Origin of the sequence: Cellulomonas sp. PhB150, from assembly GCF_003755175.1 — a bacterium.
In the GTDB taxonomy this organism is placed as follows: domain Bacteria; phylum Actinomycetota; class Actinomycetes; order Actinomycetales; family Cellulomonadaceae; genus Cellulomonas.
In genome coordinates, this window is record NZ_RKHX01000001.1 from 170,265 (window position 1) to 226,901 (window position 56,637).

The window sequence follows — 56,637 nt, forward strand, 5'->3', positions numbered from 1 at the left end:
GGGACGAGCTGGCACGAGGCGGGTCACTAGCCCCTCGATCGGGTGGTTCGGCGTGTCGATACCGTTATCAACGTGCGAACCGGGTGAAATGCGACACCCTGGTCCGTGGTGGCAAAGGGGCCACCCCGCACCCTGGAGGCGCAGTGAGCGAAACTGCCGACGGTCTCGAGACCGACTACCAACGCGTCCAACGCAGCGACGAGTTCCAGGCACTCAAGCGCAGGTTCCGGAACTTCGTGTTCCCGATGACGGCGCTGTTCCTGATCTGGTACTTCGTCTACGTCCTGCTCGCCGACTACGCCCACGACTTCATGGCGACCAAGGTCTGGGGCAACATCACGGTCGGCCTGCTGTTCGGGCTCGGCCAGTTCGCGAGCACCTTCATCATCACGATGGTCTACGCGCGGTGGGCCAACAACCGCCAGGACGCCGTCGCTGAGCGGCTGCGCCTGCACATCGAGGAAGGCACCGTCGACAACCAGGGTGGTGCCGCATGATCGCCGCCGTCCCCATGGCCGAGACCGAGCAGATCGGCGAGCCCGCGGTCAACATCGCGATCTTCGGCGTCTTCGTCCTGATCACGCTGGTCATCGTCTTCCGGGCGTCGCGCAACAACAAGACCGCCGCCGACTACTACGCCGCAGGCCGGAGCTTCACGGGCCCGCAGAACGGCACCGCCATCGCGGGCGACTACCTGTCCGCGGCCTCGTTCCTGGGCATCTGCGGCGCGATCGCGATCAACGGCTACGACGGCTTCCTCTACTCGATCGGCTTCCTGGTGGCGTGGCTCGTCGCGCTGCTGCTCGTCGCGGAGCTGCTGCGCAACACCGGCAAGTTCACGATGGCCGACGTCCTCTCGTTCCGCCTCAAGGAGCGGCCCGTCCGGATGGCCGCGTCGCTGGCCACGCTCGCCGTGGTGTTCTTCTACCTGCTCGCGCAGATGGCCGGCGCCGGCGGCCTCGTCGCGCTCCTGCTGGGCGTCGAGGGGACCGGGGCGCAGGGCGTGGTCATCGCCGTCGTCGGCGCGCTGATGATCCTGTACGTGCTGATCGGTGGCATGAAGGGCACCACGTGGGTGCAGATCATCAAGGCGATCCTGCTCATCGTCGGCGCCGCGGTGATGACCGTGTGGGTGCTGGCCAAGTTCGGGTTCAACCTGTCCGACGTGATGCAGGGCGCGATCGACAAGGCGGGCGAGGGCGGTGAGGCCCTCATCGGCCCCGGCAAGCAGTACGGCGCCAACGCCACGAGCCAGCTCAACTTCCTGTCGCTCGCGCTGGCCCTCGTGCTGGGGACGGCCGGCCTGCCGCACGTGCTCATGCGCTTCTACACGGTGCCGACCGCCAAGGAGGCCCGCCGCTCGGTGGTCTGGGCGATCTGGCTGATCGGCATCTTCTACCTGTTCACGCTCGTGCTGGGCTACGGCGCGGGAGCGCTGGTCGGGCCGGAGGCGATCAAGGCGGCGCCCGGCGGGGTCAACTCGGCGGCGCCGCTGCTCGCGTTCGAGCTGGGCGGGACGATCCTGCTCGGCCTGATCTCGGCGGTGGCGTTCGCGACGATCCTCGCGGTCGTCGCCGGCCTCACGATCACGGCGGCGACGTCCTTCGCGCACGACATCTACGCGTCCGTCATCAAGAAGGGCGAGATCAAGCCCGACGGCGAGGTGCGCGTCGCCCGGATCACCGTCGTCGTCATCGGCATCCTGGCCATCATCGGCGGCATCTTCGCCAACGGGCAGAACGTGGCGTTCCTCGTCGCGCTCGCCTTCGCGGTGGCCGCCAGCGCGAACCTCCCGACGATCCTCTACTCCCTGTTCTGGAAGAGGTTCAACACCTCGGGTGCGCTGTGGAGCATGTACGGCGGGCTGATCTCCTGCCTTGTGCTCATCACGTTCTCGCCGGTGGTGTCGGGCAAGGTCGACCCCGTGACGGGGGACAGCCTGTCGATGATCAAGGACACCTCGGTCGACTTCCACCTGATCCCGCTCGAGAACCCGGGCCTGATCACGATCCCGCTCGCGTTCCTGCTCGGCATCTTCGGGACCTACATCAGCAAGGGGAAGTCCAGCCCGGCGAAGTACGCCGAGATGGAGGTCCGCTCGCTCACCGGAGCCGGTTCGGAGAAGGCGACGAGCCACTGACGCACCGTCCCGGGGTGGCTGGTCGTCACCCCGGGACGTGCGCGACGAAGATCGCGGTGCCGGGCAGCAGCGCGCCGCGCAGCGGCGACCACCCGCCCCACACGGCGTCGTGCCCCTCCGGCCACTCGGGCTCGACGAGGCGGTCCAGCACGAAGCCCGCGCCGACGAGACCGGCCACGTGGTCGCCGAGCGTCCGGTGGTACTCGGCGTACAGCACGCGGCCCGACGCGCCGATCTCGACGTAGGGCCGCCGGTCGAAGTAGGGGCGCACCGCCGTGAGGCCGTGCTCCGAGGGGTCGTCGGGGAAGGCCCAGCGCACGGGGTGCGTCACGGAGAACACCCAGCGCCCGCCCGGGCGAAGGACGCGCGCGACCTCGCGGTGGACGCGGTCGGCGTCCGGGACGAACGGGATCGCGCCGTAGGCGGTGAACGCCACGTCGAAGCTCGCGTCCGGGAACGGTAGGTCGCGGGCGTCGGCGACGACGAGCGGTGTGCGCACCCCCGCGGCGGCGTCGTACCCGATCCCGGCGTGCAGCATGCCCTCGGCGACATCGGTCGCGACGACGTCGACGCGCTGCGTCGCCAACCACCGCGAGCACTGCGCCGCGCCCGCGCCGATCTCGAGCACCCGGGCGCCGGAGAGGTCGCCGAGCAGTCGCGCGTCCGCCTCCCGCAGGCCCTCGGGGCACCAGACGAAGTCGGCGGGGCCGAGGAACGCGCCGTGCTCGTCGAGGTACTCGCCCGCGTTCGCGTCCCACCACGCGCGCCCCGCACCGGACGCCGCCAGGTCGTCGACGTCCTGGTACCCGGCGGTCTCGGCGGACTCGGGCTCGGGCGTGGCGGTCGGCATGACCACAGTCTGACCGACCACGTGGGACCGAAGGCATAGGTTCCGGCGTCCGCGCTGGTTAGGCTGACGGCGACGGCTGCTCGACGATGCGCACCTGACCTGCAAATCCAGCGACGAAGGAGTGCTCAGCGTGCGAGTCGGACTGCTCACGGGCGGCGGCGACGTCCCCGGCCTGAACGCCGCCATCCGTGCGGTCGTGAAGCACGGCGAGGGCCAGTACGGGCACTCGATCATCGGCTTCCGCAACGGCTGGAAGGGCGTCGTCGACGGCTACTCCGTGCCGCTCACCCGCCAGCTGATCCGCAACGTCCTGCCCGTCGGCGGCACCCTCCTCGGCACCGCACGGTTCCACCCGCACGCCGACGACGGCGGCATCGACGCCGTGCTCGCCACGCTCGAGGCCGAGCGGATCGAGGCGCTCATCTGCATCGGTGGCGACGGCACGCTGCACGCCGCCAGCAAGGTGGCCGAGGCCGGTGTCCGCATCGTGGCGATCCCCAAGACGATCGACAACGACGTGTGGGGCACCGACCAGTCGATCGGGTTCGACACAGCCGTCTCCATCGCGACCGAGGCGATCGACCGCATCCACACCACGGCGGAGAGCCACAACCGCGTCATGATCGTCGAGGTGATGGGCCGCCACGCGGGCTGGATCGCCGCGACGTCGGGCATCGCCGGGGGAGCGGAGATCGTGCTCGCCCCCGAGCAGCCGTTCGACATCGACAAGATCGAGCGCTTCCTCAAGCACCGCCACCGCGCGCACGCCAGCTTCTCGATCGTCGTCGTCGCCGAGGGCGCCGTGCCCGCCGAGGGCACGTCGATGCACTACGAGACGCAGATGGGCAAGTTCGGCGAGATCGTCGCGGGTGCCATCGGCGAGCGGCTCAAGGTGGAGATCGAGAAGCGCACCGGCTTCGACACGCGCGTGACGGTGCTCGGCCACATCCAGCGCGGCGGCACGCCGACCCCCACCGACCGCATCCTCGGCTCGCGGTTCGGCGTGGCCGCGATCGATGCCATCACGCGCGGCGAGTCCGGCGTCATGACGGCGCTGCGCGGCGAGAGCGTCGAGATGGTGCCGCTCTCGGAGATCGCCGGCAAGGTCAAGTACGTGCCCGACGAGCTCCTCGGGGTCGCTCGCGCGCTCGCGTGACGGCGCGCGACGGCTTTGACCCACCCGACGAGGCAGAGATAAGGTAGACGGCGGTGCCGCGCGCCTTGTTCCGGTCGAACCTGCCTGCTCTGCCTCGTGGGTGATCCGGTCCCGATCCCGTCCAGGATCAGCTGACGTCGGCCCGTCAACCTGTCCGAACAACTTCCTGTCCGCAACGGAGCCCATCCCTACATGAGCATCACCACCCCCGCGAAGCCCGCCTCCCCGCAGGTCGCGATCAACGACATCGGCTCGGCCGAGGACTTCCTCGCCGCGATCGACGCCACCATCAAGTACTTCAACGATGGCGACATCGTCGAGGGCACCATCGTCAAGGTCGACCGCGACGAGGTCCTTCTCGACATCGGCTACAAGACCGAGGGCGTCATCCCGTCCCGCGAGCTGTCCATCAAGCACGACGTGGACCCCGGTGACGTTGTCAAGGTCGGCGACGCGGTCGAGGCCCTCGTCCTCCAGAAGGAGGACAAGGAAGGCCGCCTGATCCTGTCCAAGAAGCGTGCGCAGTACGAGCGCGCCTGGGGCACGATCGAGAAGGTCAAGGAGGAGGACGGCGTCGTCACCGGCACCGTCATCGAGGTCGTCAAGGGTGGCCTCATCCTGGACATCGGCCTGCGCGGCTTCCTGCCCGCCTCGCTGGTGGAGATGCGTCGCGTCCGCGACCTCCAGCCGTACGTCGGCAAGGAGATCGAGGCGAAGATCATCGAGCTCGACAAGAACCGCAACAACGTGGTCCTGTCGCGTCGTGCGTGGCTCGAGCAGACGCAGTCGGAGGTCCGCTCGACCTTCCTGCAGACGCTCCAGAAGGGCCAGGTGCGCCCCGGTGTCGTCTCCTCGATCGTCAACTTCGGTGCGTTCGTGGACCTGGGCGGCGTGGACGGCCTCGTGCACGTCTCCGAGCTGTCCTGGAAGCACATCGACCACCCGTCCGAGGTCGTCGAGGTCGGCCAGGAGGTCACCGTCGAGGTTCTCGACGTCGACTTCGACCGCGAGCGTGTCTCCCTGTCGCTGAAGGCGACGCAGGAGGACCCGTGGCAGGCCTTCGCCCGGACGCACGCCATCGGCCAAGTCGTCCCCGGCAAGGTCACGAAGCTCGTCCCGTTCGGTGCGTTCGTGCGCGTCGAGGACGGCATCGAGGGCCTCGTGCACATCTCGGAGCTGGCCGTGCGCCACGTCGAGATCCCGGAGCAGGTCGTCCAGGTCAACGACGACGTGTTCGTCAAGGTCATCGACATCGACCTGGAGCGCCGCCGCATCTCGCTGTCGCTCAAGCAGGCGAACGAGGGCTTCGACCCGGCCAGCGAGGACTTCGACCCCGCGCTGTACGGCATGGCGGCGGAGTACGACGAGGCCGGCAACTACAAGTACCCCGAGGGCTTCGACTCGAGCACCAACGAGTGGCTCGAGGGCTTCGAGTCGCAGCGTGAGACGTGGGAGGGCCAGTACGCGGCCGCCCACGAGCGCTGGGAGGCGCACCGCAAGCAGGTCGCCGAGGCTGCCAAGGCCGACGCCGACGCTGCCGCCGGTGGCGAGAGCACGACGTCCTCGTCGTCCTCGTCCTCGTCGTCCTCGGCTCCTGCCGCTGCGTCGACGTACTCGTCGTCCACCGAGGAGGCCACTGGCACCCTCGCGTCGGACGAGGCGCTCGCCGCTCTGCGCGAGAAGCTCACGGGCAACTGATCCACCTGGCTCCCTGAGCCAGCACGACGGGCCGGTCACCTTCGGGTGGCCGGCCCGTCGGCTTTCGCCGGGGGAGGGCGTACGCGCCTCGGGTCGGGCAGGATGGGCAGATGCAGCGGATCGGGCTGACCGGCGGGATCGCGGCAGGCAAGTCGGTGGCGGCAGCGCGCCTGGCTGAGCTGGGGGCGGTCGTGATCGACTCCGACGTCCTGGCGCGGGAGGCGGTCGCGCCGGGCTCCGCGGGCCTCGAGGCGGTCGCCGAGGAGTTCGGACCGGGGGTGCTCGCACCGGACGGCTCCCTGGACCGCCAGGCGCTCGGTGCGCGGGTCTTCGCGGACGACGACGCCCGCGCGCGGCTCAACGCGATCGTGCACCCGATCGTCCGTCGGCTGTCGGCGGAGCGGGAGGCCGCGGCCGCCACGGCGGACCACGGGGCGGTCGTCGTGCACGACATCCCGCTGCTCGTCGAGACGGGCCAGGCCGACGCGTTCCACGTGCTCGTCGTCGTCCACGCCCCCGCCGTGCTCCGGGTCGAGCGGCTCGTCGCCGGCCGGGGCCTGCCCCGAGACGAGGCCGAGGGGCGCATCGCCGCGCAGGCGAGCGACGCGGACCGCCTCGCCGTCGCCGACGTGGTGCTCGACGGCACCGGGAGCGAGGAGGACCTGTGCGCGCAGGTCGACCTGCTGTGGGCGCGGCTGTCGTCGGAGACCGCGGAGGAGATCGCCGCCGAGACCCCCTGACGACCGCGCTCGTCCATCCGGGGGGCCGTTACCCGGAGGATCCGGACGGGACGTAGTACCCACCGGTAACCGTGGGTTAGTGTGCCGTTCGTCACAGCGGACGTCGTCTCGTCGCTCCGCTCAGGTGGAGGAGCACGAAGATGACGAAGCCGGCACAGACCCGCGCATCACTGTCCGTCGGCACAGCCCTGCCCGTCAGCAGGGTTGCGGATCTCGCGGCGAAGGCGGCGTCGTCCGTCGACGACCCCGCCGGCCGCATCCGGGTCGAGGCGCGCAGCCTCAACGCGGTCTCCCTCTCGGTCCGGGACCACATCGAGGGCAACGAGCTGCTCCGGTTCGACGTCCTGATCGACCGGGCGCTCGGCCGCACGAACTCGCGCACGATGATCACGACGTTCACGGTCAAGGGCGGCGTGTCCGCCCTCATGCCCCCCGCGAAGCGCAAGGTCGTCGCGTTCTCGGCGTACGAGACGTACATGGACTGGTTCGTCTCGGGCATCGTCGGCGAGGACCCTGCGGCCCTCGTCACGCTCGTCAGCGGGGAGTGACCGCAGCCGCTCAGCAGCACTTGTGTCAGTGGTGGCACGTACGGTGAGGACATGCGTCCAGTCACCGATCTGCAGCGGACCGTCGCACCGTTCGAGGTCGTCTCGGAGTACACGCCGTCGGGGGACCAGCCGACGGCCATCGCCGACCTCACCAAGCGGCTCAAGGCGGGCGAGAAGGACATCGTGCTGCTCGGCGCGACCGGCACGGGCAAGTCGGCGACGACCGCCTGGCTGATCGAGCAGGTGCAGCGCCCGACGCTCGTGATGGCGCCCAACAAGACCCTCGCCGCGCAGCTGGCCACGGAGTTCCGTGAGCTGCTGCCGAACAACGCGGTCGAGTACTTCGTGTCGTACTACGACTACTACCAGCCCGAGGCGTACATCGCGCAGACGGACACCTACATCGAGAAGGACTCGTCGATCAACGACGAGGTCGAGCGCCTGCGCCACTCGGCGACCAGCTCGCTGCTCACGCGCCGCGACGTCATCGTGGTCGCCTCGGTGTCCTGCATCTACGGCCTGGGCACGCCGCAGGAGTACGTCGACCGGATGGTCACCTTGAGCGTCGGCCAGCAGCTCGACCGCGACCAGCTGCTGCGCAAGTTCGTCACGATGCAGTACACCCGCAACGACATGGCGTTCACGCGCGGCACGTTCCGGGTGCGCGGCGACACGGTCGAGATCATCCCGATGTACGAGGAGCTCGCGATCCGGATCGAGTTCTTCGGCGACGAGATCGAGGCGATCGCCACTTTGCACCCGCTGACCGGGGACGTCGTGCGGTCCGAGCAGCAGATGCACATCTTCCCGGCCACGCACTACGTCGCGGGTCCCGAGCGGATGGAGCGCGCGATCGGCGGCATCGAGGCCGAGCTGGAGTCCCGGCTCGCCGAGCTCGAGCGGCAGAACAAGCTCCTCGAGGCCCAGCGGCTGCGCATGCGCACCACGTACGACATCGAGATGATGCGCCAGATCGGCTCGTGCTCGGGGATCGAGAACTACTCCCGGCACATCGACGGTCGCTCGGCGGGCACCGCGCCGAACACGCTGATCGACTACTTCCCCGAGGACTTCCTGCTCGTCATCGACGAGTCGCACGTGACCGTGCCGCAGATCGGCGCGATGTTCGAGGGCGACATGTCCCGCAAGCGGGCGCTGGTCGACCACGGGTTCCGGCTGCCCAGCGCCACCGACAACCGTCCGCTGCGGTGGGAGGAGTTCGTCGAGCGCATCGGGCAGACGGTCTACCTCTCGGCGACCCCGGGCGACTACGAGCTGTCGATGGCGGACGGCGTGGTCGAGCAGATCATCCGCCCGACCGGCCTGGTGGACCCCGAGGTCATCATCAAGCCCACCAAGGGGCAGATCGACGACCTGCTGGGCGAGATCCACGAGCGGGTGGAGAAGGACGAGCGCGTGCTCGTCACCACGCTGACCAAGAAGATGGCCGAGGACCTCACCGACTACTTCCTCGAGAAGGGCGTGCGGGTGCGCTACCTGCACTCCGAGGTCGACACGCTGCGCCGCGTCGAGCTCCTGCGCGAGCTGCGCATGGGCGAGTACGACGTGCTGGTCGGGATCAACCTGCTCCGCGAGGGCCTCGACCTGCCCGAGGTGTCGCTCGTCGCGATCCTCGACGCCGACAAGGAGGGCTTCCTCCGGTCGGGCAAGTCGCTGATCCAGACGATCGGCCGCGCGGCGCGCAACGTCTCCGGCCAGGTCCACATGTACGCGGACAGGATCACGGCCGCGATGGCGATGGCCATCGAGGAGACCGACCGCCGGCGCGAGAAGCAGGTGGCCTACAACCTCGAGCACGGCATCGACCCGACGCCGCTGCGCAAGAAGATCGGCGACATCACCGATCTGCTCGCGCGCGAGGACGCCGACACGGCCGAGCTGCTCGGCGGCGCGGGACGCCAGGCGAGCCGCGGCAAGGCTCCGGTCCCGGGCTTCGGCTCCAAGGGGGCGCCGCGCGACGAGCGGACGCGCCTCACCGGTGCGGCGGCCGGCGAGCTCGCCACCCTGATCCAGGAGCTCTCGGACCAGATGCACGCGGCGGCCGGTGAGCTGCAGTTCGAGCTCGCAGCGCGCCTGCGTGACGAGATCTCGGGCATGAAGAAGGAGCTGCGGCAGATGCAGGCCGCGACCGCCTGACCAGCCGCACGGAGGAGCGAGAGATGGCCGTGAAGATCCAGGTGACGTTCGACGCCGCCCACCCGCCGACCCTCGGAGCCTTCTGGGCGCTCGCCCTCGGCTACGTCGAGGATTCGCCGCCGCCGGGCTACGCCACGTGGGACGAGGCTCTCGACGCCATGGGCGTACCCCTCGACCAGCGCGACACCGCGTACGCGGTCGTGGACCCCGACGGCGTCGGCCCGCGCCTGTGGTTCCAGAAGGTCCCGGAGCCCAAGTCCGCGAAGAACCGCGTCCACCTGGACGTGAACGCCGCCGCCGGTCTGCCCCGCGAGGACCGCCCCGCGGCCGTCAGGGCGCGGGCGGCCGAGCTCGAGGCGGCGGGGGCGACCCGGGTCCGCGAGCAGGAGGAGAACGGCGGGTTCTGGATCGTCATGCTCGACCCGGAGGGCAACGAGTTCTGCGTCCAGTGAGGTGCTCGAGCGCGACACGCCCGAGTGCGCGACACGCAGGTCATCGCGACGCCGGGACGTTCGTCCCGTACTGTCGTCCACGTTGAAGGGGAGTACCCCACAAGCGAACGTTCCGTCAGCACGGTCCTCGACGATGAGGGCCCGGAGCGTTCGGCCGGCGACATGTCGCACGGTGGGGGAGACCTTCGGTACCGAAGCACGTCTCGATACCGGAGGTTCACGATGGATGTCTCTACCTTTGTCTGGCTCGCCACGGCGCTCGGCGTCGTCGGCCTGATCTTCTTCGACTTCTTCGCCCACGTGCGGACACCGCACGCGCCGACGTTCCGCGAGTCGGTCAAGTGGTCCATCTTCTACATCGCGCTCGCCCTGATCTTCGGCGTCGTCGTCGGGATGGTGTGGGGCTGGGGGAGCGGCACCGAGTACTTCGCCGGCTACGTCACGGAGAAGTCACTCTCGGTCGACAACCTCTTCGTCTTCCTCATCATCATGACGAAGTTCGCCGTGCCACGTGAGTTCCAGCAGAAGGTGCTGCTCGTCGGCGTCGCCATCGCGCTGGTCCTGCGGACGATCTTCATCCTGGCCGGTGCCGCGGCGATCGAGCAGTTCTCCTGGGTCTTCTACCTGTTCGGCGCGTTCCTGGTCTACACCGCGGTCAAGCTGGCCCGCGAGAGCCACGACGGCGACGAGACGCCCGACGAGAAGGCCGGCGACGGCGCGGCCGTCCGCCTGCTCAAGCGCTTCGTCCCCACCACCGACGAGTACCACGGCGACCGCCTGACCACGAAGATCGACGGCAAGCGTTTCCTCACGCCGATGCTCCTGGTCATGGTCGCCATCGGCTCCACGGACATCCTGTTCGCGCTCGACTCGATCCCGGCGATCTACGGCCTGACGACCGAGCCGTACATCGTGTTCACCGCCAACGCGTTCGCGCTGCTCGGCCTGCGCCAGCTGTACTTCCTCATCGGCGGGCTGCTCGAGCGCCTCGTCTACCTCTCGCAGGGCCTGTCGATCATCCTCGGCTTCATCGGCGTCAAGCTCGTCCTGCACGCCCTGCACGTCAACGAGCTGCCCTTCATCAACGGCGGCGAGCACGTCGAGTGGGCGCCCGAGATCCCGATCTGGCTGTCCCTGACGGTCATCCTGGGCACGCTGGCGGTCGCGACGGTCGCGAGCCTGGTCAAGACCCGTCGCGACGAGCGGGCACTGACGAGCGAGCAGACGAGCTGATCGTCAGGCGGCCCACGGGCCGAGCACGAGCGTCCACTCCCGGACGTCGACCGCACTGATGAGGCCCTCGCGGGCGAACGGATCGGCCGCGAGGGCCTCGTCGAGCGCGGCCCGGTCGGGGAACGCGAAGACGAGGAGCGCGCCGGGCTCGCCGTCGGCCCAGGGCCCCGACCCGAGCAGGTGTCCCTGGTCGGCGAGGCCGCTCAGGTAGTCGCGGTGCTCGGGGCGCACGACGTCGCGGACGTCGGCTCGCTCGTCGTAGGTGTAGCGCACGGCATAGGTGGTCATGCGGGCATCCTGCCCCAGACCGGTGGCACAGTGGCGTGGTGACCACCATCCCGACTCTGCCCCTGCTCGACGGCACGTCGATCCCCGCCCTCGGCCTCGGCGTCTACAAGGTCGACGACAAGACCGCGAGGCCGTCCGTCACGACGGCGCTCGACGCGGGCTACCGCCTGATCGACACGGCCTCCTTCTACCGCAACGAGCGTGGTGTCGGCCGCGCGCTGAAGGACAGCGGCGTCGCCCGCGACGAGGTGTACGTGACCTCCAAGCTGTGGAACGACGCGCACGGCCGGGGCAGGACGCGGCGCGCGCTCAAGGACTCGGTCAAGCGCCTGAACACCGCGCCCGACCTGTACCTGATCCACTGGCCGTGCCCGGCGCGCGGCCTCTACGCGGAGACGTGGCGGGCGCTCCTCGAGCTGCGCGACGAGGGGCGCGTGCGGTCGGTCGGCGTCTCGAACTTCCAGCCTGAGCACCTCAAGACGATCATCGACGAGTCGGGCGAGGCGCCCGTGCTCAACCAGATCGAGCTGCACCCGTACCTCCAGCAGCGCGAGCTGCGGGCCTTCCACGCCGAGCGCGGCATCGTGACGCAGGCGTGGTCGCCCCTGGGGCGCGGCGCGGTGCTCGCCGACGAGACGATCGCCGCGATCGCCGCAGCGCACGGCGTGAGCCCCGCGCAGGTCATCCTGCGCTGGCACCTCGACCTCGGCGTCTCCGTGATCCCCAAGTCGGTCACGCCCGAGCGCATCCGCGCGAACCTGGACGTCTTCGGCTTCGCGCTGACCCCCGACGACCACGAACGCATCGCCGCCCTCGACCGCGGAGCGCGGTCCGGCTCGCACCCCGACGAGGTGAACTGACATGCCGCGCACCCTGCGGACCCTGCTGACCGACGACCTGCTCGAGCGCATCCACGAGCGAGCCGCGGACCACGACCGTGACAACACCTTCCCGCACGAGGACCTGCGCGAGCTGGCGGAGGCGGGGTACCTGCGGGCCTTCGTGCCGACCGGGCTCGGCGGCGCCGGGCTGAGCCTCGAGGAGGTCGCCCGCGAGCAGGCCCGCCTCGCCGCGGCCGCCCCGGCCACCGCGCTGGCGGTCAACATGCACCTGGTCGTCACCGGCCTGTCGGCGCTGCTCGTCGGGCGGGGCGACGACTCGACGGCCTTCATCCTGCGCGACGCCGCCGCGGGTGAGGTGTTCGCGTTCGGCAACTCGGAGGCGGGCAACGACCTCGTGATGTTCGGCTCGCGCACCCGCGCGGAGCGGCAGGCGGACGGCGGCTACCGGTTCTTCGGCACGAAGATCTTCACGTCTCTGTCTCCGGTGTGGACCCGGCTCGCGACGTTCGGGCTCGACGCGGACCACCCCGACGGCCCGCGGCTCGTCCACGCCGTCGTCGGGCGCGACGGGACGAGCACCAGGGACGACTGGGACACCCTCGGAATGCGCGCGACCCAGTCCGCCACGACCGTCCTCGACGGGGCGGTCGCCCAGCCCGAGCACGTCTACCGGGCCCTGCCGCCAGGGCCGAGCGCCGACCCGTTCGTCTTCGCGCTGTTCGCGGTCTTCGAGGTGCTGCTGGCGGCGGTCTACACGGGCATCGGCCGACGAGCGCTCGAGCTCGGGGCGGCAGCGACCCGTCGTCGGACGTCGTTCAAGTTCGACGGGCGCGCCTACTCCCAGGACCCGGACATCCGCTGGAAGGTCGCGGACGCCGCGCTCGCGCAGGACGGCGCCGAGCTGCAGGTCTTCGCGCTCGCGCGCGACGTCGACGAGCAGGCCGAGCACGGTGCGCGCTGGTTCGCGCAGCTCGTCGGCCTCAAGGTCCGCGCCACCGAGTCCGCCCGCGTCGTGGTCGACCTGGCTCTGCGTGTCTCCGGCGGAGGCGCGTACTTCACGGGCAGCGAGCTCACGCGCCTCTACCGGGACGTGCTCGCGGGGATCTACCACCCGTCCGACGACGAGTCCGCGCACGGCACGGTGGCGACCTCGGTCCTGGGCCCGCTCGACGCATGAGCGAGCTCGTCCCCGCCTACAGCATCGCGAAGCTCTTCACGGCCGTCGCGGTCCTGGCCGATCCGGTGATCGGGCTCGACGACGCTATCGGCACGCACGCCCGCGTCCCGGAGGCGCTCGGCCACCTGCGCATCGGCGACCTGCTGCGGCACCGGTCGGGCCTCGGTGACTACTTCGGCTGGGCCGACTACCGCGAGGCCGTCGCCGCCCGCGAGCCCGCGTGGCCCGACGACCTGGTGCTCGAGCGTGCCGCAGCACAGGGCGTCGGCGACCCGGGCACCTTCGGCTACTCGAACATCGGCTACCTGATGCTGCGCCACGCGCTCGAGCAGCGGCACGGGGTGCGCCTGACCGACCTGCTCGTCGACCGCGTGCTCGGCCCGCTCGGCGTGTCCTCGGTCCGCCCGCTCGACCGGACCGACGACTGGGCCCACGTCCGTGCCTCGGTCGTGCCGGACGTCGCCTCCTACGACCCGCGCTGGGTCTACCCCGGCACGTTCGCCGCGGAGCCCGACGAGATCGCGACGGCCGTCGCGGCCCTGCTCGGCGGCGCGCTGGGTGCGGCGATCCCCGACATCCTGCGCCGCTCGTCCCTCCGCCTCGAGGTCCCCGGGCACCCGTTCGCCACGCCGGGGTACGGCTACGGCGTGATGACGGACGGCATGCCGCCGGGCGTGCTCGGCCACGGCGGGGGCGGGCCGGGCTTCACGCTCTTCGTGCTGGCCCGGGCCGACGGGAGCGCCGCGCACATCGAGGTGGTCGCCGACGAGGTCGACGACCGGCCGCTCGTCGCGGCGTGCCTTCGGTCGCTGGGGTGCTGAACGCGTGAGCGGGCCCGCAGTACCGTCGTCGTCATGACTGAGCGGCCGACGAGCCTTGCGCGGACCGCGCACGCGGTAGCGGCAGCGATGCGGACCGTCGGATACACCGACGCGCATGTCGCGGGCGATGCGGTCCTGGCCACGCGGACACTCGTCCTGCTCGAGCCGAGCGGCGCTCAGGTGCAGCGGTCCGACCTCCAGTGGCTCGTCGGGCAGCGCGGCTACGAGACGTTCGTGCAGCTGTTCGTCTTCGCGTCGGGCGGGTTCTCAGCGCTCGCGCTCCAGTACGGCCAGCACATGGATGTCGCACTCTTCACTCTCGACCCGGCCGGACGCGTCGCGGCGCAGTCCCCGGCGGCCCATCGGATCAGCGGAAGACGAGCCCGACCCGAGACGAAGCCGTCCGCGGCGAGGCCGGCTTCGAGGAAGCCCTGGTGGCGGCGGCGCGCCTGACGCTGTCGGCCCGCGCCCGCCCGTGGCCGACGCCGCCAGGAGGTCGCGCGTGCCTGCTAGGCATCTGTCCGGTCTCGGCGCGCGATGATCAGGCGCGCTGCCGCCCGCCGTGCCGCCCACGCGCACCACACCATCGACGCGACGGCGATCGGCGTGACCACGGCAAGGAACCAGACGTCCGAGGTCGACAGCGGGCCCTCGTCGATCATCGCGCCGTTCGTGACTGCCATCGCGACGAGGAAGGCCGCCACGGTGCCTTCGAAGAGGAAGCCGAACGCCCCGCCGCAGAGGCGGAACCACTCACGCCGTACGGAGGCCGGATCGTCGTGCGTCGTCGAGGCGTCGCGCACAGCCGACCACCACGCCCGGCGCGCGCTCGAACGCTCCACGAGCTCCCCGTAGGACCATCGCTCCGAGTCGTCCAGGAGCGAGGCGACCTCCGTCGGGACGCCAAACATCGTGAACAGCAGGGCAAGCCCGTCGGGTGCAGAACGTCGCCGCAGCAGGGCGCGAGCGTGCGCGGGTATGGGTGCCTCCCCGAGCCGACTCGTGAGCGCGGCGTAGCGCTCGCCCGAGTCGTCGTCGGACCGCTCCCACCGCAGGTCCCAGCCCGCGGCCGGGAGGTGCTCGCGGCGGGTGACGACGTGCACGGAGTGCTCAGCACCGCGGCGGCCGACGTACAGGACAGGTGCCTTGCGGTTCGTCATCGCTGCGACCGCATGGCCGAGGTCCCACGCCGGATCGTGGTCCGGCGAGAGGCTCCCAGACTCCGGCGCCAGTGCCCACCAGCCGTGCCCCACGTCCACGAGGCGCGCCGGCCCCGCGATCGCCGCCGCCAAGAGGAGGTCCTCGCGCGGGGCCCGGACGACGACGACCGCCTGCTCGGGCCCGGGCTCTTGGAGCTCGGGAAGGCGCAGTACGTCGGCGAGGTCCCACATCAGCCAGTCGTCGTCGCCCGGTGCCGCCAGCAGATCGACGACCATCGCATGATCCGCGCCTTCGCCGAAGAGTGCGACGAGCAGCCGGGCCATCGCGGGAACGTCACCGGTGGGCTTCCACAGCTCCTCCTCGTCCCAGAACCACACCAGCTCCTGCACGACGTCGGCGGACCGCGCGCGTAGGCACGGGTCGCGTCGCTCGTCGTCCAGGTGCACCCATGTGTCGAAGCCCGCGGAGATCTCGTCCTCGACGAGCGAGTAGACCGTGGTCCAGCCGCGCTCGTCCGTCGGGCCGACGAACGCTCCGTTGCTCGCCGCGCGCGCCGCGGCGAGAAGGTCGTCGTGATCGGAACGCACCAGGAGCATGGGCGGAGGCTACCTACGGCAGAGGTCACCAGCCACGGGTGATCCACTCGCCGAGAGCGGGCCGCTCGGCCCCCAGCGTCGTGTCGCGGCCGTGCCCGGGGTAGACCCACGTCTCGTCGGGGAGCCGGTCGAAGATCCGCTCGGTGACGTCGGAGAGCAGCTGGGCGAACGCGTCGGCGTCGCCCCGGGTCGCGCCGACGCCGCCCGGGAACAGCGAGTCGCCCGTGAAGACGTGCGCCCGACCGGCCACGGCGTCGGGCTCGGAGACCGCCGACGGCTCGCGGTAGACCAGCGCGACCGAGCCGGGCGTGTGGCCGCGCAGGGCGACGACCTCGAGAGTCAGGTGCCCGACGACGATGGTGTCGCCGTCCTGCAGCCGCGTCGTGACCGGGACGTCGGCCGCGTCGCTGATGGCGTCGGCGTCGTCGGCCCCGGCTGCGACCGAGGCACCCGTGACGGCGATGACGGACCGGAGCGCGCGCAGGTGGTCGGCGTGCCGGTGCGTCGTGACGACGGTGTCGAGGCGCGCGGAGCCGGAGCCCTCGCGGACGAGCTCGAGCAGCCGCTCCGGCTCGTCGGCCGCGTCGACCAGGAGCTGCGCCCCCGCGCGACGGCACGTCAGCAGATACGCGTTGTTGTCCATCGTGCCCACGGAGACCTTGCGGATCTCCACCTCGTCGAGGACCCGGACGTCGCTCGGCCCGCCCGCCTGGACCACGCCTTCGTACGTCATGCCTGCTCCTGCCGCGCGACGTCGTGGCTGTGCACCGCGCGCACCAGCGCGAGGTGCGAGAGGGCCTGGGGCATGTTGCCCGCCATGCGCCCGCCCGCGGGGTCGTACTGCTCGGCGAGCAGGCCGACGTCGTTGGTGAGGCCGACGAGGACGTCGAGGACCTTCTCGGCGCCGTCGGGGTCGCCGGTGCGGGCCAGGGCGTCGGCCAGCCAGAACGAGCAGGCCAGGAACGCGTGCTCGTCGCCGCCGACGCCGTCGTCGGTCTGGTCGGTGGGGTAGCGGCGGAGCAGCCCGGGAGCGATCTCGAGGTCGGCGCGGATCGCGTCGATGGTCGAGCGCAGCCTGGGGTCGTCGGGCGGCAGGAAGCCCACCGAGGCCATCGCGAGCAGCGCGGCGTCGACGTGCGTCACGCCGTAGGCCTGCACGAACGTGCCGCGCTCGGCGTCCCACGCGTGCGCGAGCACGTCCGCGTGGATGGCGTCGCGCTCGCGCCGCCACTTGTCGACCGGGCCCTCGAGCCCGTGCGTCTCGACGGCGCGCACCGCGCGGTCCAGGGCTGCCCATGCCATGACCTTCGAGTGCGTGAAGTGCTGCGGGTCGCCCCGGACCTCCCAGATGCCGCGGTCGGGTTCGCGCCAGTGGCCGATCAGGTCGGTGACGAGGTGGCGTTGCAGCGACCAGGAGTCGGCCGAGTCCGCCAGGCCGCAGTCGCGCGCCGCGGCGAGGGCGCACATGACCTCGCCGAGGACGTCGTTCTGCACCTGGCCCACCGCGGCGTTCCCGATCCGGACGGGCCGGGAGCCGGCGTAGCCGGGCAGGTGGGGCAGCTCGCGCTCCGGCAGGTCCCGGCCACCGTCGACGCGGTACATGATCTGCAGGTCGGAGGGGTCGCCCGCGACGGCGCGCAACAGCCAGTCGCGCCACTCGGTGGCCTCGTCGCGGTAGCCGTGCTCCAGGAGTGCCTCGAGCGTCATCGCCGCGTCGCGCAGCCAGCAGTACCGGTAGTCCCAGTTCCGCCCGCCTCCGAACTCCTCGGGCAGCGAGGTCGTGGGGGCCGCGACGATCCCGCCGGTCTCGTTGTCGGTGAGCAGGCGAAGGACGAGCAGCGACCGGACGACGGCCTCGCGGTAGGACCCCTCGTAGTCGCTCGCCCGCGCCCACAGCCCCCACGCGATGCGGGTGGCGTCCAGCCGGTCGGGCACGGTGAGCTGCTCCGGGACCGGCGCCCAGGACGGGATCCAGGTGAGGGCAAGCTCCACGGACTCCCCGGCCCGGAGCGTGAACTCGTCCTCGTGGTGGTGGTCGCTGGGGTGCGGCAGCCTGTCGCCGCGCAGCAGCAGGGCGTCGGGTCCGGCGATGGCGCGCAGCGCCTCGGTGCCGTCGTCGTCCGTGACGTGCGTGACCCACGGCTCGATGTCGCCGTAGCCGAGCCGGACCGTCCACTCGTGGCAGACGGTCACCTCGCCCTCGGTGCACTCGATGCGGCGCACGAGGTCGGCCCGGCCGTCGCCGAGCGGCATCGCCTCGCGCACGTGCGCGGTGCCCGTGGGGGAGCGGTACGTGGTCTCGAGGACGAAGGAGTCGCCGCTGTACTCGCGCGTGACCTCCGTCGCGTCGGGCACGGTCAGCAGCCACCGCCCGTGCTCGGGCGTGCCGAGCAGCGCGGCGAAGCAGGACGCCGAGTCGAAGCCGGGCAGGCAGAGCCAGTCGACCGACCCGCGCAACGAGACGAGGGCCGCTGTGCGGCCGTCGCCGAGCACGGCGTAGTCGGCGATGGGGACGGGCTCGGCCTGGGGCGTCGTCGGCGCAGTCATGGTGGTTCAGCATCGCCCGCCGAGGACCGCGGGGCACGCCGACGCGCGTGACGTTCGCCCACGTCGAACAGCTGTGCGAATGTCAGTGGCGGAACGTACACTCGCTGGCGTGAATGACCGTCTGGTGGTGCAGGGCGCCCGTGAGCACAATCTCCGCAACGTCGACCTCGATCTCCCGCGCGACAAGCTCATCGTGTTCACGGGGCTGTCGGGGTCGGGCAAGTCGTCGCTCGCGTTCGACACGATCTTCGCGGAGGGGCAGCGCAGGTACGTCGAGTCGCTGTCGGCGTACGCGCGCCAGTTCCTCGGGCAGATGGACAAGCCCGACGTCGACTTCATCGAGGGCCTGTCTCCCGCGGTGTCGATCGACCAGAAGTCGACCAACCGCAACCCGCGGTCGACCGTCGGCACGATCACGGAGGTGTACGACTACCTCCGGCTGCTCTACGCGCGCGCCGGCACGCAGTACTGCCCGGTGTGCGGCGAGCGGGTCACGGCGCAGACCCCCCAGCAGATCGTCGACAAGCTGCTGGAGCTCCCCGAGGGCACCAAGTACCAGGTGCTCGCGCCGGTCGTGCGCGGCCGCAAGGGCGAGTACGCGGACCTGTTCACCGAGCTCCAGGCCAAGGGCTTCTCGCGTGCGCGGGTGGACACCGAGGTCGTCCAGCTCACCTCGCCCCCGACGCTCGAGAAGAAGCTGAAGCACGACATCGAGGTGGTCGTCGACCGCCTCGTCGCCCGCGACGGCGTGCAGCGCCGGCTCACCGACTCGGTCGAGACCGCCCTGAACCTCGCCGGCGGCCTGCTGGTCGTCGAGCTCGTGGACGCGGACGTCGACGACCCGGAGCGTGAGCGCCGGTTCTCCGAGCACCGGGCCTGCCCCAACGACCACGTGCTCACGCTCGACGAGATCGAGCCGCGCACGTTCTCCTTCAACGCCCCGTACGGCGCCTGCCCGGAGTGCTCCGGCATCGGCTCGCGCCTCGAGGTGGACCCCGAGCTCGTCATCCCCGACGACGAGCTCTCGCTCGACGCCGGCGCGGTCGCGCCCTGGGCGCAGATCTCCAGCGAGTACTTCCAGCGCGTGCTGGCCGCCCTCGCCAAGGAGATGGGCTTCTCGACGAGCGTGCCGTGGCGGGCTCTGCCGCAGCGCGCCAAGGACGCCGTCCTGTTCGGCCAGAACCACGAGGTCAAGGTCCGCTACAAGAACCGGTGGGGCCGCGAGCGGCAGTACTCGACCGGGTTCGAGGGCGTCATGACCTTCCTCGAGCGGCGGCACAACGAGACCGACTCGGAGTGGAGCAAGGAGAAGTACGAGGCCTTCATGCGGGAGGTCCCGTGCCCCGTGTGCGAGGGTGCGCGCCTCAAGCCCGAGGTCCTGGCGGTCCGCATCGGCGGACGCTCGATCGCTGACGTGTGCGCGCTGCCGATCCGCGAGGCGCGCGACTTCCTCGACACCCTCGAGCTCGGCGAGCGCGAGAAGGCGATCGCCACCCAGGTGCTCAAGGAGATCCAGGCCCGTCTCGGCTTCCTGCTCGACGTGGGCCTCGACTACCTCTCGCTCACCCGACCGGCGGGGACGCTCTCGGGCGGCGAGGCGCAGCGCATCCGGCTAGCGACCCAGATCGGCTCCGGCCTGGTCGGCGTGCTGTACGTCCTCGACGAGCCGTCGATCGGCCTGCACCAGCGCGACAACCGCCGCCTCATCGACACGCTCACGCGCCTGCGCGACCTGGGCAACACGCTCATCGTCGTCGAGCACGACGAGGACACGATCCGTACGGCCGACTGGATCGTCGACGTCGGCCCGGGCGCCGGTGAGCACGGTGGCCGCGTCGTGCACTCGGGCGACCTGGCCGGGCTGCTGTCCTCCGCGGAGTCGGTGACGGGGGCCTACCTCTCGGGCCGCCGCTCGATCCCGATGCCGGCCGAGCGTCGGCCGGTCGACAAGAAGCGTCAGCTCACGGTCGTGGGCGCGCGCGAGCACAACCTGCAGGGCATCGACGTGTCGTTCCCGCTCGGGACACTCACCGCGGTGACCGGGGTGTCCGGCTCGGGCAAGTCGACGCTGGTCAACTCGATCCTCTACACGGTGCTGGCCAACGAGCTCAACGGCGCTCGCCAGGTCGCCGGCAGGCACAAGCGGATCACCGGCCTGGACCACCTCGACAAGGTCGTGCACGTGGACCAGGGCCCGATCGGCCGCACGCCGCGCTCGAACCCGGCCACGTACACGGGCGTCTGGGACCACGTGCGCCGCCTGTTCGCCGAGACGACCGAGGCGAAGGTCCGTGGCTACACCCCGGGGCGGTTCTCGTTCAACGTCAAGGGCGGCCGCTGCGAGGCGTGCTCGGGCGACGGCACGATCAAGATCGAGATGAACTTCCTGCCCGACGTGTACGTCCCGTGCGAGGTGTGCCACGGCGCGCGCTACAACCGCGAGACGCTCGAGGTGCACTTCAAGAACAAGACGGTCGCCGACGTGCTGGACATGCCGATCGAGGAGGCCGCGGAGTTCTTCGCCGCGGTGCCCGCGATCAGCCGTCACCTCAAGACGCTCACGGACGTCGGGCTCGGCTACGTGCGGCTCGGTCAACCGGCGCCGACGCTGTCCGGCGGCGAGGCGCAGCGCGTCAAGCTCGCGAGCGAGCTGCAGAAGCGCTCGACCGGTCGCACGATCTACGTGCTCGACGAGCCGACGACGGGCCTGCACTTCGAGGACATCCGCAAGCTCCTGGGTGTCCTGCAGTCGCTCGTCGACAAGGGCAACTCGGTCATCGTCATCGAGCACAACCTCGACGTGATCAAGAACGCCGACTGGGTCATCGACATGGGCCCCGAGGGCGGGTCCGGCGGAGGCAAGGTCATCGCCGAGGGGACGCCCGAGCACATCGCCTCGGTCAAGGCGAGCCACACCGGACGATTCCTGGCCGAGGTGCTCGAGCCCGAGGGCGAGCGCGTGTCGGCGTGAGCATCGTCGAGCGACTCGATCCCGAGAGCCTCGAGCCGGAGCCCGTCGATCCCGAGATCCGCGTGCTCCGCGAGGACGACCCCGAGACCGAGGTCCTGCGGGCCGCGGGGTGGAGTGTCGTCGCCGAGTCGTGGGGCGCGCGACTGCACGTGCCGCCCGACGGCGTCGAGCAGGACGCCGTGCTGGAGGCCTGCCTGCGCGCGGTCGACGAGGCGGCGCGCGCCGGTTGGCGGATCGAGCAGCTCGGACCGCAGGACGCGGTTCGCATCGCTGACCTCGACGCGGACTGCGCCGACGACTACCCGTGGACCCCGGCCACGGGTCACGACGTGCCCGACCCCGAGGACCTCGGGCGCCGCCTGCGCCAGGACTGGTCCGCGTTCGGCGCGTTCCGGCGGGACGGGGACCCGGACGTCGCCGACGGCCCGGACGACGCCGACTGGTACGACTCCGACCCGGACGCACCGCTGAGCGCCGTCACGGTCGTCAGCGAGCACCCGGACCGCGTGGAGACCGAGTTCACCGCCACGCACCCCGACGCGCGCCGCCGGGGACTCGCCACCGCCGTCAAGGCGGAGTCGATCCTGAGCCTGGTGGCGGAGGGTCATCGGGTGTTCGGCACCGGCGGCGCCGCGGTCAACGAGGGTTCGCTGCGCGCCAACCTGCGCCTGGGCTACGTGCTCGAGCCACGCTGGCTCAGCTGGCGAGCCCCTGCGCCACCCGCACCGGCGACGGCTCGTGGCGGACCGGGAAGTTCACCGACCGCGCGATGAAGCAGTGCTCGTGCGCCTTGTGGTGCAGGTGCGCGAGGTCCACGTCGGTCAGCGGCTCACCGTCGGGCCCGAGTGCTCCGTGGGCCACCGTCACCCGGGGGCGCAGCACGACGTCCGTGAACTGCCCGTGGCCCGCGGCCTCGACGCGCATCGTGCCCTTCGCGCTGTCCTCGTAGCCCAGCACCGTGACGCCGGCGGTGGCGGCGACGTGCAGGAACCAGAGCATGTGGCACTGCGCGAGGGCCGCGACCAGCAGCTCCTCGGGGCTGAAGCGGTCGGGGTCGCCCCGGAAGGTCGGGTCCGAGGAGCCGAGGAGCGGGGGCTTGGAGCCGATCCGCACCTCGTGGTCGCGGCTGTACGACGTGTAGGTGGCGGTGCCGCGCGAGCCGGCGCCGGTCCAGGAGATGTCGGCGGAGTACGTGTGCAGGGGGCCCATCGCCCCACGCTAGCCGTCGGGCGGTGTCGGTGGCGCGAACTAGGCTCGTCGGCATGGCTCACCCGTCTTCGTACCGCCCGGCTCCGGGCGAGATCCCCGACGAGCCGGGCGTGTACCGCTTCCGCGACGAGCACGGCCGCGTGGTCTACGTCGGCAAGGCCAAGAGCCTGCGCCAGCGTCTGAGCAGCTACTTCCAGGACCCGGCCAACCTGCACCCCCGCACCTACACGATGGTGACCACGGCGGCGGCGGTGGAGTGGACGGTGGTGCCCACCGAGGTGGCCGCGCTCGCGCTGGAGTACTCCTGGATCAAGGAGTTCGACCCGCGGTTCAACGTCAAGTACCGCGACGACAAGTCCTACCCCTACCTCGCCGTGACGATGGCGGACCAGTTCCCGCGCGTGCAGGTCATGCGCGGCGCCAAGCGCAAGGGCACGCGCTACTTCGGCCCGTACGCGCACGCGTGGGCGATCCGCGAGACGGTCGACCTCCTGCTGCGTGTCTTCCCCGTCCGCACGTGCTCGTCGGGCGTGTTCAAGCGCGCGGCCCAGCAGGGCAGGCCGTGCCTGCTGGGCTACATCGACAAGTGCTCCGCGCCCTGCGTCGGCCGCATCTCGCCCGAGGACCACCAGGCGCTCGCGCAGGACTTCTGCGACTTCATGGCCGGCGACGCGGCACGCTTCACGCGGCGGCTCACCGCCCGGATGAAGGAGGCCGCCTCCGAGCTCGACTACGAGCGCGCGGCACGGCTGCGCGACGACATCGCGACGCTCGAGCGCGCGACCGAGCGGAACGCGGTCGTGCTCGCGGACGGGACGGACGCGGACATCTTCGCGATGTCAGGCGACGAGCTCGAGGCCGCCGTGCAGGTGTTCCACGTCCGGGACGGGCGCATCCGCGGCCAGCGCGGCTGGGTCGTGGAGAAGGTCGAAGACCTGGACGATGCCGAGCTGGTCGAGCACCTGCTGCAGCAGGTGTACGGCGCAGAGGCCGACGGTGGGGGAGCCAACGTCCCGCGCGAGGTGCTCGTGCCCGTCCTGCCGCCTGACGTCGAGCAGGTCCAGGCGTGGCTCACGGGGCTGCGCGGTGCACGCGTGCAGGTCCGTGTGCCGCAGCGGGGTGACAAGCGTGAGCTCGCCGCGACCGTGCAGAAGAACGCCGAGCACGCGCTCATGCTTCACCGCACACGCCGGGCGGGAGACCTGACGACCCGCAGCCAGGCGCTGCAGGAGATCCAGGAGGCGCTCGACCTGCCGTCGGCCCCCCTGCGGATCGAGTGCTACGACGTCTCGCACAACCAAGGCACCTACCAGTCGGCGTCGATGGTGGTGTTCGAGGACGGACTGGCCCGCAAGAGCGAGTACAGGTCGTTCATCATCCGTGGCCCCGAGGGGCAGGGGGCGCGCGACGACACCGCCGCGATGCACGAGGTCATCACGCGCCGGTTCCGGCGCTACCTCACGGACCGCGCCGAGGCGCGGGACCTGGAGCTGGGTGCGGACGACTGGACGGACGACGACGGTCGTCCCCGCTCGGGACCCGTCGACGAGCGCACGGGCAAGCCGACCCGCTTCGCCTACCCGCCCAACCTCGTCGTCGTCGACGGCGGCCCGCCGCAGGTCGCCGCCGCGGCGGCTGCCCTGGCCGAGCTGGGGATCGACGACGTCGCGCTGTGCGGGCTGGCCAAGCGGCTCGAGGAGGTCTGGGTGCCGGGCGACGACTACCCGGTGATCCTGCAGCGCAGCTCCGAGGGCCTGTACCTGCTCCAGCGGGTCCGTGACGAGGCGCACCGGTTCGCCATCAACGCCCACCGCAGCCGGCGGAGCAAGGGCATGACCGCGTCCGTGCTCGACGACGTGCCCGGCCTCGGCCCGGCGCGGCAGGCCGCGCTGCTGCGGCACTTCGGCTCGGTGAAGCGTCTCAAGCAGGCGAGCGCCGAGGAGATCGCGACCGTCCCGGGGATGGGGGAGCGGACCGCCGCGGCCGTGGTCGCCGCACTGGCCGGCGGCCCGGCGGGCCCGACGTCACAGCCCGATGTCGATCAGGTGAACTCCTCGCCCCCGCCCGACGAGCCTGCGGACGCCGCCGCCGCGGCTGGCATGCTGGACACATGACTGACGAGCCGTCGCCGATCACGGTCCCGCACGGCATCCCGGCGCTGGACGCCGAGACGGAGCCGCCGCGCCTGCACCCCGCGCAGGTGCTCATCATCACCGGCATGTCCGGGGCGGGTCGCTCGCGGGCGGCCGCCGTGCTCGAGGACCTCGACTGGTACGTCGTCGACAACCTCCCGGCGCAGATGCTCACGCACCTCGTCGGCATGCTCACCACGGGCCCGCACGACACGCGTGCCCAGCGGGTCGCTGCCGTCATCGACGTGCGCGGCCGCGGATTCTTCCGCGACCTGGCCCAGGTGCTCGGCGGGCTGCGCGAGGCCGGCCTCGAGTACGCGATCCTCTTCCTCGACGCGTCCGACGAGGTGCTCGTCCGCCGCTTCGAGCAGGTCCGCCGCCCGCACCCGCTGCAGGGCAACGGCCGCATCCTCGACGGCATCGCCGAGGAGCGCGCGGTCCTCTCCGACATCCGGGAGCGGGCGGACACGGTCATCGACACCTCCGACCTCAACGTGCACGACCTCGCACGCGAGGTCCGCTCGGCGGTCGCCGGCGACACCGAGGACGTGCTGCGGATCAACGTCGTCTCGTTCGGCTTCAAGTACGGCATCCCGCTGGACGCGGACCACGTGGTCGACATGCGGTTCCTCGCGAACCCGTACTGGATCACCGAGCTGCGCCACCTGACCGGACGCGACGCGCCCGTGCGCGACTACGTGCTCGGCCTGCCAGGCGCCGTGACGTTCATCGAGCGGTACGTCGACGCCCTCGAACCGGTGCTCGCGGGCTACCTCAACGAGGAGAAGCGCTACGTGACCATCGCGGTCGGCTGCACGGGCGGCAAGCACCGCTCGGTCGCCGTCAGCGAGGCCATCGCGGGGCGGCTCCGGGACGCAGGTCATCGCGTGACGGTCGCCGCGCGGGACCTCGGCAAGGAATGAGGGTCGCGCCCGTCCCCGGGCGCGCGGGCGGCGGCGGCCCGGCGGTCGTCGCGCTGGGCGGCGGCCACGGACTGTCGTCCAGCCTGTCCGCGCTGCGCCTGATGACCGACCGCATCACGGCCGTGGTCACGGTGGCCGACGACGGCGGCTCCTCGGGCCGGCTGCGCGACGAGCTCGGTGTGCTGCCTCCGGGCGACCTGCGGATGGCGCTCGCCGCGCTGTGCGACGACTCCGACTGGGGTCGCACGTGGCGCGACGTGCTCCAGCACCGGTTCTCCTCGTCGGGCGACCTGGACCAGCACGCGGTGGGGAACCTGCTCATCGTCGCGCTGTGGGAGCTGCTCGGTGACCCCGTCGGTGGCCTCGACTGGGTCGGCCGCCTGCTCGGCGCCCGGGGACGCGTGCTGCCGATGGCGGACGTCCCCCTGTCCATCGAGGCGGACGTGCGCCGCCCCGACGGGTCGACCGACGTCGTGCGCGGCCAGACCTCGGTCGCCCAGACGACCGACGACATCGAGCAGGTCCGGCTCGTCCCCGCCGACCCGCCCGCCTGCAGCGAGGCGGTCGCCGCCGTCGATGCCGCCGACTGGGTGGTCCTCGGACCGGGCTCCTGGTACACCTCCGTGCTGCCCCACCTGCTGGTCCCCGAGCTGCGGGACGCGCTGCACCGCACCTCGGCGCGGATCGTCGTGACGCTCAACCTCGAGCCCGAGGAGGACGGCGAGACCGCCGGCATGCGCGCCGAGGACTACCTCGAGGTCCTGCACGCGCACGCCCCTGATCTGCCCATCTACGCCGTCGTGGCCGACCCTGCCGCGGTCGAGGACATCGGCGCGCTCGCCGACCGGTGCAGCTCGAGCGGCACCCGGCTGCTGCTGCGCCAGGTCGGTCGGGGCGACGGCAGCGCCCAGCACGACCCCCTGCGCCTCGCGGCCGCCTACCGCGACGTCATCGAGGCCACGTGGGGTGACGTCTCACGTCGGGAGCGCTGAGCGTCCCCGGGGCGGCGGGCGGAATGGCAGGATGACGCCCATGGCGTTGACGGCACAGGTCAAGGACGAGCTCGCTCGTCTCAAGGTGGACAAGACGTCGGCCCGCAAGGCGGAGGTCGCGGCGACCCTGAGGTTCGCGGGCGGCCTGCACATCATCTCGGGCCGCATCGTCATCGAGGCGGAGCTCGACACGGCGATCGCCGCCCGCAGGCTCCGGCAGGCGATCTTCGAGGTCTACGGCCACGAGAGCGAGATCATCGTCGTCTCCGGCGGTGGCCTGCGCCGCGGCAGCCACTACGTGGTGCGCGTCGTCAAGGACGGCGAGTCGCTCGCGCGGCAGACCGGTCTCCTGGACAACCGCGGCCGGCCGGTGCGTGGGCTGCCCCCGCAGGTGGTCTCCGGCGGGGTCGGCGAGGCCGAGGCCGCCTGGCGCGGCGCGTTCCTGGCCCACGGCTCGCTGACCGAGCCGGGCCGATCGTCGTCCCTCGAGGTCACGTGCCCCGGCCCGGAGGCCGCGCTCGCGCTCGTCGGCGCCGCCCGGCGGATGGGCATCGCGACCAAGGCGCGCGAGGTGCGCGGGGTCGACCGCGTCGTGATCCGGGACGGCGACGCGATCAGCGCGATGCTCACCCGGCTCGGCGCGCACGACACGACGCTGGTCTGGGAGGAGCGCCGCGTGCGCCGCGAGGTGCGCGGCACCGCCAACCGGCTCGCGAACTTCGACGACGCGAACCTGCGCCGCTCGGCCCGCGCGGCCGTGGCCGCGGGTGCCCGCGTGGAGCGAGCGTTCGAGATCCTGGCCGAGGAGCTGCCCGAGCACCTGCGCGAGGCCGGCGAGCTACGCCTGGCGCACAAGGAGGCCTCGCTCGAGGAGCTGGGCAAGCTCGCGGACCCGCCGCTGACCAAGGACGCGGTCGCCGGGCGCATCCGGCGGCTCCTCGCGACGGCCGACAAGCGGGCCGCCGAGCTCGGCATCCCCGACACCGAGGCGGGCCTGAGCCCTGACCTGCTGGATCTCTGAGGAAGCCCGCATCCCACCACGTGGACGGTGGGGCTGCGTGGGACCTCCGGGACGCAGTGGCGCTCGTCACGGGTATAGGCTCGTGTCATCCGATCGTCACAAGACCGTCACGTGCTGGGCATGACCTGGTGCAGGTACGGCCTCGGGCGACCGGAGCGCACAGCGGCGTGCGTGTCCCCACCACCAATTGTGTGCGCCGACCTCGTCGGCGCTGCCGAGGAGGGCAAGTGACCATCAAGGTCGGCATCAACGGCTTCGGCCGGATCGGGCGCAACTTCTACCGTGCCATCGTGGCCTCGGGCGCTGACATCGAGATCGTCGGGGTCAACGACCTGACGGACAACAAGACGCTCGCGCACCTGCTCAAGTACGACACGGTCCTGGGCCGTTTCCCGCTGAGCGTGAGCTTCGACGACGAGAACATCGTCGTCGACGGCAAGAAGATCCGCGCCCTCGAGGAGCGCAACCCCGCCGACCTGCCCTGGGCCGAGCTGGGTGCCGACATCGTCATCGAGTCGACCGGCTTCTTCACGGACGCCACCAAGGCCAAGGCCCACATCGACGCCGGCGCCAAGAAGGTCATCATCTCGGCTCCCGCGAAGAACGAGGACGGCACGTTCGTCGTCGGCGTGAACCACGAGCAGTACGACGCAGCGACGCAGCACATCATCTCCAACGCGTCCTGCACCACGAACTGCCTGGCCCCCGTCGCCAAGGCCCTCAACGACGCCATCGGCATCGAGAAGGGCCTGATGACGACGATCCACGCGTACACGGGCGACCAGAACCTGCAGGACGGCCCCCACAAGGACCTCCGTCGTGCCCGCGCCGCCGCGCAGAACATCGTCCCGACCTCGACCGGCGCCGCCAAGGCCGTCGCGCTCGTGCTCCCGGAGCTCAAGGGCAAGCTCGACGGCTTCGCGCTCCGCGTGCCGACGATCACCGGCTCGGCCACCGACCTGACCTTCACCGCCTCGCGCGAGGTCACGGTCGACGAGGTCAACGCCGCGGTCAAGGCCGCCGCCGAGGGCCCGCTCAAGGGCATCCTCGAGTACGTCGAGGACGAGATCGTCTCGAGCGACATCGTCACGAACCCGCACCAGAGCATCTTCGACTCCAAGCTCACCAAGGTGAGCGGCGACCTGGTCAAGATCATCGCCTGGTACGACAACGAGTGGGGCTACTCGAACAGCCTCGTCGCGCTGACGAAGTACGTGGGCGACCGTCTCTGACGTTCCCCTGAAACTGCACGGATATGCGTCCGCGTGCGCCCCGGCCACCGGCCTCGGCGCACGCGGACGCTGTCGTGTGAGCCCCCTTTCACCAGGTAGGAGACCATGAAGACCATCGAGGACCTCGGCGACCTGCGCGGCAAGCGCGTGCTCGTCCGCTCCGACTTCAACGTGCCGCTCGACGGCACGACGATCACCGACGACGGCCGCGTCCGCGCCGCCCTGCCGACGCTGCAGGCGCTGCTCGGCGCCGGTGCCCGCGTCGTCGTCGCCGCGCACCTGGGCCGCCCCAAGGGCGCGCCCGAGGACAAGTACTCGCTCGCGCCCGTCGCGAAGCGTCTCGGCGAGCTGCTCGGGCAGGACGTCACGCTGGCCAAGGACACGGTCGGCGACTCCGCCAAGGAGACCGTCGCGGCCCTGCAGGACGGCCAGATCGCCCTGCTCGAGAACATCCGGTTCGACCCGCGCGAGACGAGCAAGGACGACGCCGAGCGCGCCGCGCTGGCCGCCGATCTGGCGCAGCTCGCGGACGTGTTCGTCTCGGACGGCTTCGGCGTCGTGCACCGCAAGCAGGCGTCGGTCTACGACGTCGCGCTCGTGCTGCCCCACGCGGTGGGCAAGCTGGTCCTCAACGAGGTCGAGTCGCTCAAGAAGGCCACGGAGAACCCCGAGCGCCCGTACGTCGTCGTGCTCGGTGGCTCGAAGGTCTCCGACAAGCTCGGCGTGATCGCCAACCTGCTGACGAAGGCGGACCGTCTCGTCATCGGCGGCGGCATGCTGTTCACGTTCCTCGCCGCCAAGGGGCACTCGGTCGGCAGCTCGCTGCTCGAGGCCGACCAGATCGACACGGTCAAGGGCTACCTCGCGCAGGCGGAGGCCGCCGGCGTCGAGATCGTCCTGCCCGTCGACATCCGCGTGGCCGACACGTTCGCGGCGGACTCGCCGTCGAGCGTGGTCGCCGCCGACGCGATCCCTGACGGCAAGATCGGCCTGGACATCGGTCCCGAGTCCGAGGCGCTGTTCGCGAGCAAGATCACCGACGCCAAGACCGTCGTCTGGAACGGCCCGGCGGGCGTGTTCGAGTTCGAGGCCTTCGCGGGCGGCACCAAGGCCGTCGCGCAGGCGCTCGTCGACGCGGGCGCCCACGGTGGCTTCACGATCGTCGGCGGCGGTGACTCGGCCGCGGCCGTGCGCATCCTCGGGTTCGACGAGGCCACGTTCGGCCACATCTCCACCGGCGGCGGCGCCAGCCTGGAGTACCTCGAGGGCAAGACCCTGCCCGGCATCGCAGTTCTGGAGGACTGAGCATGAGCACCCGTACCCCCCTGATGGCGGGCAACTGGAAGATGAACCTGGATCACCAGCAGGCGATCCAGACGCTGCAGAAGCTGGCGTGGACCCTCAAGGACGCGAAGCACGACTTCTCGGCCGTCGAGGTCGCCGTGCTGCCCCCGTTCACCGACCTGCGCAGCGTCCAGACGCTCGTCGACGCCGACAAGCTCGAGATCGTCTACGGCGCGCAGGACGTGTCGGCCCACAGCTCGGGCGCCTACACGGGCGAGATCTCGCCGGTGTTCCTGGCGAAGCTGGGCGTCACCTACGTGGCCATCGGCCACTCGGAGCGTCGCGAGCACCACAACGAGTCGGACGCCCTGGTCAACGCCAAGATCAAGTCCGCACTCGGCGAGGGCGTGCTGCCGATCCTGTGCGTCGGTGAGGACGTCGAGACCCGTCGCGCCGCCGCGCACGTGCAGCACACGCTGCTGCAGCTCGAGGGTGCGCTCGATGGCATCTCGGCCGAGCAGGCCAAGACGATCGTCGTCGCGTACGAGCCCGTGTGGGCCATCGGCACCGGCGAGACGGCGACGCCCGAGGACGCCCAGGAGATGGCCGCGGCCATCCGTGGCCGCCTCGTCGAGCTCTACGACCAGGCGACCGCCGACGCGGTCCGCGTGCTCTACGGCGGCTCGGTGAAGTCGTCCAACGTCGCGTCGATCATGGCCAAGCCCGACGTGGACGGTGCGCTCGTCGGCGGCGCGAGCCTCGACCCCGAGGAGTTCGCCAAGATCGCGCGGTACCAGTCCCACGCCGTGGGTCTCTGACCGCAGGCGAGACCCTCGGACGGTCCGGCGTCACCCGAAAGGGCGGCGCCGGACCCGCCGGTGGCGGACGGTGTGGCTTATTCGCCCCGTCGTCGCCTACCCTGGACCCCGCTCCACCAGTACGCAGGTCGAAGAACAGCAACGTCGCAGGTCTCGTCGACCAGCGGCTCCCGCACCAGTGAGGAACTGACACCGCCGTGACCGCCTTGAAGATCTCGCTGCAGGTGCTCCTGGTGCTGACCAGCCTGCTGCTCATCCCGCTCGTCCTGCTGCACAAGGGCAAGGGCGGTGGCCTCTCGGACATGTTCGGCGGTGGCATCACCAGCAGCGCGGGCAGCTCGGGCGTCGCGGAGCGCAACCTGAACCGCATCACCATCGGCACCGCGGTGCTGTGGGCCGCGATCATCGTCCTGCTCGGCCTCATCGAGACCACGGTCTGAGGCATCGGCGATGGCGAGCGGGAGTGCGATCCGGGGGTCTCGCGTCGGCGCGGGCCCCATGGGAGAGGCCGAGCGGGGCGACGCCGCCCCGCGCATCTGGATCTCCTACTGGTGCGCCAACGGGCACGAGACACGCCCCAGCTTCTCCGAGGAGATCGCTGACGAGGCGCCCGTGACCTGGGACTGCCCTCGCTGCGGGTACCCCGCCGGGCAGGACCAGGACAACCCGCCGTCGCCGTCGCGCAACGAGCCGTACAAGACGCACCTGGCCTACGTGAAGGAGCGGCGGTCCGAGGAGGACGGCGCCGCGATCCTCGACGAGGCCCTGTCGAACCTGCGGGCGCGCCGCGGGCGCTAGCTAGTCCCGCACCCTCAGGAGCGCGAACCCGTCGTGCCCCTTGCTGCCCACGGTCTGCACGACGGTCGCGTCGAGCCGCGGGTGGTCGGTGAGCAGGTCGACCATGCGGCGGACGCCCTGCACGCGGTCGTCCGGGTGTGACGCGTCGACGACGCCGCCGGCCCGCACCACGTTGTCGACGACGATGAGCGTGCCCGCGCGGGACAGGGCGAGCGCCTGCTCGGTGTAGCGCGCGATGTTCTGCTTGTCCGCGTCGATGAAGACGAGGTCGAACGGCTCGGTGTCCTCGGCGACGAGCCGGTCGAGCGTGTCGACGGCGGGCCCGACGAGCACCTCGACGAGGTCACCCACCCCGGCCTGCTCGAGCGAGTCGGCCGCCACCCGCGCGTGCACGGGGTCGATCTCGAGCGTCGTCAGGACGCCGCCGCGGGGCAGGGCACGCGCCAGCCAGAGGGTGCTGTAGCCCCCGAGCGTGCCGATCTCCAGGATGCGGCGCGCGCCGGCCGTCTGGGCGAGCAGGTGCAGCAGCTTGCCCTGGTTGGGCGCGACGGCGATGTCGGGCAGGCCGGCCTCGACGGCTGCGGCCCGGGTCTCGACGAGCGCGACGTCCTCGGGGACGAGGACCCCGAAGTACGCGTCGACGGCGTCGAACAGCGACTGGTCGGTCACGGGGTGCACCTCCGGGTCAGGCGGGGCCGGCGGCCGCCACGTCGACGAGCCACAGCGTGCGCTCGATGCCGAGCGCGCCCGCTGCGGGGACGGCGGACTCGCTCGCGCCGCCCAGGGCGGACGCGACCGCCTCGGCCTTCTCCGCGCCGGCGGCGACGACCCAGACCTCGCGCGCACCGCGGATGGCGTCGAAGGTCAGCGAGACGCGCAGCGGCGGCGGCTTGGGGGAGCCGTGGACACCGACGGTCGAGCGACCGGCGACGGAGAGCGCCTCGTGACCCGGGAAGAGCGACGCGACGTGACCGTCCGGGCCCATGCCGAGCAGGAGGACGTCGAACGCCGGGGCAGGCCCGGTGTTGCCGGTCGCGGCGGCGAGCGCCACGGCGTACTCGTCGGCCGCGTCCTCCGGTGTCGCGACGTCCTCGGTGAGCGCGGGCACGGCGTGCACGTTCTCGGCCGGGAGCGCGTCGCCCAGCGCCTCGAGGAGCGCCTCCCGGGCCTGCGTCTCGTTGCGGTCGGGGTCGCCCTCGGCGAGGAACCGCTCGTCGCCCCACCACAGGTGCACGCCCGACCAGTCGACCGCGTCCCGCACCGGGTTGGCCGCCACGGCGGCCAGCGTCTTGATGCCGACCGTCCCGCCCGTGAGCACGACGTGCACGGGGGAGCGGTGCGACTGGACGTCGACCAGGTGCGTCAGCAGGCGCGCGGCCGTGGCCTCGGCGAGCAGCGTCGCGTCCGGGTGGACGACGACGTCGCGCACGCTCACTCGCCCACCTTGGCCAGACCCTTGAGCAGCACCTCGCCGTACACCTCGTCGGCGTCCAGGCGGCGCAGCTCCTCGGCCAGGCACTCGCGCAGCTGGCGGATCGGCAGCGCGATGCGGTGCTCGGGCTGGTCGGGCTGGCGCAGCGCGGCGGTCTTGCCGTCGGGCCGGTCGAGCACGATGTCGCCGGAGGCGCGCTCGAGCCGCACCTGGGTGATGGCGGGCGCGTCGGCGAACCGCTGGATCTCGACCGGGCACTTGAGCGACTGGGCGAGCCAGGCGGCCATCAGGTCGACCGACGAGTGCCGGCTCTCGCCTACGACGACCGCCTTGCGCACCGGCTCGAACGGCGGCTGGTCCAGCGTGGCCGCGATCAGCCCGCGCCAGAGCGTCGCACGGGACCAGGCGAGGTCCGTGTCGCCGTCGACGTACGCGTCGCGCAGCTTCTGCAGTCCCGCCGTGGGCCGGGCGAGCTGCGAGGTGTCCGTGATGCGTCGCTGGGCCATGGCGCCGAGCGGGTGCTCCGACGGGTTGTCGGGGAACTCGTACGGCCACCACGTGACGATCGGCGCGTCGGGGAGCATCAGGGGCATCACGAGCGTGTCGAGGTGCCGGTCGAGCGCTCCGGACGGGCGCAGCACGATGACCTCGCTCGCGCCCGCGTCCCCGCCGAGGCGGATCTGCGCGTCGAGCGTGGAGGTGCGGTCCTTGGTGTCCTTGGCGATCACGATGACGCGGCACGGGTGCTCGCGGCTCGCGTCGTTGGCCGCGTCGATCGACTCCTCGGGGTCGTGCCCCTGGGTGTCGATGATCAGGGTCAGCACGCGACCGAGCGCGATCGCGCCGCCCTCGTCGCGCTCCTTGAGCAGCCGGCTGTTGATCGCCCGCGTCGAGGTGTCGGGCAGGTCGATGATCACGGTCGCCTCCAGGTGCGCCCGTCGCGCGCCATCATGTCGTCGGCCGACTTCGGGCCCCAGGTGCCCGAGCGGTACTGGTCGGGCTTGCCCTTGGTCGCCCAGTACTGCGTGATCGGGTCGAGGACCTTCCAGGACAGCTCGACCTCCTCGCTCTGGGGGAACAGCGGGGGATCGCCCAGCAGGACGTCGAGGATCAGGCGCTCGTAGGCCTCGGGCGACGACTCGGTGAACGCGTGGCCGTAGCCGAAGTCCATCGTGACGTCACGCACCTCCATCGCCGTGCCCGGCACCTTGGCGCCGAATCGCAGCGTCACGCCCTCGTCGGGCTGCACGCGGATGACCAGCGCGTTCTTGCCGAGCTCCTCCGTGGCCGTGGCCTCGAACGGCAGGTGCGGCGCCTTCTTGAAGACGACCGCGATCTCCGTGACGCGCCGGCCGAGACGCTTGCCCGTGCGCAGGTAGAACGGCACGCCGGCCCAGCGGCGGGTGTCGATGTCGACCCGGATGGCGGCGAACGTCTCCGTCGTGGAGTTCGGGTTGAAGCCCTCCTCCTCGAGGTAGCCGACGACCTTCTCGCCGCCCTGCCAGCCCGCGGCGTACTGCCCGCGGGCGGTGTGCCGTCCGATGTCGCGGGGGAGGCGGACGGCCGAGAGGACCTTGACCTTCTCCGCGCGCAGGCCGTCCGCGTCGAAGGAGACGGGCTCCTCCATCGCGGTGAGTGCGAGCAGCTGCATGAGGTGGTTCTGGATGACGTCGCGCGCCGCACCGATGCCGTCGTAGTACCCCGCGCGGCCGCCGATGCCGATGTCCTCGGCCATGGTGATCTGCACGTGGTCGACGTAGTTCGAGTTCCAGATGGGCTCGAACAGCTGGTTCGCGAAGCGCAGCGCCAGCAGGTTCTGCACCGTCTCCTTGCCCAGGTAGTGGTCGATCCGGAAGATGTCGTCCGGGTTGAACACGCTGGAGACGATGCCCTGCAGCTCGCGTGCGCTGGCCAGGTCGTGGCCGAACGGCTTCTCGATGACGACGCGGCGCCAGGTGCCCTCCTCGGGCTGCGAGAGACCCGAGCGGGCGAGCTGCTTGCAGACCACGGGGAACGCGCTGGGCGGGATCGAGAGGTAGAACGCGTGGTTGCCGCCCGTGCCGCGGTTCACGTCGAGCTCCTCGACGGTGTCGCGCAGCCGGTCGAAGGCGTCGTCGTCGTCGAAGGTGCCCTGGACGAACCGGATGCCCTCGGACAGCTGGCGCCAGGTGGCCTCCCGGAACGGCGTGCGCGCGTGCTCCTTGACCGAGTCGTGCACGATCTGCGCGAAGTCCTGGTCCGCCCAGTCGCGCCGGGCGAAGCCCGTGAGCGCGAAGCCGGGGGGCAGGAGCCCGCGGTTCGTCAGGTCGTACACGGCCGGCATCAGCTTCTTGCGCGCGAGGTCACCGGTCACGCCGAAGATCACGAGGCCGCAGGGCCCCGCGATCCGGGGCAGGCGGCGGTCGCGCGGGTCGCGGAGCGGGTTACGACCCTCGGCGACCTTGGCGGGGCTCACCGGGCGTCCGGTGCGGTCTGGGCGGCAGCGCCGCTCAGTCCCTCGTCGACCTTGGCCAGGAGCTGGTCCCAGCTGTCGGTGAACTTGCTCACGCCTTCCTCCTCCAGCTTGCGGGTGACGTCGTCGATGTCGATCCCGAGCTCGCGCAGGCGAGCGATCACGCTCTCCGCGGCCTCCTGCGTGCCGGTCACGGTGTCGCTGCCGTCGCCGCCGTGGTCGGCGACGGCCTCGAGCGTGGCCTCGGGCATGGTGTTGACGGTGTGGGCGACCACGAGCTCGTCGACGTAGAGCGTGTCGGGGTACGCCTTGTCCTTGACGCCCGTCGACGCCCAGAGGGGCCGCTGCGGGTATGCGCCGGCGGCGGCGAGCGCCTTCCAGCGGTCGGACGCGGTCACCTCGAGGAACAGCCCGTAGGCGAGCCGCGCGTTCGCGATCGCCGCGCTGCCACGCAGGCCAGCAGCCTGGGGCGTGCCGATCTCGTCCAGCAGCGGGTCGATCGCGGTGTCGACGCGCGAGACGAAGAACGACGCGACCGAGGCGATGGGCGCGAGGTCGTGCCCGTTCGCGGCCGCCTGCTCCAGGCCGGCCTGGAAGGCGTCGAGGACGGCGCCGTAGCGCTCGATCGAGAAGATCAGCGTGACGTTGACGCTGATGCCCTCGGCGAGCACCGCGGTGATCGCCGGCAGGCCCTCGACGGTCGCGGGGATCTTGATGAACACGTTGGGCCGGTCGACCGTCGCCCAGAGCTTCTTGGCGGTCTCGATGGTGGCGTCGGTGTCGCGGGCGAGCCGCGGGTCGACCTCGATCGAGACCCGGCCGTCCTGGGTGTCGGTCCGGTCGTACACGGGGCGCAGCACGTCGGCCGCCTCGCGCACGTCGTCGGTCGTGATGCGGAAGACGGCGTCCTCGACGCTGGTCCCGGCGAGCTCGCGCAGCTGGTCGTCGTACGCGTCGCCCGCGCTGATCGCGGTGGCGAAGATCGTCGGGTTCGTGGTCACGCCGACCACGCCCCGCTCGACGAGCTCCGCGAGGTTCCCCGTGCGCAGCCGCTCCCGCGACAGGTCGTCGAGCCAGACGGCGACTCCTGCCTTCGCGAGGCGCTCCAGGGGGGTGCTGCTCGGTGCCATGGTGCTTTCCCTTCGTTCCTGCTGAACGTGCGTTCCCGGAGAAGGTCGCGACAGCCCCGCCCGACCGGCGGGGCTGCCGCGGCGTGAGTCAGCCCTGCTGGTCGCCCGTCCCCGTGGCGGTCGGCGTGGCGCCGGCCGACGAGGGGGCCTGGTCGCCGCGGGCTGCGGCGATCGAGTCGTGCGCCGCGGCGACGACGGCCTCGGCGGTGATGCCGAACTCGCGGTAGAGCGTCTCGTAGTCGGCCGAGGCACCGAAGTGCTCGAGCGACACGGAGCGGCCGGCGTCGCCGACGATCTTGTGCCACGAGAGCGCGATGCCCGCCTCGACCGAGACGCGCGCCTTGACCGACGACGGGAGCACCGACTCGCGGTAGGTCTCGTCCTGGTCGGCGAACCACTCGAGCGACGGTGCCGAGACGACGCGCGTCGCGACGCCCGCGGCCTCGAGGGTCTCGCGCGCCTCGACGGCCAGCTGGACCTCGGAACCTGTGCCGACGAGGATCACGTCGGGCGTGCCCGAGCTCGCCTCGAGGAGCACGTACGCGCCGCGGGCCACGCCCTCGGCGGACGCGAAGCCCTCCTCGCCGCGGGGGTAGGTCGGGACGTTCTGGCGGGTGAGGATCAGGCCGACGGGCCCGGAGCGGTGCTCGAGGATCGCCTTCCAGGCCTGCGACGTCTCGTTGGCGTCCGCCGGGCGCACCACGGTCAGGCCCGGGATCGCGCGCAGCGCGGTCAGGTGCTCGACCGGCTGGTGCGTGGGGCCGTCCTCGCCGAGGCCGATGGAGTCGTGCGTCCACACGTAGATCGCCGGGGCGCCCATGAGCGACGCGAGGCGGACCGAGCCGCGCATGTAGTCGGCGAACTGCAGGAACGTGCCGCCGTACGCGCGGGTCAGGCCGTGCAGCACGATGCCGGACAGGATCGCGCCCATGCCGTGCTCGCGGATGCCGAAGTGCAGCGTGCGGCCGTGCTCGTCGCCCGCGAACTCGTGCGTGGAGCGCTTGGCCGGGATGAAGGACGTCGCGCCCTTCATCGTCGTGTTGTTCGAGCCCGCGAGGTCGGCGGAGCCGCCCCACAGCTCGGGCAGCTCGTCGGCGATGGCCGAGAGGACCTCGCCCGACGCGGCACGGGTCGCGACCGCCTTGCCGGCCGGGAACACCGGCAGCGCGGCGTCCCAGCCCTCGGGCAGCTCGTGTGCGACGAGCCGGTCGAGCAGGGCGCCCTTCTCCGGGTTCGCGGCGCGCCAGGCGTCGAAGCCCTTCTGCCACTCGAGCCGGTCGGCGGCGGCACGCGACGCGAGCGCTCGGGTGTGCGCGAGGACGTCTTCGCCGACCTCGAACGTCTGGGCGGGGTCGAAGCCCAGCAGCTCCTTGAGACCGGTGATGGCCTCGGTGCCGAGCTTGGAGCCGTGCGCGGAGTGCTCGTTCGTCTTGGTCGGGGTGGGCCAGGCGATGAGCGTGCGGATCCCGATGAAGGACGGCTTGTCCGTGACGGCCTTGGCCGCCTCGATCGCGGCGTTCAGCGCGTCGACGTCCTCGCGGTACTCGCCGCCCGAGGTCCAGTCGACGAACTGGACGTGCCAGCCGTAGGCCTCGTAGCGCGCCAGCACGTCCTCGGTGAACGCGATCTCGGTGTCGCCCTCGATCGAGATGTGGTTGTCGTCCCACAGCACGATGAGCTCGCCGAGCTCCTGCGTGCCGGCCACCGAGGAGGCCTCGCTGGTCACGCCCTCCTGCAGGTCGCCGTCGGAGCAGATCACGAACGTGTGGTGGTCGAACGGGCTCGTCCCGGGCGCCGCGTCGGGGTCGAGCAGGTTGCGCTCGCGCCGCTGCGCCATCGCGAAGCCGACGGCCGAGGCCAGGCCCTGGCCGAGCGGACCGGTCGTGATCTCCACGCCGGTCGTGTGCTTGTACTCCGGGTGGCCGGGGGTCTTGGAGCCCCACGTGCGCAGCGCCTTGAGGTCGTCGAGCTCGAGCCCGAACCCGCCCAGGTACAGCTGGATGTACTGCGTGAGCGCCGAGTGCCCGGCGGACAGGACGAACCTGTCGCGGCCGAGCCAGTGGGCGTCGGTCGGGTCGTGGCGCAGCACGTTCTGGTAGAGCAGGTAGGCCACGGGAGCCAGGCTGATGGCGGTGCCGGGGTGGCCGTTGCCGACCTTCTCCACAGCATCCGCCGCCAGGATCCGGACGGTGTCGACCGCCCGGACGTCGAGATCTGTCCAGCCGACGGTCTGCGCCAGGGGAGCCTTCGCGTTCACCGCACCTCATTCCCACCCGCACCATCGGTCGGGTGTCGTGTCGGACGTGATCGGGCACCCGCACGGGCGCCGGGCCGGTCCGGCACCCCTGCGCAGCGAGTGCGTGGGGGCGTCGTCGGACCGTGCTCCTCGAGCCTATAGCGCACCCCCGCACCTCCGCCGGGCGTGACCACCTCCGAGGGGAGCGACCGACGTCACAGTGACGAACCGACCCGAGCCGGGCCACCTGCGGGCCTCATCGCGGGTGCAGGCCGTAACATGGCAGCGCGACATTCCCCCCACCTCTGTCATGCGCCGGACCAACCGGCCGGACGACGAACGGATCAGCTGCGCGTGCGCCTCACGAGCCCCCTGCCAGTCGACGACGCCGGAGCGTCGGCCGCGCCGACGACGGCTGCAGGGCCTTCGCGCCGCGGGCTGCGCTCGGTGGTGGCTCCCTACATCGCGCTGACGAAGCCGCGCGTGATCGAGCTGCTGCTCGTCACGACGGTGCCGACGATGATCCTGGCGGCCGGTGGGCTGCCGAGCCTGTGGCTCGTGCTCGCCACGCTCGTGGGCGGCGCCGCGGCGGCGGGCTCGGCGAACGTCCTGAACTGCTACATCGACCGCGACATCGACAAGATCATGAACCGCACCAAGCGGCGGCCGATCGTCACGGGCGAGATCAGCCCGCGAGCGGCGCTCGTGTTCGGCCTCGCGCTGGGCGTCGGTTCGCTCGCCTGGCTGTACCTGGTGGTCAACCCCGCCTCGGCCTGGCTGACGGCGACGGCGATCCTCATCTACGTCGTCGGCTACACGATGATCCTCAAGCGGCGCACGCCGCAGAACATCGTGTGGGGCGGCGCGGCGGGCTGCATGCCGGTGCTGATCGGCTGGTCGGCCGTCACGGGTGGGCTGTCCTGGACGGCGGTGCTGCTGTTCGGGGTCATCTTCTTCTGGACGCCGCCGCACTACTGGCCGCTGTCGATGAAGTTCCGCAACGACTACGCGGCCGCCGGTGTGCCGATGCTGCCCGTCGTCGCCAAGGACACCAAGGTCGCCCGCGAGATGATCGCGTACACCCTGGCGATGATCGCGTGCTCGGTGCTCATCTGGCCCGTGCAGGGCACGACGTGGGTCTACGGGGTGCTGTCGATCGGCCTCGGCCTCTGGTTCCTGTGGACGTGCATCGGGCTGCTCCGTCGCGCGGAGGACCCCAGCCGCGGCAAGCTGCGCGCGATGAGCGTCTTCCATGCCTCGATCACGTACCTGACGCTGCTGTCCGTGGCGCTGTCGGTGGACGTCTTCCTGCCGCTCTGACGTCGGCATGTCCGTGGACCCGGCCGACGACGGCCCGCTGAGGCCGGCTCTCGACACCTACCTGGCCCACCTGACCGTCGAGCGCGGGCTCTCGCCCCACACGCTGTCCGCCTACCGGCGCGACCTCGGGCGCTACCTCGCCTTCCTCGCCGACCGTGGCGTCACGGCGGCGGACCAGGTGGGGGAGCAGGACGTCGAGGCGTTCGTCGTCGCGGTCCGCACGGGCACCGACGGTCGCGCGCCGCTCTCGGCGTCCTCGGCGGCGCGGTGCGTGGTCGCGGTGCGCGGCTGGCACCGGTTCCTGGTGCTCGACGGCGCGACGACCGACGACGCGGCCCGTGCCGTCCGTCCGCCCGCGCAGCCGAAGCGCCTCCCCAAGGCGATCTCGGTCCAGGACGTGACGCGGATCCTCGATGCCGCAGGCCTCGGCGACGGTCCCGTCCCGCTGCGCGACCGTGCGCTGCTCGAGCTCGTGTACGGCACGGGGGCGCGCATCTCGGAGGCCGTGGGCCTGGCGGTCGACGACCTGGACCTGGATCCCGAGCGTGCCTCGGTCCGGCTGCTCGGCAAGGGCCGCAAGGAGCGCGTCGTGCCGGTGGGGTCGTACGCGCGCGAGGCCGTCGAGGCCTACCTGGTGCGCGGTCGGCCCGCGCTCTCGGCCGGTGGCAGGGGCACCTCGTCGGTGTTCCTCAACACCCGCGGTGCCGTGCTGAGCAGGCAGAGCGCGTGGGCGGTGCTCCGGACCGCCGCGCTGAGGTCGGGCATCGACGGTGCCGAGCACGTCTCGCCCCACACGCTGCGGCACTCCTTCGCGACGCACCTGCTCGCGGGCGGCGCCGACGTGCGGGTGGTCCAGGAGCTGCTCGGGCACGCGTCGGTCACCACCACCCAGATCTACACGCTCGTGACCGTCGACAGCCTGCGTGAGGTCTACGCGCAGTCGCACCCGCGCGCCCTCTGAAAAGGCGCGCGACGCGCCGGTAGGGTGTGCGGCGTGGTGAGCCAGCTATCGACCCAGGACCTCGACGCCGTCGGACGGCCCCTGCCGGTGTTCCCCGACCCGGCCCCGCTGGCGTCGCACGGCCCCGCCCGGGTGATCGCGATGTGCAACCAGAAGGGCGGCGTCGGCAAGACCACGACGACCATCAACCTGGCTGCCGCGCTGGCGGAGTACGGCCGTCGCGTGCTCGTCGTCGACTTCGACCCCCAGGGTGCCGCGTCGGTCGGCCTGGGCATCAGCCCGCACGAGCTCGACCGCACCATCTACAACCTGCTGATGGAGCGCGACGCGGCCATCCACGACCTCATCCGCCCGACGGCGACGCCGGGCCTGGACCTGCTGCCCGCGAACATCGACCTGTCCGCCGCGGAGGTCCAGCTCGTCGGCGAGGTCGCGCGCGAGTCCGTGCTGGCCCGCGTGCTGCGGCCGGTCCTCGACGACTACGACGTGGTCCTCGTGGACTGCCAGCCGTCGCTCGGCCTGCTCACCGTCAACGCGCTGACCGCTGCGCACGGCGTGCTCATCCCGCTCGCGTGCGAGTTCTTCGCGCTGCGCGGCGTGGCGCTGCTCGTCGAGACCATCGAGAAGGTGCGCGACAGGCTCAACCCGCGCCTCGAGGTCGACGGGATCCTCGCGACGATGTACGACCCGCGCACGCTGCACGCCCGCGAGGTCGTGGCCCGCGTCCAGGAGGCGTTCGGCGACACTCTGCTGCACACCGTCATCGGGAGGACCGTGAAGTTCCCCGACGCGACCGTGGCCGCCGAGCCGATCACCACGTACGCGCCCACCCACGCCGGCGCGATCGCCTACCGGCAGCTGGCCCGTGAGCTCGTCGCCCGTGGCGACGCCGCCTGACGCACCCGCGGCACCGGCGCCCAGCGGGTCCGCGGGCTTCGAGGTCCACCTCGACAACTTCAGCGGACCGTTCGACCTGCTGCTCGGCCTGATCGCCAAGCACAAGCTCGACATCACCGAGGTCGCGCTCGCGCGCGTGACGGACGAGTTCATCGGGTACATCCGCGAGTCGGGCAAGGACTGGGACCTCGGCCGCGCGTCCGAGTTCCTCGTGGTGGCCGCGACGCTGCTCGACCTCAAGGCGGCCCGGCTGCTGCCGTCGGCCGACGTGGAGGACGCCGAGGACCTCGAGCTGCTCGAGGCGCGGGACCTGCTGTTCGCCCGGCTCCTGCAGTACCGCGCCTACAAAGAGGTCGCGGCGGACCTCGCGGAGAAGTTCGCGACCGAGGGCCGGCGCTTCCCGCGCATCGTGCAGCTCGAGCCCCACCTGGCCGCGCTGCTGCCCGAGCTCGTCTTCCAGATCGGGCCCGACCAGCTCGCGGCGATGGCCGCCAAGGCCGTCGCACCCAAGGCGGCGCCCCCGGGCGTGGACATCAGCCACCTGCACGCGCCGCCCGTGAGCGTGCGCGAGCAGGCGGCCGTCCTCGTCGACCGCCTCCGGCACCAGGGCTCGACGTCCTTCCGCGCGCTCGTGGCGGACGCGGGGTCGACGATCGTCGTGGTCGCGCGGTTCCTCGCGCTGCTCGAGCTGTTCCGCGAGGGAGCAGTCGCGTTCGACCAGGTCACGCCGCTCGGCGAGCTGAACGTGCGGTGGACGGGAGCCGAGGACGGCGAGATCGAGGTGTCTGACGACTTCGACGAGCTGGACACGAGCGCCGAGAGCAAGGAGACCGACGAGTGAGCGAGCAGGACGAGACGAGCATCGACGAGCTGGCGTTCGACGTCGACGACCTCCCGGGCGGCGCGCTGGCGGCGCTCGAGGCGGTGCTCATGGTCGCCGACGAGCCGATCCCCGCGATCCGGCTCGCGTCGGTGCTCGCGCTGCCGACCGAGCGCGTCGCCGACCTGCTCGCCGAGCTCGCCGCCGACTACCGGGGTGAGCAGGGCGGCCGGGCGCGCGGCTTCGAGCTGCGCCAGGTCGGCGACGGCTGGCGCATCTACTCGGCGCCGGTCTACGCGGACGTCGTCGGCCGGTTCATCCTGGACGGGCAGAGCGCGCGCCTGACGCAGGCGGCCCTGGAGACCCTGGCCGTGATCGCCTACCGTCAGCCCGTGACCCGCGGGCAGGTCTCGGCGGTCCGCGGCGTCAACGTCGACGGGGTCGTGCGCACGCTCACGGCCCGCGGGCTGGTGGCCGAGACCGGCACCGACCCGACCAGTGGCGCGCTGCTCTACCAGACCACGGGATACTTCCTTGAGCGGATGGGCCTGTCCAGCCTGGACCAGCTGCCGCCGCTCGCGCCCTACCTGCCGGACATCGACGTGCTCGAGGGTATGGACCAGACGATCGAGGAGTTCAGATGAGCCCGCAGGACCGACGTGGGAACAGCGGCCGACCCGGGGGCAAGGGCGGCAAGCCGACGGGCCGCCCCAGCAGCGGTCGCTCGGGCGCCCCGCGTTCGGCCCCGAGCCGCGCCGCGCGCGCCAAGCCCGCGCCCGAGCCCACGGTCGACGTGCACGACCCCGACGGCGTCCGCCTGCAGAAGGTGCTCGCGACCGCCGGCCTCGGTTCGCGTCGTGCGTGCGAGGACCTCATCGCCTCGGGCCGTGTGACCGTCGACGGCCAGCCGGTCCGTGAGCTCGGCGTCCGCGTCGACCCGGGCAAGGCGATCATCCACGTCGACGGCATGCGGGTGCAGCTCGACACCACGATCATCACGATCGCCCTGAACAAGCCCAAGGGCGTCGTCTCCACGATGCACGACCCCGAGGGTCGGCCCACGATCGCGCAGTTCGTCGCGAACCGTGAGGAGCGGCTGTTCCACGTCGGGCGGCTCGACGCGGAGACCGAGGGCATCATCCTGCTGACGAACGACGGCGAGCTGGCCAACCGGCTCTCGCACCCGTCGCACGGCGTCTCCAAGACGTACCTCGCGCACCTCGACGGCCGTGTGCCGCCGTCGCTCGGAGGCCGCCTGTTGCGCGGCATCGAGCTCGAGGACGGCCCGGTCAAGCTCGAGAAGTTCAACATCGTGCAGGTCACGCCGCAGGCGAGCCTCGTCGAGGTCAGCCTGCACGAGGGCCGCAACCGCATCGTCCGGCGCCTGTTCGAGGAGGTCGGGTACCCGGTGACCGCCCTCGTGCGCACCAGCATCGGCCCGATCCGCCTCGGCGACCTCAAGCCCGGCCGCACGCGCGTGCTCTCGAAGACGGAGGTCGGCTCGCTCATGACCCAGGCGGGGATGTGAGCGCAAGCACCATCGGCCCGGTCCGGATCGTCGGGACCGGGCTCCTGGGCGCCTCCGTCGGGCTCGCGCTGCGCGCGCTCGGCGTCGACGTCGTCCTGGCCGACCCCTCGCGCACGGCCCTCGCCCTCGCGCGGGATGTCGGCGCCGGTCGTCCAGCGGCGCCCGACGACGAGGAGCCGGTGCTCGTCGTCGTCGCCGCACCCCCCGACGTCACGGCCGACGTGGTCGCCGCGGAGCTCGCCGCGCACCCCGCCGCCGTCGTCACCGACCTCGCGAGCGTCAAGGGCTACGTCCTCGACGAGCTCCGGACGTCGGGCGCTGACCTGACCCGGTACGTGGGCTCGCACCCGATGGCCGGGCGGGAGCGCAGCGGCCCGTCGGCGGCCGTCCCCGACCTGTTCCTCGGCCGGCCCTGGGTCATCGCGGCCACCTCCGACTCCCGGCCCGATGCGGTGCTGACCGTGCGCGGGCTCGCCGTCGACCTGGGCGCCGTGCCCGTGTCGCTGGCGGCGGACGCGCACGACGAGGCCGTCGCCCTGGTCTCGCACGTGCCCCAGGTCGTCGCGTCGCTCGCGGCTGCGCGCCTGGCGGAGGCCGACGACGTCGCCCTCGGGCTCGCGGGCCAGGGACTGCGTGACGTCACGCGCATCGCTGCCTCGGACCCGGCGCTGTGGACCTCGATCCTGGCGGCCAACGCGAGCGCCGTGCGCGACGTCCTGGTGTCGGTGCGCTCGGACCTGGACGGCGTCATCGACGCGCTCGCCCTCGCCGCGGCGGCCACGGGGCCGGAGACGGTGGCACCCGGAGCGCTCGCGACGATCGCCCAGGCGGTCGCCGACGGAAACTCGGGGGTCGCGCGGATCCCCGGCAAGCACGGTGGTGCGCAGCGCAGCTACGCGCTGGTGACCGTCCTCGTGCCCGACGCGCCCGGCGAGCTCGCCCGCCTCCTCACGGAGGTCGGCGAGGCGGGCGTCAACCTCGAGGACCTGCACCTCGAGCACGCCGCCGGCCGCCCGGTCGGCATGGCGCAGATCTCGGTGCTGCCCGGCAGCGCCGCACACCTCGAGGCGGAGCTGACAGCCCGCGGATGGAGACTGGTGAGTTGAGCACGTCCCCCCTCGTCATCGCGATCGACGGGCCCTCGGGCTCGGGCAAGTCGAGCGTCTCCAAGGCGGTCGCGCGCTCGCTCGGCCTGTCCTACCTGGACACCGGCGCGATGTACCGCGCCGCGACCTGGTGGTGCCTGCACTCGGGCATCGAGCTCACGGACGCGGCAGCGGTCGCGGACGCCGTGCGCGCGATGCCGCTCGTCATGGGCGTCGACCCGGCGGCACCGTCCGTGACGGTCGGCGGCACCGACATCGGCGAGGCCATCCGGGAGACCTCGATCTCCGCGTCGGTGAGCGCCGTGGCTACCAACCTCGACGTGCGCGCCGAGCTCGGTCGCCTGCAGCGGGCCGCGATCGAGGAGGCGGGCCACGCCGACTCGTTCTCCGAGGGTCGCGGGATCGTCGCCGAGGGCCGCGACATCACGACGGTCGTGGCGCCCGATGCCGACGTCCGCGTGCTGCTCACCGCGTCCGAGGAGGCGCGCCTGGCTCGCCGGTCGCTCGAGGTGCACGGCACGGCCGACGCGGCCTCGGTCGAGGCGACCCGCGACCAGGTGCTGCGCCGCGACGCCGACGACTCGACCGTGGTGCAGTTCCACGTCGCCGCCGACGGCGTCGTGACGGTCGACTCCTCGGACCTCGACTTCGACCAGACCGTGCAGGCGGTGCTCGACGTCGTCGCCGCTCGATGAGCAGCTCCGCCGTCCCGTCGCCCCTCGGTCCGCGCTGGTCGCGCTGGATCGGGCGGTTCCTGGCGCGCGTCGTCTGGAACACCTCGGTCGTCGGCGCGCACCACGTGCCGGTGTCCGGACCGGTGCTGCTGGCGGCCAACCACACGGGCATCGTCGACGGGCCGATCCTCCTGGGCGTCGCGCCGCGGCCGGCGCACGTGCTGGTCAAGGAGGAGATGTTCGTCGGGCCCGTCGGCTGGGTCCTGCGTGCCGCCGGGCAGATCTCCGTCGACCGTGACGGGGGCCGCGCGGCGCTGTCGTCGGCGCTCGGCGTCCTGCGACGTGGAGACGTCGTCGGGATCTTCCCCGAGGGCAACCGCGGCCGGGGGGACGCGACGAACGCCCGCGCCGGCATCGCGTGGCTCGCGCTCAACGGCCGGGCGCCCGTCGTCCCGGTGGCCGTGCTGGGCACGCGCCGGACGGGGGAGTCGGTGAACCGGCTGCCCGGGCTGCGGCGCCGCCTGGTGGTCGAGTTCGGGGCACCGATCGTCGTGGAGCGGTCCGCGACGGTGACGGGTCGAGAGGCGCTGGTCACAGCCAACGACGCGATCCGGACCGCGCTGGCGGACCTCGTCACGCACGCATCGACCCGCACGGGGCTCTCGCTGCCGACCGACGACCCCCTCCGGGAGCGGCGCGGCTGAGGCCGGGGTCGTCTTTCGGTGCCGTGACAGGGGACAATGGGGCCATGACCGAGATCGACCCTGCCCTGACGCTGCCCGACGAGGCCAGCGACGCCGACCGCGAGCGGGCTCTTCGCGCCGGCCTGGCGGACTACGAGCTCGCCGACGACGACCTGGCGCTGCTCGACGGCGTCGACGGCGGTGCGCGCCTCGAGGCCGCCGCCCGCGCCCTGCCCGTGCTGGCCGTCATCGGCCGCCCGAACGTCGGCAAGTCGACCCTCGTCAACCGCATCCTCGGCCGCCGCGAGGCCGTCGTCGAGGACAAGCCCGGCGTCACGCGTGACCGCGTGAGCTACCCGGCCGAGTGGGCCGGCACCCACTTCACGCTCGTCGACACGGGCGGCTGGGAGGTCGACGTCGCCGGCATCGAGGCCCGCGTCGCCGAGCAGGCGGAGGTCGCCATCAGCCTGGCCGACGCCGTGCTGTTCGTCGTCGACGCGACGGTCGGCACCACGAACACCGACGAGCAGGTCGTGCGCCTGCTGCGCAAGGCGGGCAAGCCCGTCGTGCTCTGCGCCAACAAGGTCGACGGGCCCGCCGGCGAGGCCGACGCCTTCGCGCTGTGGTCGCTCGGCCTCGGCGAGCCCTACCCCGTCTCCGCCCTGCACGGCCGCGGTACCGGTGACCTCCTGGACGCCGTCCTCGATGCGCTGCCCGAGATCTCCGAGCACGGCGTGCTGCGCCCGGACGGCCCGCGCCGCGTGGCCCTCGTCGGCCGCCCGAACGTCGGCAAGTCCTCGCTGCTCAACAAGGTCGTCGGCGCCGACCGCGTGGTCGTCCACGAGGTCGCCGGCACCACGCGCGACCCGGTCGACGAGCTCGTCGAGCTCAAGGGCAAGCCCTGGATCTTCGTCGACACCGCCGGCATCCGGCGCCGCGTGCACCAGACGTCGGGCGCCGACTTCTACGCCTCGCTGCGCACGCAGGCCGCGATCGAGAAGGCCGAGGTGGCCGTCGTACTCGTCGACGCCTCGGTGAAGATGACCGAGCAGGACACCCGCGTGATCACGCAGGTCGTCGAGGCCGGGCGCGCGCTCGTCATCGCGTACAACAAGTGGGACCTCATGGACGAGGACCGCCGACCGTTCCTCGAGCGCGAGATCGAGCAGGACCTCGTGCAGGTGCAGTGGGCGCCGCGCGTCAACGTCTCGGCCCGCACCGGCTGGCACACCGACCGACTCGTGCCGGCCCTCGAGCGCTCGCTCGAGTCCTGGGACACGCGCATCTCGACCGGGCGCCTCAACGCGTTCCTCGGCGAGCTCGTCGCGGCACACCCGCACCCGGTGCGCGGGGGCAAGCAGCCCCGCATCCTGTTCGCCACGCAGGCGTCCACGCGCCCGCCGCGCTTCGTGATCTTCACCACGGGCTTCCTCGACCCCGGCTACCGCCGGTACATCGAGCGCCGCCTGCGCGAGACCTTCGGGTTCGAGGGCACGCCCATCTCCATCTCGGTGCGTGTGCGGGAGAAGCGCCGGCGGTGAACCGGACGCGGCGTGCGTTCCTGCGCCTCGGCCTCCCGCGCGACCAGTCGGCCGTCCGTCACCTGACGGGCTTCCTGGTCTCCGCGGTGGCGACGGTGCTGGTGACGCGCGGTCTGCTCGCGGCCTCCGGGTACCCGCAGGTCGGCGGCGACGGTCTGCACCTGTCGCACGTGCTGTGGGGCGGGCTGCTCATGGCGCTGGCGTTCGTCGTCGTGCTCTCGTTCGTCGGTCCCGTCGCCCGGCCCGTCGCCGCCGTCGTCGGTGGCGTGGGGTTCGGGCTGTTCGTCGACGAGATCGGCAAGTTCGTCACGTCGGACTACGACTACTTCTACGCGCCCGCGGCCGCCCTCGTGTACCTGGTGATCGTCGCGCTGGCTCTCGTCGCCGAGGCGGTCCACGGGCGGCGGGAACCCGCTCCGGAGGAGCTGCTGGCGGCAGCCGTCGACGCGGCCGCAGCCGGTGTGGCGGGCGGATTCACCCGCCGCACGCGCGCCAACGCCGAGGACCTGCTGGAGCGGGCCGGTGACGTCGAGGGCGCGAGCGAGGTCGCCGCGCTGCTGGCCGCGATCCCGCACGACCGGCACGAGCTTCCGGACCCGACCACGGCGGTCGCGGACTTCGTCGTGCGGACGACGCACCACGTGATCCGCGCGCGGTGGGTGCCGGCCGCGGCTGTCGTCGTGCTCGTCGCCACCGCTGCCGCCTCCATCTGGCGCGCGACCCAGGCGTCCGCGTCGGCGTTCGTGCTCGGGGGAGTGATCGCGGGGGCGGTGCTCACTGCCGCGCTGTGCGTGGTCGGGCTGCTCTTCGTCGGTAGCGACCGGGAGCGCGGGTTCCGCTGGTTCCACCGCGCCGTCCTGGTGTCGCTGCTCGTGACCCAGGTGTTCCTGTTCCGGCTCGACCAGTGGGGCGCGGTGATCGGCCTGGCGGTCGACCTGCTGGTCCTGGGTGTCATCTCGGCGGAGGTCGACGCCCTGCGCCGGCACCGCCGCGAGGCCCGCGGGTCGTGAGCGCGGCCTGGCCACCCTCTCTCGTACGGTAGGCTCTTCGATGTTCCTGCGGGGGCCGAATTCGGGCTGTGGCGCAGCTTGGTAGCGCACTTGACTGGGGGTCAAGGGGTCGCAGGTTCAAATCCTGTCAGCCCGACCGATAAAGTTGCAGGTCAGAGTAGGTTTTTCGTAACGGCGGTCGCTTCTGCGGCCGCCGTTACGGCGTTCTGACCGTAGTTCACGGCACGGCTCACTGGAGACGTTCGCCCGGAGCTGTGATGCCTCGCCGCTCATCCACCGACGCGTGCGATCGAGGCTCGCAGAACCGCGGAACTGCCACCTGAGGTGTGTCAGTGCCCTGACGGGCGTGGGGGTTCAAGTCCCCCTCCGGACACCGCATTTCTACACACCCGCCTCGCTGAGGTAGGGCGGGTGTGTAGCCCAATTTCCGGCGCTACGAGCGTAGGGTGCAGGACTGTTGAGACAGCAGGTATGAACCCGTTCCGTTGAGGGGCCTGCACACTCCAGCCGTCATTGCGAGCATCTCGCGAGTAGTTCAGGCGATCTCGGGCTACAAGACACCTGGGGGCGCGCCTCTGGCGGTGCCCGATGCCCGTACAGCCGCCGCTTTCGCTCCCGCACTCCGAGCGAGCCACCTCCTAGGAGTGCAGTCACGTCGGGGTAGAGCGAACCCACCCGCGCGCGGCCACCAACGCGGCTAGGTCAAGCAGGACAGTCTGGAGTTCAGCGACGGAGTCCCTCAGCCAGGTCGTCCGCACGCGGTCCCAGATCCTCCATCCCTCCACCGTCCGGACGACCGCGAGTCCTGGCTCCCTGAACTCGCCCACCGGCGGGCGCCAGCCAGGCACGCGGAGAGCAAATCCATCGACGGCGTAAATCGCCCCGGGGACGTCGGACTCGCGGACAGTTGTGGCTCGCCCGAAGCTCCACCACGGATGCCCGCGGTCCGGCACGAGCGTGAGCAGCCTCTTCAGGTCGTCCAGTTTGCTTTCGGCGAAGATATGCGGAGCCTCCATCGCCGCCGCAAGTCCCATTGCGCTCACGTCCGCGAAAGGTGCAGCCCACCCAGCCAGCGACTCAGCCGCACGCATCCGCCAGTTCTGGTGGCCCCAACTCTGGACCATCGCATGCTCGAGCTCGACCGGGTAGCCCGATTCCGCTCCGGCGCTGACGCGGCGCACGGTGCGTCCGGCCCGGAAGGCGACATGCCAGACAGAACTTGACTCCACTCCCAGCCCAAGCACCGGGCCGCGCGTCTCCTCCTCGATCAGCGCGACAGGCGGGATCACATCGCCGGCGTAGAAGACCTCTTCGGGGACGAGGCACTGCCAACCGTCGGTGCGTGCCCACGAGTACGGCCCTTCAACGACCAGGTGCTCGATCGCGTTGTTGATGCGCAGTTCGGTCAGCGGGCGGTCCCAGCGGGCGACTATGTAAGTGGCGTAGATGCTCAAGCCCAAATCGAACCATATCGCCCACCGCTTGTGGTTCAGTCCATGCCGGTGCCGCGTGCGGCCGACGCTAGGAGAGCCAGTCGGTGTGGCTCTCAACTTGGCGGGAATGCGCGGCGTGAACGCTCGCCCTCGACGAGTTCGTCCACAACCCCTCTCGGTATTGTCTTGATGCGTCCCCCGCAGGCTTCTGAGGGTCTCGTGCTCTGCTCGTCCGTTCCCACCTGACTCCCCGTGGGTGCGAGTGTTGTGCGAGAAACGCTCATCGGCCCACCAGCGAAGATGAGTCCCCCTCGGAGTAAGAAGCTCCGAGCTCCGGCGCGGCAGGGCTACGGAATCTCAGAGGATGCCTTCTTCGGCCGCGCCCTGGGGGGCCGAAGACTGCTTTCCGGTTCCGGCGATGTACCCGGCGATGGTGCCGAGAAGTGTGTATGCCCCGGTCTTGGCTTCACTCGTGACGTCGGCGAAGATGAGAACAGTTCCGAGCGTGGCAATCAGGATCAAGCCATAGGCCTTGACGAAGTTGGCGCTGAACTTCCCGCCCTTTGTCATCCGGTAGGCCTGGAGCCCGACGATGCCGAGCATGGCGAATGCCCCGAAGACGAGGATCGGCCAGTACGTCAATGAACTGCTCGTCGTTGCGTCAGCCATCACTGTGCCTCTCGATTCCATCTGTGCGGGCTCGATCGTGAGGAAACGGAGCAGTCCAACTGCGGTCGGGCCGCTGACGCCGTAAGAGACGCTCCTCGCACTCGGGGGCGCTGGCAATGAGAGTTGCGGGTGATTCCTGGTGGCTGGTGCACATGGCGTGTGGAACGCGTCGGGTGGGGAAGGGTTCGCCGCGCGTGGCACGGTGGGCACCTAGGCTCGGCACATGCCGACCGTCCTGCTCGTCCGTCATGGCCGCACCACCGCGAACGCGCAGGGCATCCTGGCCGGCCGCACCGCCGGGGTCCGGCTGGACGACGTCGGCCGCCGACAGGCGGCGAAGGCGGCTGAGCGGATGGCCGGCGTGCCGCTCGTCGCCGTCGTGACGAGCCCGTTGGAGCGGTGCCGCCAGACTGCACGGATCCTCGTCGAACGGCAGGAGGCCGAGGTCACGACGAGCGTCGAGCGCGGCATCACCGAGTGCGACTACGGGCAGTGGCAGGGCCTCGCGCTGCGTGACCTCGCGCGCGAGCCGCTGTGGGAGGTCGTGCAGCGGCAGCCCTCGGCGGCGGTGTTCCCAGGCGGCGAGTCGATGGCGGCGATGCAGGCCAGGAGCGTGGAGGCGATCCGGCGGCACGACGCCCGCGTCCTGGACGAGCACGGAGCAGGCGCAGTGTGGGTTGCGGTCGCGCACGGCGACATCATCAAGTCGATCCTCGCGGACGCGCTCGGGATGCATCTCGACCTGTTCCAGCGGATCGCCGTCGGGCCGGCGTCCGTGTCGGTGATCCGGTACGGGAAGCACCGGCCGGAGGTCGTCGCCACGAACACGGACTCCGGCGACCTGTCGTGGTTGCGCGCTGCCCCGGTGGCAGACGACGCACCCGTCGGCGGTGGTTCCGGACCCGAGCAGCCCACCTCCTGACGGACGTCGCGCGCGCTCGTAGAGTGGGGGCATGCCCACTCTCGTGCACGAGTTCGACTGGCCGGACCGCGTCGTCGTCGGCACCGTCGGCCGCCCGGGGTCGCGTGCCTTCTACCTGCAGGCGCGGACCGGGAGCCGCACCGCGAGCGTCGCGCTGGAGAAGGAGCAGTCCGCGGTCCTGGCCGAGACGCTCGACCGGCTCCTCGACGAGCTCATGGCCGAGCCCGACAACCGGTGGAGCATCCCCGCGGAGGCGCCGGCCGAGCTCATCGACGACGAGCCGCTGGACCAGCCGGTCGAGCAGGACTTCCGGACGGGGTCGATGAGGCTCAACTGGGACCCGCGCACGGCGCAGGTCGTGGTCGAGGCCTACCCCGTCGTCGAGGGCGCCGAGGACGACGACGAGCCGGACGACGCCGAGCCCACCGAGCTGCTGCGGATCCGGATGCCCGTCGGCACGGCACGGGCGTTCGTCGCGCGCACCCGCGCCGTCGTCCGCTCCGGCCGGCCCGCCTGCCCGCTGTGCGGGGCGCCCGTCGACGACGACCAGCACGTCTGCGCCGCGCCGGACGCTCCGTGACCGCTGCGCACGTCGACCTCGAGACGGGTGAGCTCACGGTCGTCGGGCGCATCCGGGTCGCGTCCAACGCGACGTTCCGCGCCACGATCGGCGAGGTCGACGTGGTCTACAAGCCGGTCGCGGGGGAGAAGCCGCTCTGGGACTTCCCGGACGGGACCCTGGCGGGCCGCGAGGTCGCGGCGTACCTCGTCTCCGAGTCCCTCGGGTGGGGCATCGTGCCTCCCACCTGGCTGCGCGGCGGGCCCCTGGGCGAGGGCATGGTGCAGCTGTGGCAGGACGAGGACCCGGCGCAGGACCCGGTCGACGTCGTCCCGACCAGCGCGGTGCCGGCCGGCGGGTGGCGTCCGGTCTTCCAGGGCGTCGACGGCGACGACCAGCCGGTGACCCTGGGGCACGAGGACTCGCGCGCGCTGCGCCGGATCGCGGTGCTCGACGCGGTGATCAACAACGCCGACCGCAAGGGCGGCCACGTCCTGCCGCTGGCGGACGGGCGGCGGCTCGGGATCGACCACGGCGTCGCCTTCCACGTCGAGCCGAAGCTCCGGACGGTGCTGTGGGGCTGGTTGGGCGAGCCGCTGGACGACGACGAGCTCGCGGGGGTCGCCCGCGTGCGGGCCGACCTCGACGGCGACCTCGCTGACCGGCTGCGCGCGCTGCTCACCGACCTGGAGATCGCCGCGCTGGCAGGGCGCTGCGAGCGGTTGCTGCGCACCGCGGTGTTCCCGGCGCACGAGAGCGACATGCCCGCCGTCCCCTGGCCCCTCTTCTAGCCGAACGGGTCCTCGTCGCGACCCCAGCCACCGAACGCGCCGTTGCGACGCGAGTCCAGGTAGGAGCCGATGACGGCCGCGCTGAGGTCGTCGGTGTCCGTCGCGACGACCGTGCCGCCGACCCGGCGCGCCATGCCGTCGACGAACCTGGCCAGCCCCGGGTCGTCGCCCAAGCGGAAGAAGGTGGTGCGGGCGCCCAGGCGCATGGAGGCGTCGAGCTCGCGCACCGAGATCGCGATCGTCGCCGGGGCCGGCGGGTAGTCGAAGAACACCTCACCGTCGGCCTCCAGGTGGGAGGTCGGCTCGCCGTCGGTGACGATCAGGAGCACCGGCTGGGCGTTGGGGTGCTTGCGGAAGTGCCGGTTGGCCAGCAGCAGCGCGTGGTGCAGGTTCGTGCCCTTCTCCCACTTGGCGTCGAGGCCGACGAGCTCCTCGATGGGCATCACCGACGCCGAGCGGCCGAACCCGATGAGCTGCAGGTCGTCGCCCCGGAACCGGCTGGTGATCAGGGTGTGCAGCGCCAGCGTGGTGCGCTTCATCGGCACCCAGCGGCCTTCCATCGCCATCGAGAAGGACGTGTCGACGAGGAGCGCGACGCAGGCCTGCGTGCGCGCCTCGGTCTCCTGCACCTCGACGTCGCCGATCTCGACCCGGACGCTGCCGTTGCCCTGCCTGCCCGTGCGGACGAGGGCGTTCGTCAGGGTCCGCGTGACGTCCCACGGCTCGGTGTCGCCGAACTCCCACTCCCGGGTCGCGCCGGACAGCTCGCCCGCCGCGCCGGCCCGGCGCACCTCGTGCCCACCCGTGCGGCCGGACATGGTCTCGGCGACGGCGCGCAGGATCTCCTTGCCGAGCTGGCGCATCGCCTTGGGGGTCAGCGCAAGGCGCCCGTCGTCGCCGCGGCGGATCGCGCCGGACCGCTTGAGCTCGCGCTCGAGGCGCTGCAGGGTGCGTGCGTCGACGACGGCGTCGGGGCCGAGCTGACGCGCGAGCTGGTCGAGGTCCAGGTCGTCGAGCTGTGAGCCCTGGTAGGACTGCGCGAGCTGCTCGGCGAGCTCGTCGAGGTCGGCCAGGTCCTGGAAGACCCCCGTGCCGTCACCGAGGCCGAGCCCGTTCTGGCCGTTCATGCGCTCCGCCCCGGCCCAGTCCTCGCCGGGGCGCAGGGAACGCAGGTTGTCGTCCATCTGCGCGAGGGCGTCCATGAGGTCCGGAGAGCCGAACGCTTGCTGTGCGAGGGCGTCCAGCTCGCGGCGCTGGTCGGCGGTCATCGAGTTGCGCATCCGCTGGGCGGCCGCGGCGCGCTGCGCCAGCGAGTCGAGCAGCTCGTCGATCGTCTGCGGCTGCTCGGGGAAGTAGTCGCCGTGCTGGCTCATGAAGTCGTCGAACTGCTGCTGGGTGTCCTCGCCTCGGCGGTGCGCGTCGAGGAGCTCGTTGAGGTCGCCCAGCATCTGCCGCAGTGCGGCACGATCCTCGTCGGTCGCCTCGGACAGCGCCTGCTTCATCCCGGCGAACCGCTGGTCGAGCATCTCTCGGCCCAGGAGGTCCTTGATCTTCTCGAACTCCTGCCGTGCCTCGCCGCTCCGCCAGGCGTACTCGTTGAGCTCGCTCACGGCCGCCGCCGGCGACGCCGGGAGGTTGTCGAGCTGCATCTGGGCGAGCGCCCGGTCGCCCTCGTCCATCTCGACGTCCCGCGCGAGCTGCTTGCGCTCCGCCAGCACGGCCCGGTCCAGCAGCTCCTTGACCTCGCGGAGGGTGCCGTCGAGGTTGTTGCGGCTGGTCAGCTCGCGGCGACGTTCCGCAACCCGGCGCGCGAGCTCGTCGAGCCCCGGACGGTCGGCGCCGCCCCGGCGCAAGTACTCGCGCAGCGCCGCCTCCGCCGACGAGCCCGCCATGACGTCCTCGCCGATGGCTGCGAGCGCCTCGGTCAGGTCGAGCGGTGGAGCCAGTGGGTCGGGGCCGTCCACGTACGCGGTGTACCGCGCTGGGCCGGTGAGCCGCCGGTTGGCCCTAGCCATAGATGATCTCGCCGTCCCCGGTCTCCTTGCTGAGCCGCCGCGAGAGGTACAGGCCCTCGAGGGCGAGCTCGATCGCGCTGGCGCGCTGGCCGTCGTTCGTCGCCCCGAGTCGCTCGCCGATCTCGTCGTACAGCTCGGACTCCCCGAGCGACGGCAGGGCACCCAGGAGGTCGCGGGCGACGACCTGCTCGCCGGTGCTCACCATCGCGCCACGCTGGATCGCGTCCACCAGCAGCCCCAGGTCGAGCCCGCCGAGGTGCGCCCGGACCGTCTCGGCCGTCGCCATGCGCAGCAGGTGGTCGAGGATCTCGTCCTCGCGGCCGTCCTCGCCTGCCTCGAACTCCACCTTGCCGGCCAGCACGTCGACGGCGGCCTCCAGGTCGACCGGCCGGGCCACAGCCTCCGGCTCGCCCTGCCGTGCGGCGCGGTGGAGCGCTGCCGCCGCGACCGTCTCGGCACCGGCGATCGTGAATCGTGCGCTCACGCCGCTGCGCTGGTCGACGGCGCTGGACTCGCGCAGCGACCGCGTGAAGCGCGCGAGGATCTCGACGAGGTGGTCCGGCACGTCCGCGACCAGCGTGGCCTCCTGCCTCACCACCGCGATCTCGTCGGCCAGGGCGATCGGGTAGTGCGTGCGGATCTCGGCGCCGAACCGGTCCTTGAGCGGCGTGA

General features: G+C 71.7%; 55 protein-coding genes and 1 tRNA gene (2 of these 56 running past the window's edge). 40 read left to right on the forward strand and 16 right to left on the reverse strand.

The features are described from left to right. The 3 genes from polA to EDF34_RS00785 all read left to right on the forward strand — a co-directional run. A protein-coding gene (gene polA, locus EDF34_RS00775; RefSeq protein WP_123369489.1) for a DNA polymerase I crosses the window boundary here: on the forward strand, nt 1-30 show its final stretch. 2,700 nt of this gene lie to the left of the window's left edge; 30 of the gene's 2,730 nt are visible here — the last part of the coding sequence; its start codon lies beyond the left edge, outside the window; the stop codon is at nt 28-30. Nucleotides 31-143: 113 nt separating this feature from the next. Next, the gene (locus EDF34_RS00780) at nt 144-497 is read left to right on the forward strand and encodes a DUF485 domain-containing protein (protein WP_123369490.1); all 354 of its coding nucleotides are present in this window, start codon (nt 144-146) and stop codon (nt 495-497) included. Continuing rightward, complete coding sequence (locus EDF34_RS00785; protein ID WP_123369491.1) at nt 494-2,140, forward strand: cation acetate symporter; 1,647 nt, start codon at nt 494-496, stop codon at nt 2,138-2,140. Before EDF34_RS00780 ends, EDF34_RS00785 begins: the two co-directional genes overlap by 4 nt. Before the next feature lie 25 nt (nt 2,141-2,165). On the opposite strand, the gene EDF34_RS00790 is transcribed toward EDF34_RS00785, so the two are convergent. Further along, the gene (locus EDF34_RS00790; RefSeq protein WP_123370589.1) at nt 2,166-2,990 is read right to left on the reverse strand and encodes a class I SAM-dependent methyltransferase; all 825 of its coding nucleotides are present in this window, start codon (nt 2,988-2,990) and stop codon (nt 2,166-2,168) included. A gap of 130 nt (nt 2,991-3,120) precedes the next feature. Here EDF34_RS00790 and EDF34_RS00795 point away from each other — a divergent pair, with 130 nt between their 5' ends. From EDF34_RS00795 to EDF34_RS00825, 7 genes are all read left to right on the forward strand, one after another. Then, nucleotides 3,121-4,146, forward strand: coding sequence for a 6-phosphofructokinase (locus EDF34_RS00795; RefSeq protein WP_123370590.1), 1,026 nt, complete (start codon nt 3,121-3,123; stop codon nt 4,144-4,146). 192 nt (nt 4,147-4,338) lie between these two features. Then, a complete protein-coding gene (gene rpsA, locus EDF34_RS00800; RefSeq protein WP_123369492.1) occupies nt 4,339-5,844 on the forward strand; it encodes a 30S ribosomal protein S1 in 1,506 nt (501 codons plus the stop codon). A gap of 110 nt (nt 5,845-5,954) precedes the next feature. Then, nucleotides 5,955-6,584, forward strand: a complete 630-nt coding sequence (gene coaE / locus EDF34_RS00805) for a dephospho-CoA kinase (RefSeq protein ID WP_123369493.1) — start codon at nt 5,955-5,957, stop codon at nt 6,582-6,584. 140 nt (nt 6,585-6,724) lie between these two features. Next, nucleotides 6,725-7,132, forward strand: a complete 408-nt coding sequence (locus tag EDF34_RS00810; RefSeq protein ID WP_123369494.1) for a hypothetical protein — start codon at nt 6,725-6,727, stop codon at nt 7,130-7,132. Between the two features lie 51 nt (nt 7,133-7,183). Then, nucleotides 7,184-9,289, forward strand: a complete 2,106-nt coding sequence (gene uvrB / locus EDF34_RS00815; RefSeq protein ID WP_123369495.1) for an excinuclease ABC subunit UvrB — start codon at nt 7,184-7,186, stop codon at nt 9,287-9,289. Nucleotides 9,290-9,312: 23 nt separating this feature from the next. Next, nucleotides 9,313-9,741: a VOC family protein gene (locus EDF34_RS00820; protein ID WP_123369496.1), complete on the forward strand. Its 429-nt coding sequence runs from the start codon at nt 9,313-9,315 to the stop codon at nt 9,739-9,741. Nucleotides 9,742-9,963: 222 nt separating this feature from the next. Further along, nucleotides 9,964-10,974 (forward strand): TerC family protein, encoded by a 1,011-nt coding sequence (locus tag EDF34_RS00825; protein ID WP_123369497.1) that lies wholly within the window; start codon nt 9,964-9,966, stop codon nt 10,972-10,974. Between the two features lie 3 nt (nt 10,975-10,977). Here the strand turns inward: EDF34_RS00825 and EDF34_RS00830 are convergent, their stop codons facing one another. Next, entirely contained in the window at nt 10,978-11,262 is a 285-nt protein-coding gene (locus EDF34_RS00830; RefSeq protein WP_123369498.1) for a YciI family protein, read from the reverse strand. A 38-nt stretch (nt 11,263-11,300) separates the two neighbouring features. On the opposite strand from EDF34_RS00830, the gene EDF34_RS00835 reads away from it, so the two are divergent. Genes EDF34_RS00835 through EDF34_RS00850 form a run of 4 tightly spaced genes read left to right on the forward strand, consistent with a single transcriptional unit; the run spans nt 11,301 to nt 14,555 of the window. Continuing rightward, nucleotides 11,301-12,122 carry an aldo/keto reductase gene (locus EDF34_RS00835; protein WP_123370591.1) on the forward strand — a complete coding sequence of 274 codons (822 nt, stop codon included), beginning with the start codon at nt 11,301-11,303 and terminating at the stop codon, nt 12,120-12,122. 1 nt (nt 12,123) lies between these two features. After that, on the forward strand, nt 12,124-13,281 hold the full coding sequence (locus tag EDF34_RS00840; protein ID WP_123369499.1) for an acyl-CoA dehydrogenase family protein: 1,158 nt from the start codon (nt 12,124-12,126) through the stop codon (nt 13,279-13,281). Continuing rightward, the gene (locus tag EDF34_RS00845) at nt 13,278-14,102 is read left to right on the forward strand and encodes a serine hydrolase (protein ID WP_123369500.1); all 825 of its coding nucleotides are present in this window, start codon (nt 13,278-13,280) and stop codon (nt 14,100-14,102) included. Before EDF34_RS00840 ends, EDF34_RS00845 begins: the two co-directional genes overlap by 4 nt. A 33-nt stretch (nt 14,103-14,135) precedes the next feature. Next, a complete protein-coding gene (locus EDF34_RS00850; protein WP_148076545.1) occupies nt 14,136-14,555 on the forward strand; it encodes a hypothetical protein in 420 nt (139 codons plus the stop codon). 56 nt (nt 14,556-14,611) lie between these two features. Here the strand turns inward: EDF34_RS00850 and EDF34_RS00855 are convergent, their stop codons facing one another. The 3 genes from EDF34_RS00855 to EDF34_RS00865 are packed head-to-tail and all read right to left on the reverse strand — an operon-like array spanning nt 14,612 to nt 18,406. Further along, a complete protein-coding gene (locus EDF34_RS00855; RefSeq protein WP_123369502.1) occupies nt 14,612-15,859 on the reverse strand; it encodes a hypothetical protein in 1,248 nt (415 codons plus the stop codon). A 25-nt stretch (nt 15,860-15,884) separates the two neighbouring features. After that, on the reverse strand, nt 15,885-16,592 hold the full coding sequence (locus tag EDF34_RS00860; protein WP_123369503.1) for an MBL fold metallo-hydrolase: 708 nt from the start codon (nt 16,590-16,592) through the stop codon (nt 15,885-15,887). Beyond that, a complete protein-coding gene (locus EDF34_RS00865) occupies nt 16,589-18,406 on the reverse strand; it encodes a glycoside hydrolase family 15 protein (RefSeq protein WP_123369504.1) in 1,818 nt (605 codons plus the stop codon). The genes EDF34_RS00860 and EDF34_RS00865 overlap by 4 nt, the downstream gene beginning before the upstream one ends. 109 nt (nt 18,407-18,515) lie before the next feature. Between EDF34_RS00865 and uvrA the strand changes: the two genes are divergently transcribed. Next, nucleotides 18,516-21,377 carry an excinuclease ABC subunit UvrA gene (uvrA, locus tag EDF34_RS00870; RefSeq protein WP_199737580.1) on the forward strand — a complete coding sequence of 954 codons (2,862 nt, stop codon included), beginning with the start codon at nt 18,516-18,518 and terminating at the stop codon, nt 21,375-21,377. Next, nucleotides 21,374-22,150, forward strand: a complete 777-nt coding sequence (locus tag EDF34_RS00875; protein ID WP_123369506.1) for a GNAT family N-acetyltransferase — start codon at nt 21,374-21,376, stop codon at nt 22,148-22,150. The genes uvrA and EDF34_RS00875 overlap by 4 nt, the downstream gene beginning before the upstream one ends. On the opposite strand, the gene EDF34_RS00880 is transcribed toward EDF34_RS00875, so the two are convergent. Then, nucleotides 22,074-22,586 (reverse strand): OsmC family protein, encoded by a 513-nt coding sequence (locus tag EDF34_RS00880; protein WP_123369507.1) that lies wholly within the window; start codon nt 22,584-22,586, stop codon nt 22,074-22,076. The genes EDF34_RS00875 and EDF34_RS00880 overlap by 77 nt on opposite strands. Before the next feature lie 53 nt (nt 22,587-22,639). Here EDF34_RS00880 and uvrC point away from each other — a divergent pair, with 53 nt between their 5' ends. The 9 genes from uvrC to EDF34_RS00925 all read left to right on the forward strand — a co-directional run bounded on the left by uvrC (nt 22,640) and on the right by EDF34_RS00925 (nt 31,786). Beyond that, nucleotides 22,640-24,700 carry an excinuclease ABC subunit UvrC gene (gene uvrC / locus EDF34_RS00885; protein ID WP_123369508.1) on the forward strand — a complete coding sequence of 687 codons (2,061 nt, stop codon included), beginning with the start codon at nt 22,640-22,642 and terminating at the stop codon, nt 24,698-24,700. After that, a complete protein-coding gene (gene rapZ, locus EDF34_RS00890) occupies nt 24,697-25,641 on the forward strand; it encodes an RNase adapter RapZ (protein ID WP_123369509.1) in 945 nt (314 codons plus the stop codon). The genes uvrC and rapZ overlap by 4 nt, the downstream gene beginning before the upstream one ends. After that, nucleotides 25,638-26,633, forward strand: a complete 996-nt coding sequence (gene yvcK / locus EDF34_RS00895; RefSeq protein WP_123369510.1) for a uridine diphosphate-N-acetylglucosamine-binding protein YvcK — start codon at nt 25,638-25,640, stop codon at nt 26,631-26,633. The genes rapZ and yvcK overlap by 4 nt, the downstream gene beginning before the upstream one ends. A gap of 40 nt (nt 26,634-26,673) precedes the next feature. Continuing rightward, a complete protein-coding gene (gene whiA / locus EDF34_RS00900; protein WP_123369511.1) occupies nt 26,674-27,654 on the forward strand; it encodes a DNA-binding protein WhiA in 981 nt (326 codons plus the stop codon). A 227-nt stretch (nt 27,655-27,881) separates the two neighbouring features. Next, a complete protein-coding gene (gap, locus tag EDF34_RS00905; protein ID WP_123369512.1) occupies nt 27,882-28,886 on the forward strand; it encodes a type I glyceraldehyde-3-phosphate dehydrogenase in 1,005 nt (334 codons plus the stop codon). Between the two features lie 105 nt (nt 28,887-28,991). Beyond that, nucleotides 28,992-30,191 (forward strand): phosphoglycerate kinase, encoded by a 1,200-nt coding sequence (gene pgk, locus EDF34_RS00910; protein ID WP_123369513.1) that lies wholly within the window; start codon nt 28,992-28,994, stop codon nt 30,189-30,191. Between the two features lie 2 nt (nt 30,192-30,193). After that, entirely contained in the window at nt 30,194-30,988 is a 795-nt protein-coding gene (gene tpiA / locus EDF34_RS00915) for a triose-phosphate isomerase (protein WP_123369514.1), read from the forward strand. Nucleotides 30,989-31,185: 197 nt separating this feature from the next. Continuing rightward, entirely contained in the window at nt 31,186-31,428 is a 243-nt protein-coding gene (secG, locus tag EDF34_RS00920) for a preprotein translocase subunit SecG (RefSeq protein WP_118765849.1), read from the forward strand. A 10-nt stretch (nt 31,429-31,438) separates the two neighbouring features. Then, complete coding sequence (locus tag EDF34_RS00925; RefSeq protein ID WP_123369515.1) at nt 31,439-31,786, forward strand: RNA polymerase-binding protein RbpA; 348 nt, start codon at nt 31,439-31,441, stop codon at nt 31,784-31,786. Here EDF34_RS00925 and EDF34_RS00930 read toward each other — a convergent pair whose 3' ends face one another. The 6 genes from EDF34_RS00930 to tkt form a co-directional block, all read right to left on the reverse strand. Then, on the reverse strand, nt 31,787-32,455 hold the full coding sequence (locus EDF34_RS00930) for an O-methyltransferase (RefSeq protein WP_123369516.1): 669 nt from the start codon (nt 32,453-32,455) through the stop codon (nt 31,787-31,789). It lies immediately after the preceding gene. 16 nt (nt 32,456-32,471) lie between these two features. Then, nucleotides 32,472-33,221, reverse strand: a complete 750-nt coding sequence (pgl, locus tag EDF34_RS00935) for a 6-phosphogluconolactonase (protein WP_123369517.1) — start codon at nt 33,219-33,221, stop codon at nt 32,472-32,474. Beyond that, nucleotides 33,218-34,135 (reverse strand): glucose-6-phosphate dehydrogenase assembly protein OpcA, encoded by a 918-nt coding sequence (locus tag EDF34_RS00940; protein ID WP_123369518.1) that lies wholly within the window; start codon nt 34,133-34,135, stop codon nt 33,218-33,220. The genes pgl and EDF34_RS00940 overlap by 4 nt, the downstream gene beginning before the upstream one ends. Continuing rightward, entirely contained in the window at nt 34,132-35,673 is a 1,542-nt protein-coding gene (zwf, locus tag EDF34_RS00945; protein WP_123369519.1) for a glucose-6-phosphate dehydrogenase, read from the reverse strand. Before zwf ends, EDF34_RS00940 begins: the two co-directional genes overlap by 4 nt. After that, nucleotides 35,670-36,800: a transaldolase gene (gene tal / locus EDF34_RS00950; RefSeq protein WP_123369520.1), complete on the reverse strand. Its 1,131-nt coding sequence runs from the start codon at nt 36,798-36,800 to the stop codon at nt 35,670-35,672. The genes zwf and tal overlap by 4 nt, the downstream gene beginning before the upstream one ends. A gap of 88 nt (nt 36,801-36,888) precedes the next feature. Beyond that, nucleotides 36,889-39,057, reverse strand: a complete 2,169-nt coding sequence (gene tkt / locus EDF34_RS00955; protein ID WP_123369521.1) for a transketolase — start codon at nt 39,055-39,057, stop codon at nt 36,889-36,891. Between the two features lie 429 nt (nt 39,058-39,486). On the opposite strand from tkt, the gene EDF34_RS00960 reads away from it, so the two are divergent. The 12 genes from EDF34_RS00960 (at nt 39,487) to EDF34_RS01015 (ending at nt 49,712) form a co-directional block, all read left to right on the forward strand. Continuing rightward, the gene (locus EDF34_RS00960; RefSeq protein ID WP_233575115.1) at nt 39,487-40,356 is read left to right on the forward strand and encodes a heme o synthase; all 870 of its coding nucleotides are present in this window, start codon (nt 39,487-39,489) and stop codon (nt 40,354-40,356) included. A gap of 7 nt (nt 40,357-40,363) precedes the next feature. Further along, complete coding sequence (locus tag EDF34_RS00965; RefSeq protein WP_123369523.1) at nt 40,364-41,317, forward strand: site-specific tyrosine recombinase XerD; 954 nt, start codon at nt 40,364-40,366, stop codon at nt 41,315-41,317. Nucleotides 41,318-41,350: 33 nt separating this feature from the next. Beyond that, entirely contained in the window at nt 41,351-42,214 is an 864-nt protein-coding gene (locus EDF34_RS00970; protein ID WP_123369524.1) for a ParA family protein, read from the forward strand. After that, nucleotides 42,198-43,055 (forward strand): ScpA family protein, encoded by an 858-nt coding sequence (locus tag EDF34_RS00975; RefSeq protein ID WP_199737660.1) that lies wholly within the window; start codon nt 42,198-42,200, stop codon nt 43,053-43,055. The genes EDF34_RS00970 and EDF34_RS00975 overlap by 17 nt, the downstream gene beginning before the upstream one ends. After that, the gene (gene scpB, locus EDF34_RS00980; protein ID WP_123369526.1) at nt 43,052-43,678 is read left to right on the forward strand and encodes an SMC-Scp complex subunit ScpB; all 627 of its coding nucleotides are present in this window, start codon (nt 43,052-43,054) and stop codon (nt 43,676-43,678) included. The genes EDF34_RS00975 and scpB overlap by 4 nt, the downstream gene beginning before the upstream one ends. Continuing rightward, nucleotides 43,675-44,562: a pseudouridine synthase gene (locus EDF34_RS00985; RefSeq protein ID WP_123369527.1), complete on the forward strand. Its 888-nt coding sequence runs from the start codon at nt 43,675-43,677 to the stop codon at nt 44,560-44,562. The genes scpB and EDF34_RS00985 overlap by 4 nt, the downstream gene beginning before the upstream one ends. Beyond that, on the forward strand, nt 44,559-45,668 hold the full coding sequence (locus EDF34_RS00990; protein WP_123369528.1) for a prephenate dehydrogenase: 1,110 nt from the start codon (nt 44,559-44,561) through the stop codon (nt 45,666-45,668). Before EDF34_RS00985 ends, EDF34_RS00990 begins: the two co-directional genes overlap by 4 nt. After that, on the forward strand, nt 45,650-46,363 hold the full coding sequence (cmk, locus tag EDF34_RS00995; protein WP_123369529.1) for a (d)CMP kinase: 714 nt from the start codon (nt 45,650-45,652) through the stop codon (nt 46,361-46,363). Before EDF34_RS00990 ends, cmk begins: the two co-directional genes overlap by 19 nt. Beyond that, nucleotides 46,360-47,046 (forward strand): 1-acyl-sn-glycerol-3-phosphate acyltransferase, encoded by a 687-nt coding sequence (locus EDF34_RS01000; protein ID WP_123369530.1) that lies wholly within the window; start codon nt 46,360-46,362, stop codon nt 47,044-47,046. The genes cmk and EDF34_RS01000 overlap by 4 nt, the downstream gene beginning before the upstream one ends. Nucleotides 47,047-47,090: 44 nt before the next feature. Next, on the forward strand, nt 47,091-48,566 hold the full coding sequence (gene der / locus EDF34_RS01005; protein WP_123369531.1) for a ribosome biogenesis GTPase Der: 1,476 nt from the start codon (nt 47,091-47,093) through the stop codon (nt 48,564-48,566). Continuing rightward, complete coding sequence (locus EDF34_RS17960) at nt 48,563-49,576, forward strand: hypothetical protein (protein WP_123369532.1); 1,014 nt, start codon at nt 48,563-48,565, stop codon at nt 49,574-49,576. The genes der and EDF34_RS17960 overlap by 4 nt, the downstream gene beginning before the upstream one ends. 62 nt (nt 49,577-49,638) lie before the next feature. Further along, nucleotides 49,639-49,712, forward strand: a tRNA-Pro gene (locus EDF34_RS01015). Nucleotides 49,713-50,226: 514 nt separating this feature from the next. Here EDF34_RS01015 and EDF34_RS01020 read toward each other — a convergent pair. Both EDF34_RS01020 and EDF34_RS01025 read right to left on the reverse strand, forming a co-directional pair. Then, nucleotides 50,227-51,030, reverse strand: a complete 804-nt coding sequence (locus EDF34_RS01020) for a hypothetical protein (protein ID WP_148076546.1) — start codon at nt 51,028-51,030, stop codon at nt 50,227-50,229. Nucleotides 51,031-51,366: 336 nt separating this feature from the next. Further along, complete coding sequence (locus EDF34_RS01025) at nt 51,367-51,678, reverse strand: hypothetical protein (RefSeq protein WP_148076547.1); 312 nt, start codon at nt 51,676-51,678, stop codon at nt 51,367-51,369. A 223-nt stretch (nt 51,679-51,901) separates the two neighbouring features. Between EDF34_RS01025 and EDF34_RS01030 the strand changes: the two genes are divergently transcribed. From EDF34_RS01030 to EDF34_RS01040, 3 genes are read left to right on the forward strand one after another with little or no spacing between them, the layout of a single operon-like run. Further along, nucleotides 51,902-52,600: a histidine phosphatase family protein gene (locus EDF34_RS01030; RefSeq protein ID WP_123369535.1), complete on the forward strand. Its 699-nt coding sequence runs from the start codon at nt 51,902-51,904 to the stop codon at nt 52,598-52,600. A gap of 31 nt (nt 52,601-52,631) precedes the next feature. Then, nucleotides 52,632-53,180 (forward strand): DUF3090 domain-containing protein, encoded by a 549-nt coding sequence (locus EDF34_RS01035; protein ID WP_123369536.1) that lies wholly within the window; start codon nt 52,632-52,634, stop codon nt 53,178-53,180. After that, on the forward strand, nt 53,177-53,950 hold the full coding sequence (locus EDF34_RS01040; RefSeq protein WP_123369537.1) for an SCO1664 family protein: 774 nt from the start codon (nt 53,177-53,179) through the stop codon (nt 53,948-53,950). The genes EDF34_RS01035 and EDF34_RS01040 overlap by 4 nt, the downstream gene beginning before the upstream one ends. Here the strand turns inward: EDF34_RS01040 and EDF34_RS01045 are convergent. Continuing rightward, a complete protein-coding gene (locus EDF34_RS01045) occupies nt 53,947-55,965 on the reverse strand; it encodes a VWA domain-containing protein (protein WP_123369538.1) in 2,019 nt (672 codons plus the stop codon). The two genes, EDF34_RS01040 and EDF34_RS01045, sit on opposite strands and share 4 nt — an antisense overlap. After that, a protein-coding gene (locus tag EDF34_RS01050) for a sigma 54-interacting transcriptional regulator (protein WP_123369539.1) crosses the window boundary here: on the reverse strand, nt 55,958-56,637 show its final stretch. Its footprint extends 706 nt past the window's final position; the window shows 680 of its 1,386 coding nt (coding positions 707-1,386); its start codon lies off the right edge, out of view; it ends in the stop codon at nt 55,958-55,960. Before EDF34_RS01050 ends, EDF34_RS01045 begins: the two co-directional genes overlap by 8 nt.

Excerpts from the sequence above, each read along its gene's own strand:
- EDF34_RS00880 (WP_123369507.1), bottom strand. The coding sequence starts at position 22,586 with ATGGGCCCCCTGCACACGTACTCCGCCGACATCTCCTGGACCGGCGCC.
- EDF34_RS00860 (WP_123369503.1), bottom strand. The coding sequence starts at position 16,592 with ATGACGTACGAAGGCGTGGTCCAGGCGGGCGGGCCGAGCGACGTCCGG.
- EDF34_RS00845 (WP_123369500.1), top strand. The coding sequence starts at position 13,278 with ATGAGCGAGCTCGTCCCCGCCTACAGCATCGCGAAGCTCTTCACGGCC.
- EDF34_RS00865 (WP_123369504.1), bottom strand. The coding sequence starts at position 18,406 with ATGACTGCGCCGACGACGCCCCAGGCCGAGCCCGTCCCCATCGCCGAC.
- EDF34_RS01000 (WP_123369530.1), top strand. The coding sequence starts at position 46,360 with ATGAGCAGCTCCGCCGTCCCGTCGCCCCTCGGTCCGCGCTGGTCGCGC.
- EDF34_RS00820 (WP_123369496.1), top strand. The coding sequence starts at position 9,313 with ATGGCCGTGAAGATCCAGGTGACGTTCGACGCCGCCCACCCGCCGACC.
- EDF34_RS01025 (WP_148076547.1), bottom strand. The coding sequence starts at position 51,678 with ATGGCTGACGCAACGACGAGCAGTTCATTGACGTACTGGCCGATCCTC.
- yvcK (WP_123369510.1), top strand. The coding sequence starts at position 25,638 with ATGAGGGTCGCGCCCGTCCCCGGGCGCGCGGGCGGCGGCGGCCCGGCG.
- EDF34_RS00965 (WP_123369523.1), top strand. The coding sequence starts at position 40,364 with ATGTCCGTGGACCCGGCCGACGACGGCCCGCTGAGGCCGGCTCTCGAC.
- EDF34_RS00830 (WP_123369498.1), bottom strand. The coding sequence starts at position 11,262 with ATGACCACCTATGCCGTGCGCTACACCTACGACGAGCGAGCCGACGTC.
- tpiA (WP_123369514.1), top strand. The coding sequence starts at position 30,194 with ATGAGCACCCGTACCCCCCTGATGGCGGGCAACTGGAAGATGAACCTG.
- EDF34_RS00810 (WP_123369494.1), top strand. The coding sequence starts at position 6,725 with ATGACGAAGCCGGCACAGACCCGCGCATCACTGTCCGTCGGCACAGCC.
- EDF34_RS00785 (WP_123369491.1), top strand. The coding sequence starts at position 494 with ATGATCGCCGCCGTCCCCATGGCCGAGACCGAGCAGATCGGCGAGCCC.
- EDF34_RS00790 (WP_123370589.1), bottom strand. The coding sequence starts at position 2,990 with ATGCCGACCGCCACGCCCGAGCCCGAGTCCGCCGAGACCGCCGGGTAC.
- EDF34_RS01035 (WP_123369536.1), top strand. The coding sequence starts at position 52,632 with ATGCCCACTCTCGTGCACGAGTTCGACTGGCCGGACCGCGTCGTCGTC.
- uvrC (WP_123369508.1), top strand. The coding sequence starts at position 22,640 with ATGGCTCACCCGTCTTCGTACCGCCCGGCTCCGGGCGAGATCCCCGAC.
- EDF34_RS01030 (WP_123369535.1), top strand. The coding sequence starts at position 51,902 with ATGCCGACCGTCCTGCTCGTCCGTCATGGCCGCACCACCGCGAACGCG.
- rapZ (WP_123369509.1), top strand. The coding sequence starts at position 24,697 with ATGACTGACGAGCCGTCGCCGATCACGGTCCCGCACGGCATCCCGGCG.
- EDF34_RS00925 (WP_123369515.1), top strand. The coding sequence starts at position 31,439 with ATGGCGAGCGGGAGTGCGATCCGGGGGTCTCGCGTCGGCGCGGGCCCC.
- cmk (WP_123369529.1), top strand. The coding sequence starts at position 45,650 with ATGGAGACTGGTGAGTTGAGCACGTCCCCCCTCGTCATCGCGATCGAC.
- EDF34_RS01045 (WP_123369538.1), bottom strand. The coding sequence starts at position 55,965 with ATGGCTAGGGCCAACCGGCGGCTCACCGGCCCAGCGCGGTACACCGCG.
- whiA (WP_123369511.1), top strand. The coding sequence starts at position 26,674 with ATGGCGTTGACGGCACAGGTCAAGGACGAGCTCGCTCGTCTCAAGGTG.
- rpsA (WP_123369492.1), top strand. The coding sequence starts at position 4,339 with ATGAGCATCACCACCCCCGCGAAGCCCGCCTCCCCGCAGGTCGCGATC.
- pgk (WP_123369513.1), top strand. The coding sequence starts at position 28,992 with ATGAAGACCATCGAGGACCTCGGCGACCTGCGCGGCAAGCGCGTGCTC.
- EDF34_RS00985 (WP_123369527.1), top strand. The coding sequence starts at position 43,675 with ATGAGCCCGCAGGACCGACGTGGGAACAGCGGCCGACCCGGGGGCAAG.
- EDF34_RS00855 (WP_123369502.1), bottom strand. The coding sequence starts at position 15,859 with ATGCTCCTGGTGCGTTCCGATCACGACGACCTTCTCGCCGCGGCGCGC.
- tal (WP_123369520.1), bottom strand. The coding sequence starts at position 36,800 with ATGGCACCGAGCAGCACCCCCCTGGAGCGCCTCGCGAAGGCAGGAGTC.
- uvrB (WP_123369495.1), top strand. The coding sequence starts at position 7,184 with ATGCGTCCAGTCACCGATCTGCAGCGGACCGTCGCACCGTTCGAGGTC.
- EDF34_RS00840 (WP_123369499.1), top strand. The coding sequence starts at position 12,124 with ATGCCGCGCACCCTGCGGACCCTGCTGACCGACGACCTGCTCGAGCGC.
- coaE (WP_123369493.1), top strand. The coding sequence starts at position 5,955 with ATGCAGCGGATCGGGCTGACCGGCGGGATCGCGGCAGGCAAGTCGGTG.
- EDF34_RS00825 (WP_123369497.1), top strand. The coding sequence starts at position 9,964 with ATGGATGTCTCTACCTTTGTCTGGCTCGCCACGGCGCTCGGCGTCGTC.
- EDF34_RS00850 (WP_148076545.1), top strand. The coding sequence starts at position 14,136 with ATGACTGAGCGGCCGACGAGCCTTGCGCGGACCGCGCACGCGGTAGCG.
- der (WP_123369531.1), top strand. The coding sequence starts at position 47,091 with ATGACCGAGATCGACCCTGCCCTGACGCTGCCCGACGAGGCCAGCGAC.